At 42.7% G+C, this 57,018-nt stretch carries 57 protein-coding genes, 6 tRNA genes, 3 rRNA genes and 5 pseudogenes (2 of these 71 cut by a window edge); 48 read left to right on the forward strand and 23 right to left on the reverse strand.

Going from position 1 to position 57,018, the window contains the following annotated elements:
* From rplF to AC4CU3_RS11110, 14 genes are all read left to right on the forward strand, one after another.
* A protein-coding gene (gene rplF, locus AC4CU3_RS11045; RefSeq protein ID WP_004691306.1) for a 50S ribosomal protein L6 crosses the window boundary here: on the forward strand, positions 1–15 show its 3' end. It extends 519 nt beyond the left edge of the window; 15 of the gene's 534 nt are visible here — the last part of the coding sequence; the start codon falls outside the window, past its left edge; it ends in the stop codon at positions 13–15.
* 14 nt (positions 16–29) lie between these two features.
* A complete protein-coding gene (gene rplR, locus AC4CU3_RS11050) occupies positions 30–380 on the forward strand; it encodes a 50S ribosomal protein L18 (RefSeq protein ID WP_004650473.1) in 351 nt (116 codons plus the stop codon).
* A gap of 2 nt (positions 381–382) precedes the next feature.
* Positions 383–880 (forward strand): 30S ribosomal protein S5, encoded by a 498-nt coding sequence (rpsE, locus tag AC4CU3_RS11055; protein WP_004691304.1) that lies wholly within the window; start codon positions 383–385, stop codon positions 878–880.
* 6 nt (positions 881–886) lie between these two features.
* Positions 887–1,063 carry a 50S ribosomal protein L30 gene (rpmD, locus tag AC4CU3_RS11060; RefSeq protein WP_004691302.1) on the forward strand — a complete coding sequence of 59 codons (177 nt, stop codon included), beginning with the start codon at positions 887–889 and terminating at the stop codon, positions 1,061–1,063.
* Positions 1,064–1,066: 3 nt separating this feature from the next.
* Positions 1,067–1,507, forward strand: a complete 441-nt coding sequence (gene rplO / locus AC4CU3_RS11065) for a 50S ribosomal protein L15 (RefSeq protein ID WP_078390005.1) — start codon at positions 1,067–1,069, stop codon at positions 1,505–1,507.
* Positions 1,508–1,552: 45 nt separating this feature from the next.
* Positions 1,553–2,872 (forward strand): preprotein translocase subunit SecY, encoded by a 1,320-nt coding sequence (gene secY, locus AC4CU3_RS11070; protein WP_171263896.1) that lies wholly within the window; start codon positions 1,553–1,555, stop codon positions 2,870–2,872.
* A 19-nt stretch (positions 2,873–2,891) separates the two neighbouring features.
* Positions 2,892–3,008, forward strand: a complete 117-nt coding sequence (gene rpmJ, locus AC4CU3_RS11075; protein WP_000867907.1) for a 50S ribosomal protein L36 — start codon at positions 2,892–2,894, stop codon at positions 3,006–3,008.
* Between the two features lie 107 nt (positions 3,009–3,115).
* Positions 3,116–3,472 (forward strand): 30S ribosomal protein S13, encoded by a 357-nt coding sequence (rpsM, locus tag AC4CU3_RS11080; protein WP_004691296.1) that lies wholly within the window; start codon positions 3,116–3,118, stop codon positions 3,470–3,472.
* 19 nt (positions 3,473–3,491) lie between these two features.
* Positions 3,492–3,878 carry a 30S ribosomal protein S11 gene (rpsK, locus tag AC4CU3_RS11085; protein WP_001040166.1) on the forward strand — a complete coding sequence of 129 codons (387 nt, stop codon included), beginning with the start codon at positions 3,492–3,494 and terminating at the stop codon, positions 3,876–3,878.
* Between the two features lie 12 nt (positions 3,879–3,890).
* Positions 3,891–4,517, forward strand: coding sequence for a 30S ribosomal protein S4 (gene rpsD, locus AC4CU3_RS11090; RefSeq protein WP_004691294.1), 627 nt, complete (start codon positions 3,891–3,893; stop codon positions 4,515–4,517).
* A gap of 16 nt (positions 4,518–4,533) precedes the next feature.
* Complete coding sequence (locus AC4CU3_RS11095; protein WP_004691292.1) at positions 4,534–5,541, forward strand: DNA-directed RNA polymerase subunit alpha; 1,008 nt, start codon at positions 4,534–4,536, stop codon at positions 5,539–5,541.
* A gap of 18 nt (positions 5,542–5,559) precedes the next feature.
* Positions 5,560–5,925, forward strand: coding sequence for a 50S ribosomal protein L17 (gene rplQ, locus AC4CU3_RS11100; RefSeq protein ID WP_004691290.1), 366 nt, complete (start codon positions 5,560–5,562; stop codon positions 5,923–5,925).
* Positions 5,926–6,120: 195 nt separating this feature from the next.
* Positions 6,121–7,611 (forward strand): flavin-containing monooxygenase, encoded by a 1,491-nt coding sequence (locus AC4CU3_RS11105; RefSeq protein ID WP_078390003.1) that lies wholly within the window; start codon positions 6,121–6,123, stop codon positions 7,609–7,611.
* 138 nt (positions 7,612–7,749) lie between these two features.
* Positions 7,750–8,541 carry an alpha/beta fold hydrolase gene (locus AC4CU3_RS11110; protein ID WP_490738201.1) on the forward strand — a complete coding sequence of 264 codons (792 nt, stop codon included), beginning with the start codon at positions 7,750–7,752 and terminating at the stop codon, positions 8,539–8,541.
* Positions 8,542–8,576: 35 nt separating this feature from the next.
* Here the strand turns inward: AC4CU3_RS11110 and AC4CU3_RS11115 are convergent, their stop codons facing one another.
* The gene (locus AC4CU3_RS11115; protein ID WP_078389883.1) at positions 8,577–9,749 is read right to left on the reverse strand and encodes an acyl-CoA dehydrogenase family protein; all 1,173 of its coding nucleotides are present in this window, start codon (positions 9,747–9,749) and stop codon (positions 8,577–8,579) included.
* A 192-nt stretch (positions 9,750–9,941) separates the two neighbouring features.
* Between AC4CU3_RS11115 and AC4CU3_RS11120 the strand changes: the two genes are divergently transcribed.
* The 6 genes and pseudogenes from AC4CU3_RS11120 to AC4CU3_RS11145 form a co-directional block, all read left to right on the forward strand.
* Positions 9,942–10,199: an FAD assembly factor SdhE gene (locus tag AC4CU3_RS11120; RefSeq protein ID WP_004977895.1), complete on the forward strand. Its 258-nt coding sequence runs from the start codon at positions 9,942–9,944 to the stop codon at positions 10,197–10,199.
* A 5-nt stretch (positions 10,200–10,204) separates the two neighbouring features.
* Positions 10,205–10,591: a protein YgfX gene (locus tag AC4CU3_RS11125; RefSeq protein ID WP_078389882.1), complete on the forward strand. Its 387-nt coding sequence runs from the start codon at positions 10,205–10,207 to the stop codon at positions 10,589–10,591.
* Positions 10,592–11,111: 520 nt separating this feature from the next.
* Positions 11,112–12,149, forward strand: coding sequence for a hypothetical protein (locus AC4CU3_RS11130; RefSeq protein ID WP_094148505.1), 1,038 nt, complete (start codon positions 11,112–11,114; stop codon positions 12,147–12,149).
* 71 nt (positions 12,150–12,220) lie between these two features.
* Positions 12,221–12,793, forward strand: a complete 573-nt coding sequence (gene rrtA / locus AC4CU3_RS11135; protein ID WP_279043858.1) for a rhombosortase — start codon at positions 12,221–12,223, stop codon at positions 12,791–12,793.
* 182 nt (positions 12,794–12,975) lie between these two features.
* A pseudogene (locus AC4CU3_RS11140) lies at positions 12,976–14,578 on the forward strand (TRAP transporter large permease subunit); the annotation flags it as partial.
* Between the two features lie 140 nt (positions 14,579–14,718).
* Positions 14,719–15,258: pseudogene (locus AC4CU3_RS11145) on the forward strand (TRAP transporter large permease subunit); the annotation flags it as partial.
* Positions 15,259–15,682: 424 nt separating this feature from the next.
* On the opposite strand, the gene AC4CU3_RS11150 reads toward AC4CU3_RS11145, so the two are convergent.
* From AC4CU3_RS11150 to rnr, 5 genes are read right to left on the reverse strand one after another with little or no spacing between them, the layout of a single operon-like run.
* On the reverse strand, positions 15,683–16,102 hold the full coding sequence (locus AC4CU3_RS11150) for a hypothetical protein (RefSeq protein WP_004691270.1): 420 nt from the start codon (positions 16,100–16,102) through the stop codon (positions 15,683–15,685).
* 12 nt (positions 16,103–16,114) lie between these two features.
* On the reverse strand, positions 16,115–16,327 hold the full coding sequence (locus AC4CU3_RS11155; RefSeq protein WP_171262515.1) for a YheV family putative zinc ribbon protein: 213 nt from the start codon (positions 16,325–16,327) through the stop codon (positions 16,115–16,117).
* A 52-nt stretch (positions 16,328–16,379) separates the two neighbouring features.
* Complete coding sequence (locus tag AC4CU3_RS11160) at positions 16,380–18,422, reverse strand: M3 family metallopeptidase (protein WP_279043861.1); 2,043 nt, start codon at positions 18,420–18,422, stop codon at positions 16,380–16,382.
* Between the two features lie 52 nt (positions 18,423–18,474).
* Complete coding sequence (locus AC4CU3_RS11165) at positions 18,475–19,356, reverse strand: VanW family protein (RefSeq protein ID WP_279043859.1); 882 nt, start codon at positions 19,354–19,356, stop codon at positions 18,475–18,477.
* Positions 19,357–19,414: 58 nt separating this feature from the next.
* On the reverse strand, positions 19,415–21,853 hold the full coding sequence (gene rnr / locus AC4CU3_RS11170; protein WP_279043862.1) for a ribonuclease R: 2,439 nt from the start codon (positions 21,851–21,853) through the stop codon (positions 19,415–19,417).
* Positions 21,854–22,117: 264 nt separating this feature from the next.
* Between rnr and AC4CU3_RS11175 the strand changes: the two genes are divergently transcribed.
* From AC4CU3_RS11175 to AC4CU3_RS11185, 3 genes are all read left to right on the forward strand, one after another.
* Positions 22,118–22,207, forward strand: a tRNA-Ser gene (locus AC4CU3_RS11175).
* 14 nt (positions 22,208–22,221) lie between these two features.
* Positions 22,222–22,298, forward strand: a tRNA-Arg gene (locus AC4CU3_RS11180).
* 48 nt (positions 22,299–22,346) lie between these two features.
* Positions 22,347–22,423: transfer RNA gene (locus AC4CU3_RS11185), tRNA-Arg, on the forward strand.
* Positions 22,424–22,889: 466 nt separating this feature from the next.
* Here AC4CU3_RS11185 and AC4CU3_RS11190 read toward each other — a convergent pair.
* Positions 22,890–22,991 (reverse strand): annotated as a pseudogene (locus AC4CU3_RS11190) (YqhA family protein); the annotation flags it as partial.
* Positions 22,992–23,052: 61 nt separating this feature from the next.
* On the opposite strand from AC4CU3_RS11190, the gene AC4CU3_RS11195 reads away from it, so the two are divergent.
* A complete protein-coding gene (locus AC4CU3_RS11195; protein ID WP_004282344.1) occupies positions 23,053–23,754 on the forward strand; it encodes an IS1 family transposase in 702 nt (233 codons plus the stop codon).
* Here the strand turns inward: AC4CU3_RS11195 and AC4CU3_RS11200 are convergent.
* Complete coding sequence (locus AC4CU3_RS11200) at positions 23,719–24,033, reverse strand: YqhA family protein (RefSeq protein ID WP_490738467.1); 315 nt, start codon at positions 24,031–24,033, stop codon at positions 23,719–23,721. The genes AC4CU3_RS11195 and AC4CU3_RS11200 overlap by 36 nt on opposite strands.
* Positions 24,034–24,464: 431 nt before the next feature.
* The gene (locus AC4CU3_RS11205) at positions 24,465–25,490 is read right to left on the reverse strand and encodes an IS30-like element ISAba125 family transposase (RefSeq protein WP_081405716.1); all 1,026 of its coding nucleotides are present in this window, start codon (positions 25,488–25,490) and stop codon (positions 24,465–24,467) included.
* A 373-nt stretch (positions 25,491–25,863) separates the two neighbouring features.
* Here AC4CU3_RS11205 and AC4CU3_RS11210 point away from each other — a divergent pair.
* The 3 genes from AC4CU3_RS11210 to AC4CU3_RS11220 all read left to right on the forward strand — a co-directional run bounded on the left by AC4CU3_RS11210 (position 25,864) and on the right by AC4CU3_RS11220 (position 27,395).
* Positions 25,864–25,940: transfer RNA gene (locus tag AC4CU3_RS11210), tRNA-Arg, on the forward strand.
* A 270-nt stretch (positions 25,941–26,210) separates the two neighbouring features.
* Positions 26,211–26,708, forward strand: a complete 498-nt coding sequence (locus AC4CU3_RS11215) for a YcxB family protein (RefSeq protein ID WP_004691260.1) — start codon at positions 26,211–26,213, stop codon at positions 26,706–26,708.
* A 42-nt stretch (positions 26,709–26,750) separates the two neighbouring features.
* Positions 26,751–27,395 carry a fumarylacetoacetate hydrolase family protein gene (locus AC4CU3_RS11220; protein ID WP_126035217.1) on the forward strand — a complete coding sequence of 215 codons (645 nt, stop codon included), beginning with the start codon at positions 26,751–26,753 and terminating at the stop codon, positions 27,393–27,395.
* A 53-nt stretch (positions 27,396–27,448) separates the two neighbouring features.
* Here AC4CU3_RS11220 and AC4CU3_RS11225 read toward each other — a convergent pair.
* A pseudogene (locus tag AC4CU3_RS11225) lies at positions 27,449–28,260 on the reverse strand (helix-turn-helix domain-containing protein).
* A gap of 104 nt (positions 28,261–28,364) precedes the next feature.
* On the opposite strand from AC4CU3_RS11225, the gene AC4CU3_RS11230 reads away from it, so the two are divergent.
* Positions 28,365–29,300, forward strand: a complete 936-nt coding sequence (locus AC4CU3_RS11230; RefSeq protein WP_078389872.1) for a DMT family transporter — start codon at positions 28,365–28,367, stop codon at positions 29,298–29,300.
* Positions 29,301–29,382: 82 nt separating this feature from the next.
* Here AC4CU3_RS11230 and AC4CU3_RS11235 read toward each other — a convergent pair whose 3' ends face one another.
* On the reverse strand, positions 29,383–30,633 hold the full coding sequence (locus AC4CU3_RS11235; RefSeq protein ID WP_005401259.1) for a YihY family inner membrane protein: 1,251 nt from the start codon (positions 30,631–30,633) through the stop codon (positions 29,383–29,385).
* 115 nt (positions 30,634–30,748) lie between these two features.
* On the opposite strand from AC4CU3_RS11235, the gene wrbA reads away from it, so the two are divergent.
* Positions 30,749–31,342, forward strand: a complete 594-nt coding sequence (gene wrbA, locus AC4CU3_RS11240) for an NAD(P)H:quinone oxidoreductase (protein WP_078389871.1) — start codon at positions 30,749–30,751, stop codon at positions 31,340–31,342.
* Between the two features lie 43 nt (positions 31,343–31,385).
* On the opposite strand, the gene AC4CU3_RS11245 is transcribed toward wrbA, so the two are convergent.
* From AC4CU3_RS11245 to AC4CU3_RS11270, 6 genes are all read right to left on the reverse strand, one after another.
* Complete coding sequence (locus AC4CU3_RS11245; RefSeq protein WP_004691247.1) at positions 31,386–31,760, reverse strand: hypothetical protein; 375 nt, start codon at positions 31,758–31,760, stop codon at positions 31,386–31,388.
* Positions 31,761–31,971: 211 nt separating this feature from the next.
* The gene (locus AC4CU3_RS11250; protein WP_227518538.1) at positions 31,972–32,373 is read right to left on the reverse strand and encodes a GGDEF domain-containing protein; all 402 of its coding nucleotides are present in this window, start codon (positions 32,371–32,373) and stop codon (positions 31,972–31,974) included.
* Positions 32,374–32,529: 156 nt separating this feature from the next.
* Entirely contained in the window at positions 32,530–33,024 is a 495-nt protein-coding gene (locus AC4CU3_RS11255; RefSeq protein WP_227518665.1) for a GAF domain-containing protein, read from the reverse strand.
* Between the two features lie 276 nt (positions 33,025–33,300).
* On the reverse strand, positions 33,301–33,876 hold the full coding sequence (locus AC4CU3_RS11260; RefSeq protein WP_490738203.1) for a xanthine phosphoribosyltransferase: 576 nt from the start codon (positions 33,874–33,876) through the stop codon (positions 33,301–33,303).
* Between the two features lie 90 nt (positions 33,877–33,966).
* A complete protein-coding gene (locus AC4CU3_RS11265) occupies positions 33,967–34,677 on the reverse strand; it encodes a DUF3108 domain-containing protein (protein ID WP_279045207.1) in 711 nt (236 codons plus the stop codon).
* A 155-nt stretch (positions 34,678–34,832) separates the two neighbouring features.
* Positions 34,833–35,510 carry a hypothetical protein gene (locus tag AC4CU3_RS11270; protein WP_078426186.1) on the reverse strand — a complete coding sequence of 226 codons (678 nt, stop codon included), beginning with the start codon at positions 35,508–35,510 and terminating at the stop codon, positions 34,833–34,835.
* Between the two features lie 236 nt (positions 35,511–35,746).
* Between AC4CU3_RS11270 and AC4CU3_RS11275 the strand changes: the two genes are divergently transcribed.
* From AC4CU3_RS11275 to AC4CU3_RS11285, 3 genes and pseudogenes are all read left to right on the forward strand, one after another.
* Positions 35,747–35,986, forward strand: coding sequence for a hypothetical protein (locus AC4CU3_RS11275; protein WP_279045208.1), 240 nt, complete (start codon positions 35,747–35,749; stop codon positions 35,984–35,986).
* A gap of 12 nt (positions 35,987–35,998) precedes the next feature.
* Positions 35,999–36,700: an IS1 family transposase gene (locus AC4CU3_RS11280; RefSeq protein ID WP_004693132.1), complete on the forward strand. Its 702-nt coding sequence runs from the start codon at positions 35,999–36,001 to the stop codon at positions 36,698–36,700.
* Positions 36,701–36,731: 31 nt separating this feature from the next.
* A pseudogene (locus tag AC4CU3_RS11285) lies at positions 36,732–37,424 on the forward strand (energy transducer TonB); the annotation flags it as partial.
* 45 nt (positions 37,425–37,469) lie between these two features.
* Here the strand turns inward: AC4CU3_RS11285 and AC4CU3_RS11290 are convergent.
* From AC4CU3_RS11290 to miaB, 4 genes are all read right to left on the reverse strand, one after another.
* Positions 37,470–37,880, reverse strand: a complete 411-nt coding sequence (locus tag AC4CU3_RS11290) for a hypothetical protein (RefSeq protein ID WP_279045035.1) — start codon at positions 37,878–37,880, stop codon at positions 37,470–37,472.
* Positions 37,881–37,981: 101 nt separating this feature from the next.
* Positions 37,982–38,461: an rRNA maturation RNase YbeY gene (gene ybeY / locus AC4CU3_RS11295; protein ID WP_078426187.1), complete on the reverse strand. Its 480-nt coding sequence runs from the start codon at positions 38,459–38,461 to the stop codon at positions 37,982–37,984.
* A gap of 57 nt (positions 38,462–38,518) precedes the next feature.
* Positions 38,519–39,595: a PhoH family protein gene (locus tag AC4CU3_RS11300; RefSeq protein WP_004977846.1), complete on the reverse strand. Its 1,077-nt coding sequence runs from the start codon at positions 39,593–39,595 to the stop codon at positions 38,519–38,521.
* Positions 39,596–39,633: 38 nt separating this feature from the next.
* Positions 39,634–41,091, reverse strand: coding sequence for a tRNA (N6-isopentenyl adenosine(37)-C2)-methylthiotransferase MiaB (gene miaB, locus AC4CU3_RS11305; protein ID WP_279045033.1), 1,458 nt, complete (start codon positions 41,089–41,091; stop codon positions 39,634–39,636).
* A 310-nt stretch (positions 41,092–41,401) separates the two neighbouring features.
* Here miaB and AC4CU3_RS11310 point away from each other — a divergent pair, with 310 nt between their 5' ends.
* From AC4CU3_RS11310 to AC4CU3_RS11330, 5 genes are all read left to right on the forward strand, one after another.
* Positions 41,402–43,369, forward strand: coding sequence for a lytic transglycosylase domain-containing protein (locus tag AC4CU3_RS11310; RefSeq protein WP_279045031.1), 1,968 nt, complete (start codon positions 41,402–41,404; stop codon positions 43,367–43,369).
* 18 nt (positions 43,370–43,387) lie between these two features.
* Positions 43,388–44,050, forward strand: coding sequence for a ribonuclease T2 family protein (locus tag AC4CU3_RS11315; RefSeq protein WP_490738205.1), 663 nt, complete (start codon positions 43,388–43,390; stop codon positions 44,048–44,050).
* A gap of 169 nt (positions 44,051–44,219) precedes the next feature.
* Positions 44,220–45,206, forward strand: coding sequence for a malate dehydrogenase (locus tag AC4CU3_RS11320; protein WP_004691225.1), 987 nt, complete (start codon positions 44,220–44,222; stop codon positions 45,204–45,206).
* Positions 45,207–45,377: 171 nt separating this feature from the next.
* Positions 45,378–45,638, forward strand: a complete 261-nt coding sequence (locus AC4CU3_RS11325; protein WP_004691222.1) for a DUF2789 family protein — start codon at positions 45,378–45,380, stop codon at positions 45,636–45,638.
* 105 nt (positions 45,639–45,743) lie between these two features.
* Entirely contained in the window at positions 45,744–46,001 is a 258-nt protein-coding gene (locus AC4CU3_RS11330) for a DUF2789 family protein (RefSeq protein ID WP_004691219.1), read from the forward strand.
* A gap of 83 nt (positions 46,002–46,084) precedes the next feature.
* Here AC4CU3_RS11330 and AC4CU3_RS11335 read toward each other — a convergent pair whose 3' ends face one another.
* Both AC4CU3_RS11335 and AC4CU3_RS11340 read right to left on the reverse strand, forming a co-directional pair.
* Positions 46,085–46,612: a hypothetical protein gene (locus AC4CU3_RS11335; protein ID WP_004691217.1), complete on the reverse strand. Its 528-nt coding sequence runs from the start codon at positions 46,610–46,612 to the stop codon at positions 46,085–46,087.
* 72 nt (positions 46,613–46,684) lie between these two features.
* Positions 46,685–47,287: a 2OG-Fe(II) oxygenase gene (locus AC4CU3_RS11340; RefSeq protein WP_279045027.1), complete on the reverse strand. Its 603-nt coding sequence runs from the start codon at positions 47,285–47,287 to the stop codon at positions 46,685–46,687.
* Positions 47,288–47,402: 115 nt separating this feature from the next.
* On the opposite strand from AC4CU3_RS11340, the gene AC4CU3_RS11345 reads away from it, so the two are divergent.
* The 11 genes from AC4CU3_RS11345 to tnpC all read left to right on the forward strand — a co-directional run.
* Positions 47,403–48,260, forward strand: coding sequence for a 23S rRNA (adenine(2030)-N(6))-methyltransferase RlmJ (locus AC4CU3_RS11345; protein WP_004691214.1), 858 nt, complete (start codon positions 47,403–47,405; stop codon positions 48,258–48,260).
* A gap of 43 nt (positions 48,261–48,303) precedes the next feature.
* A complete protein-coding gene (gene pssA / locus AC4CU3_RS11350; protein ID WP_087011599.1) occupies positions 48,304–49,134 on the forward strand; it encodes a CDP-diacylglycerol--serine O-phosphatidyltransferase in 831 nt (276 codons plus the stop codon).
* Between the two features lie 27 nt (positions 49,135–49,161).
* Positions 49,162–50,235 carry a DUF6670 family protein gene (locus tag AC4CU3_RS11355; RefSeq protein ID WP_279045024.1) on the forward strand — a complete coding sequence of 358 codons (1,074 nt, stop codon included), beginning with the start codon at positions 49,162–49,164 and terminating at the stop codon, positions 50,233–50,235.
* Between the two features lie 437 nt (positions 50,236–50,672).
* Positions 50,673–52,210, forward strand: a 16S ribosomal RNA gene (locus AC4CU3_RS11360).
* Between the two features lie 61 nt (positions 52,211–52,271).
* Positions 52,272–52,348, forward strand: a tRNA-Ile gene (locus AC4CU3_RS11365).
* 68 nt (positions 52,349–52,416) lie between these two features.
* Positions 52,417–52,492, forward strand: a tRNA-Ala gene (locus AC4CU3_RS11370).
* Positions 52,493–52,841: 349 nt separating this feature from the next.
* A 23S ribosomal RNA gene (locus tag AC4CU3_RS11375) occupies positions 52,842–55,735 on the forward strand.
* A gap of 170 nt (positions 55,736–55,905) precedes the next feature.
* Positions 55,906–56,020: ribosomal RNA gene (gene rrf / locus AC4CU3_RS11380) — 5S ribosomal RNA — on the forward strand.
* Together the 16S, 23S and 5S rRNA genes with 2 tRNA genes alongside form the textbook arrangement of a ribosomal RNA operon.
* A gap of 165 nt (positions 56,021–56,185) precedes the next feature.
* Complete coding sequence (locus tag AC4CU3_RS11385; protein ID WP_490738207.1) at positions 56,186–56,569, forward strand: transposase; 384 nt, start codon at positions 56,186–56,188, stop codon at positions 56,567–56,569.
* The gene (gene tnpB, locus AC4CU3_RS11390; RefSeq protein ID WP_063454773.1) at positions 56,566–56,901 is read left to right on the forward strand and encodes an IS66 family insertion sequence element accessory protein TnpB; all 336 of its coding nucleotides are present in this window, start codon (positions 56,566–56,568) and stop codon (positions 56,899–56,901) included. The genes AC4CU3_RS11385 and tnpB overlap by 4 nt, the downstream gene beginning before the upstream one ends.
* 74 nt (positions 56,902–56,975) lie before the next feature.
* Positions 56,976–57,018: the 5' portion of an IS66 family transposase gene (gene tnpC, locus AC4CU3_RS11395; RefSeq protein WP_490738208.1), read on the forward strand. 1,583 nt of this gene lie beyond the right edge of the window; 43 of the gene's 1,626 nt are visible here — the first part of the coding sequence; it begins with the start codon at positions 56,976–56,978; its stop codon lies off the right edge, out of view.

A 57,018-nucleotide genomic window follows, 5' to 3' on the forward strand; every position in this document is an offset into this window, starting at 1 on the left:
GCTAAGAAGAAATAAGGCGCGAGGTTCTTATGAACGAAAAGAAACAATCCCGTTTGCGTCGTGCGAAAAGCACACGCTTGCACATCCGTGCGTTGGGTGCGACTCGTTTGTGTGTAAACCGCACTCCGCGTCACATCTACGCTCAAGTTATTTCAGCAGATGGTGGCAAAGTTTTAGCGCAAGCTTCAACTTTAGATGCTACTTTACGTGCTGGTACAACTGGTAACGTTGAAGCAGCTACTAAAGTAGGTGCTTTAATCGCAGAACGCGCTAAAGCAGCTGGTGTTACTAAAGTTGCATTTGACCGTTCTGGTTTCAAATATCATGGTCGTATCAAAGCCTTGGCTGATGCTGCTCGTGAAAACGGCTTGGAGTTCTAATCATGGCTAAAGTTGAACAAAACGAAGGTCTTGTTGAAAAGCTGGTTGCCGTTGATCGTGTAGCCAAAGTTGTTAAGGGTGGTCGTATCTTCTCTTTCACAGCATTGACTGTGGTTGGTGATGGTAATGGTCGTGTAGGTTTTGGTCGTGGTAAAGCACGTGAAGTTCCAGCTGCTATTTCTAAAGCACTTGAAGCTGCTCGTCGCAACATGATTACTGTTGACCTTGTTAACGGTACTGTACAGCACCCTATTAACGCGCGTCACGGTGCAAGCCGTGTTTACATGCAGCCTGCTTCTGAAGGTACTGGTGTAATCGCTGGTGGTGCTATGCGTGCAGTTCTAGAAGCTGTGGGCGTACGTAACGTATTAACAAAATGTTATGGTTCTACTAACGCTGCAAACGTAGTAAACGCGACTTTTAACGGTCTGCGTGATATGACTTCTCCTGAGAAGGTTGCTGCGAAACGTGGTCTTACAGTAGAACAAATTCAAGGGTAATCAATCATGAAAACGATTAAAGTTACCCAGACTAAATCTTCTGCGCATCGCTTGAAAAATCACAAGCTTAGCCTACAAGGTTTAGGTCTGCGTCGTATTGGTCATACTGTAGAAGTGCAAGATACGCCTTCTAACCGTGGTATGATCAACCAAGTCTACTATATGGTTAGTGTAGAGGAATAAGCCATGACTCTGCGTTTAAATGAGCTTGCACCTGCTGAAGGTGCAAAACGTGAAAATCGTCGTCTAGGCCGTGGTATCGGTTCTGGCGTTGGTAAGACTGGTGGCCGTGGTGTCAAAGGTCAGAATTCACGTAAGAGCGGTGGTACTCGTCCAGGCTTTGAAGGTGGTCAAACTGCGTTATATCGTCGTTTACCTAAATTCGGTTTCACTAGCCAAATCGCTTTGAAAACTGCTGAAGTACGTTTATCTGAGCTTGCTAAAGTGGAAGGCGACATCGTTAGCCTAGAAACTTTAAAAGCTGCAAACGTTGTACGTAAAGATATGTTACGTGCTCGTATCGTACTTTCTGGTGAAATTACTCGTGCATTCACTGTTCAAGGTGTTGCTGTGACTAAAGGCGCTAAAGCTGCTGTTGAAGCTGCTGGCGGTAAAGTCGAGGAGTAATCGCTAGTGTCTATGTCTCCTAGTTCTTCAGGTCATGTCAATATGATGAAAGGCCAGCCATTTCATGTGAAATACCGTGAAATTATTCGCCGCATGATGTTTCTCATCGGTGCATTATTGGTTTTTCGACTAGGAGCACATATTCCAGTACCAGGCATTAATAATGCTGCACTTGAAAATCTTTTTAATGCAAACCAAGGCACGATCCTTGGTTTGTTTAACATGTTTTCGGGTGGTGCATTAGAGCGTATGTCCATTCTTGCTCTTGGGATTATGCCGTACATTTCTGCATCGATTATCGTGCAGTTAATGTCTACAGTTATTCCTTCGCTGGAAGCTTTAAAGAAAGAAGGCGAACAAGGCAAGCGTAAGATTAATCAATATACGCGACAGGGTACATTGTTCCTTGCACTCGTGCAGGCAATTGGGATGTGTGCTGGTCTGATCAGTCAAGGGATTACCTTAACTGAAGGTCTGGCTTTCTACGTACCAGCTGTAACCTCTTTGGTTGCAGGTACAATGTTCTTGATGTGGTTAGGTGAGCAAATTACCGAACGCGGGGTGGGCAATGGTATTTCCATGATCATCTTCGCCGGTATTGTTGCAGGTTTGCCGAATTTAATTCTGCAATCAATATCATCAGTAGATAATGGTCAAACCAGTCTAATCGGCTTGGTTATTTTTGGCGTGTTATCTCTGGCTGTATTAGCTGCAATTGTGTTTATTGAGAAGGCGCAACGTCGTATTCCAGTAAACTATGCTCAAAAACAACAAGGACGTCGTGTATTTACTGCACAACAGTCGCATTTGCCATTAAAAATTAATATGGCCGGTGTGATCCCTGCGATTTTCGCAAGTTCATTGCTTTTGTTCCCTGCGAGCTTAGGGCAATGGGTGGGTAGTGCAGATCCGAATGCGGGTATTATCAAACGTAGTTTGCAAGATTTGGCATTGGTGCTTTCGCCTGGTCAGCCGTTGTATTTGGTGCTCTTTGGTGCGTTAATTATCTTTTTCTGTTACTTTTATACAGCGCTTGTATTTAGCCCGAAAGAAGTATCGGAAAACTTGAAACGCAGCGGGGCTTATGTACCTGGTATTCGTCCAGGTGAGCAAACTGCTCGTTACTTAGATCATATTCTTAACCGTTTGACATTTATTGGCGCGATTTATATCACCATCATTTGCTTAATGCCGATGATTTTACAAAGCTCATTTGGTATTCCATTCTCTTTAGGTGGAACATCTTTGCTTATTGTTGTGGTGGTAGTGATGGACTTTATGGCTCAGCTACAAGCACATCTCACCTCGCATCAGTACGATAATCAAACGTTAATGAGAAAAACGACTGCTCATCCTAAGGGATAAGCGCACTTGAGGTTTCATCATGAAAGTACAAGCTTCTGTAAAGAAAATTTGTGGTAGCTGTAAAGTTATCCGTCGTAATGGGGTTATTCGCGTAATTTGTAGCGCAGAACCTCGTCATAAGCAGCGTCAAGGTTAATCTGATCAAGACCTGTTGATTTCAGTAGGCTAATTAGGTTATTATCCGCCCCTCAAGATTTTTGTGGGGCGGTTGATTGTCTTAACTGCCTTTTTGGAGAAAATTGAATGGCTCGTATTGCCGGTGTAAACATTCCGGATAACAAGCATGCTGTTATCTCTCTAACGTACATCTTTGGTGTAGGTCGCCACACTGCTAAGAATATCTTGGCTGCTGTTGGTATCGCGCCGACTACAAAGATCCGTGAATTAGATGACGCTCAGCTTGATGCGATTCGTGCAGAAGTTGCTAAGGTTCCGACCGAAGGTGATTTACGTCGCGAAATTTCCATGAACATTAAACGTTTAATGGATTTAGGCTGCTACCGCGGTCTTCGTCATCGTCGCAGCTTGCCTGTCCGTGGACAACGCACCAAAACTAACGCACGTACCCGTAAAGGTCCGCGCAAACCTATTAAGAAATAAGATTTCTGGAAGCTAAAAGATGGCTAAAGATACTCGCACACGCAAGAAGGTCACTCGTACCGTCTCTGAAGGTGTTGCACACATTCACGCTTCTTTTAATAACACCATTGTGACTATTACCGATCGTCAAGGTAATGCACTGGCTTGGGCTACCTCTGGTGGACAAGGCTTCCGTGGATCACGTAAATCAACTCCGTTTGCTGCTCAGGTAGCTGCTGAAGTTGCTGGTAAAGCTGCTTTAGACTACGGTTTGAAAAACTTGGACGTCCTTGTAAAAGGTCCTGGTCCTGGTCGTGAATCTGCGGTTCGTGCTTTAGGTGCAGTGGGTTATAAAATTAACAGCATTACCGATGTGACGCCAATCCCGCACAACGGTTGCCGTCCACCTAAAAAACGTCGCGTGTAAGGAGAAACATTCATGGCTCGTTATATTGGTCCAAAATGCAAACTCTCTCGCCGCGAAGGGACAGACCTGCAATTAAAATCTGGCGTTAAACCATTTGACGTCAAAACTAAAAAAGCTGCTAAAGCTCCTGGCCAACATGGCGGAGCGCGTGGTGGCAAACAATCTGAGTACTCACTACAATTACGTGAAAAACAAAAAGTACGTCGTATGTACGGTGTTTTAGAGCGTCAATTTAGTAATTACTATAAAGAAGCTGCTCGTGTGAAAGGCGCAACTGGTGAAAACTTGTTGAAACTGCTTGAAAGCCGTCTTGATAACGTCGTTTATCGCATGGGTTTTGGTTCTACACGTGCAGAAGCTCGTCAGCTTGTATCTCACCGCTCGATCACTTTGAATGGCCGTCGTGTTAACATCGCGTCTATTCAAGTTAAAGCGGGTGATGTAATTGCTGTGCATGAAGGTGCTAAACAACAATTGCGTATCAAAAACGCAGTTGAATTAGCTGCACAACGTGGTATTCCTTCTTGGATGGAAATTGACCATTCTAAGTTGGAAGGTACGTTTAAAGCTGCACCAGATCGTTCAGATTTACCTGCTGAAATCAACGAAAGCTTGATTGTAGAATTGTATTCTAAATAATCCTTGAGGTAGCAATATGACGCGTACTGCAAATGAGTTTCTAACTCCGCAAGCGATCAAGGTCGAAGCGGTTAGCGGGACCTCGGCAAAAGTTATTCTAGAACCCTTAGAGCGTGGCTTTGGTCATACTCTGGGCAATGCTTTACGTCGCATCCTTCTTTCTTCTTTACCTGGCGCTGCTGTGGTTGAAGTTGAGATTGAAGGTGTCGAGCACGAGTACAGTACTTTGGAAGGCTTGCAGCAGGACATCGTCGAGCTCTTGCTGAACCTAAAAGGATTGTCTATTAAGCTGTTCGATCAAAATGAAGCTTATTTGACATTAGAGAAACAAGGTCCTGGCGACGTAACTGCCGCTGACCTTCGTTTGCCTCATAATGTTGAAGTGGTTAACCCTGAACATTTGATCGGTACTTTAAGTGCTTCAGGCTCATTAAAAATGCGCTTGAAAGTTTCTCAAGGTCGTGGTTATGAAACTTCTGACTCGCGTTTCCCAGAAGGCGAAACTCGCCCTGTAGGTCGCTTACAGTTAGATGCTTCTTATAGCCCAATCAAACGTGTGTCTTACACAGTGGAAAACGCTCGTGTAGAACAACGTACAGACCTTGATAAATTGGTCATTGATCTTGAGACCAACGGTACAGTTGATCCTGAAGAAGCGATCCGCAAAGCGGCAACAATCTTGCAACAACAAATTGCAATTTTTGTTGACCTTCAGAAAGATCAAGCTCCTGTTGCTCAAGAACCTCGTGAAGAAGTTGATCCGATTTTGCTTCGTCCAGTAGATGATCTAGAGCTTACTGTTCGTTCTGCTAACTGTTTGAAAGCAGAAAACATTTACTACATTGGTGATCTTGTACAGCGCACTGAGGTTGAGTTACTCAAAACTCCTAACCTTGGTAAAAAATCGCTTACTGAGATCAAAGATGTTCTGGCTTCAAAAGGCTTACAACTCGGCATGCGTTTAGAGAACTGGCCACCAGCTAGTCTCCGTATGGACGATCGTTTCGCCTATCGTAGCCGTTAATTAAGTAGGACTATCACCATGCGTCATCGTAATAGTGGTGTGAAATTAGGCCGTACAAGCAGCCATCGTAAAGCGATGTTTCAAAACATGGCTAACTCTTTGTTTGAGCACGAGTTGATCAAAACAACTGTGCCTAAAGCAAAAGAGTTACGTCGTGTAGCTGAGCCTTTAATCACTTTAGCTAAAAACGATACTGTTGCAAACCGTCGCTTAGCGTTTGCTCGTACTCGTTCAGCAGCAACTGTTGGTAAATTATTTACCGTTCTTGGCCCTCGTTACAAAGAACGTAACGGCGGTTATCTACGTGTTCTTAAAGCGGGCTTCCGTGCAGGTGATGCTGCGCCGATGGCTTACGTTGAACTAGTAGATCGCGAAGTTAAATAATTTCGTAGAACTATTCAGTTGTTCTTAGAAAAAGACCAGTGTTTCACTGGTCTTTTTTTATGGGTTTTTGTTCGACAATCTTTGTATTTTGGCCTGTAGTGACATATTTTACGAAAGATCTGCTTAAACTTGACATTGTGTATTGTCAGTTTTATGGTTTAATAAGAACAGAATATAAGACAGGATAAAAATAACATGGATAAGCACGTCGATCTGCTCATTGTAGGTGCAGGTATTTCAGGCATTGGCCTTGCGGCACATTTAACCAAGCATTGTCCACAACGTTCGTTTGAAATTATTGAACGTCGTGACAGCTTTGGTGGAACATGGGATTTGTTTAAATACCCAGGTATTCGTTCTGATTCAGATATGTCGACCTTTGGTTTTAATTTTAAACCGTGGCAACAAGCCAGCGTTTTGGCAGATGGTTCTTCGATTAAGGGCTATTTAGCGGAAGTCATTGATGAACAGAAACTCAAAGAAAAAATTCATTTTAAACATCGAGTACTTAGCGCCAATTATGATTCTGCTCAGAAAAAGTGGCAGGTCGTGATTGAGAATGCAAAAGGCAAAAAAGAAAACTGGATTGCAAATTTTGTGTTTGGCTGTACAGGCTATTATAACTACGACCAAGGCTACCAACCTGATTTTCCAAATAAAGAAGTATTTAAAGGCGAGTTTGTAAATCCACAGTTTTGGCCTGAAAAATTAGATTATACAGGTAAAAAAGTCGTCATTATTGGTAGTGGTGCGACAGCGATTACACTGGTGCCTGCGATGGCCAAAGGTGGAGCGGCGCATGTCACCATGTTACAACGCTCTCCAACCTATATTGCCTCGGTGCCATCGATCGATTTTGTATATGACAAAATGCGTAAAGTATTGCCTGAAGATGTGGCGTATAAATTGACTCGCGCACGTAATATTGGGATGCAACGTGGGATTTATGCACTGGCGCAGAAGCAACCGAAGTTGCTACGCCGACTGCTGCTCCAGTCGATTAAGATGCAGCTCAAAGGTAAAGTGGATATGAAACACTTCACCCCAGAATATAATCCTTGGGATCAACGTTTATGTGTGGTGCCAGACGGTGATTTATTTAAAATTCTTCGTTCAGGCCAAGCCAGTGTTGAAACAGATCAGATTGAACGTTTTACTGAAACGGGCCTTCAATTAAAGTCTGGCCAGCATTTAGAGGCAGATATTGTCGTCTCAGCCACAGGTCTAGAAATTCAAATCTTGGGTGGTATACAAGCAACGATTGATGGCAAACCGTTAGATACTTCTAAACATATGTTGTATCAGGGCGTGATGGTCAGTGATGTACCGAATATGGCGATGATTATTGGTTATATTAATGCGTCATGGACCTTGAAAGTGGATATTGCAGCTGAATATATTTGCCGCTTACTCAACTATATGGATCAAAAGCAGTGGGCTGAAGTGATCCCGAAAGGGGACGCGACAGAGCTGATGGATGATACGGTCATGGGCAGTTTAAGCTCGGGTTATATTGCACGTGCTGCCAATGTGATGCCAAAACAGGGTAAACATGCGCCATGGAAAGTCAGCAATAATTATCTTGCGGATCGTAAGACTTTGAAAAGTGCTTCTTTTGAGGATGGAGTACTGAAATTTGCTAAACGTGATGCAGCATTGAATCAGAAGCCTAAACTGGTGTCTTAAGCTGAGTAGCTGATTTTAAAAGGAGCGTAACGCTCCTTTTTTATGGAAATGACTTTAGGGTGTTCTGTTTTTACTTTCTTAAACTGTAGGACTGGTGGATGATTTTAAAAACTTAAAAGATAAAGAATAGGGAATATTTTGAATATCTTAGAACAAAGTTACCAAGTCCCATCTGCGTCAAACATGATTCATGCTAAAAAATGGCACACTGATGCAGCAGATCACGCTGTAGCTCCGATTATTTTATTGCACGATTCATTAGGTTGTGTGGATTTGTGGCGAGATTTTCCTGCCCAACTGGCACAAGCGACTGCGCGAGTGGTCTATGCCTATGATCGATTGGGTTTTGGTTTATCTGATGCGAGTACACAGCCCTTGGCACATAGTTTTGTCATCACTGAAGCAGAACAGACCTTTAAAGCTGTATTGGATTATTTTTCGATACAGCACTTTGTCATTCTAGGGCATAGCGTGGGTGGGGGGATGTCTGTTGCGATTGCTGCGGCTTATCCAGAGCGTTGCCAAGGATTAATTTCAATCTCTGCACAGTATGCGGTTGAAGCACTGACACTGAAGGGGATAAGTGAAGCAAAAATTGGCTTTCAACAAGCGGGACAAATGGAGCGTTTGGAGAGGTATCACCCAGAAAAGGCGCAGTGGGTGCTTGATGCATGGACTGAAACATGGCTATCGCCCGCTTTTCAAGATTGGAATTTGGCCAGAGTGATTGATGGTGTGTGTTGTCCAACGTTGATTATTCATGGTGAACTGGATGAATATGGCAGTACTGGACAACCTCAGCAGATTTTTGAAGGGGTGTCTGGACAGGCTGAGCTGCACATTTTAGAAGATCTACATCATATGCCACATAAAGAGCAGCCAGAGTTGGTGGTTGCCTTGATTGCGGAGTTTCATCAAGCACATTGTTAAAAGTAAAAGCCCATCCAAAGAGGGGCTTTTTGATCTTAGAGTGAACGGGAAATTAATTCTTTCATAATTTCATTGGTTCCTGCATAAATGCGATTGGCTCGATTATCTAGATAAGCTCGTGCAATCGGGTATTCTAGCATATACCCATAGCCGCCATGTAGTTGTAGACATTCATCGACAACTTTAGAAAACATCTCGGAAATTTTATATTTGGCAGCCGCTGCGGCATCAATGCCGAGACTCTCTTCCAGTTGCAATTGCATACAACAGTCGAGGTAAGCGCGGCAAAAATCGATTTCTGTACGTAACTCCGCCAGTTTAAAGCGGGTATTTTGAAAGCTTGAAATCGCTTTTCCAAAAGCTTTACGCTCTTTGGTGTACTGAACGGTATGCGCCAGTGCTGCTTCTGCCCCCGCTTGGCAGATAATGGCCACCAACATGCGCTCCCAAGCCAGTTCTTTCATCAGCATCATAAAGCCCATGCCCTCCATCCCGAGCAAGTTTTCTTTAGGCACGCGCACATGATCAAAAAACAATTCGCAGGTGTCTTGTCCTTTCATTCCAATTTTATTGAGGGGTTTACCTTTACTGAATCCTGCACGATTAGCTTCAACGATGATTAATGAGAGATTGGCTGAACCTTTTTCACTGTCGCCTGTCTTGCAGACCACAATCGCCATATCGCAGAGATAGCCGTTGGTAATGAAGATTTTAGAGCCATTGATAATGTAGTCATCCCCGTCTAAAACAGCTGTTGTTCGTACCGCTTGCAAGTCTGAGCCTGTGCCAGGTTCAGTCATCGCAATGGCGGTGACGGTTTCACCCGAAGCCATCCGCGTTAACCAATAGTGTTTTTGTGCTTCACTACCAAAGTTATTGATATAGTTCGCGACAATGTCAGAGTGTAGTGAAAACCCTGTCGAGGAATCCATGGCATAGGCTTGTTCCTCAATCAAAATCATACTGTACAAGCGGTCTACACCCGAGCCACCATAAGCCTCAGGCATAGTGGCACACAGTAGTCCCATGGCACCTGCTTTATTCCATAGTTCACGATCGACATGTTGTTGTTGTTCATATTTTTCAATATTCGGAACGACTTCTTTGGCGTAAAACTTTCGAACAGTTTCTCGAAATGCCTCATGTTCAGCATTAAATAAGTTACGCGGCAGCATATTGTGTAACGGGCGAATTGCGCCTGATTGCATGGAAGCTCATCCTGATGTTGTTATTTTGCTAAGAGATTAGTGAAAAGCAGGACATGCGACAATGGACTGAATGCTCAAATCTATTTGATTTTTTGATGAGTTTTGCCAGTTGTTAAAATTGCGACATTTAACTAGTGGCGAGGGCGGTGTGATCGGTTAAACTAAGCCGTTTCAATTAATTTGGGGAATGTAATGACTGAAGAAATGAGCCTAGAGGAACGTAAAGTAATCTACCGTGCACGTCGTGGTTTAAAAGAAATTGATGTGTACTTTGACCCTTATGTGAAAAATTATTATCTTCAGGCAGATCCTGCGGAAAAGGCCATGTTTGCTGCCTTGGTTGAACAAGAAGATCCAGATTTGTTGGATTGGTTTATGGAAGTCTCTGAGCCGCCACGCCCTGAAATGAAAACCTTGATTCAAAAATTAAAGCATTATGTACACGGATAAGTGCAATGGAACATCGTCATTTTCAGCTTAAACCCAGCCGTCTGGCTTATGTGTTTCAGTTGTCGATTTATGCCGTTCTGATGCTGGTCTTGTATCAGCTACTTCCTTTAGGAGTGTGGCTGATCGCTTTGGTTGCAGGCTTTGTGCTGTATTTGTTTTTTCTACGTGGGCCGCGACATTTTCAGCTTCAGCATTTAGATGGCCGTGATTGGTCTTTGTCACTTCAGAAACAAACCAATGTGCAACGAGTGCAAATCAGCCATATTGTTGATCATCGTGCTTATATTGTGATTTATTTTCAACACTTTAGAGCAAAACCGATGTTGGTTTGGTGTGATCAGTTACCCATCACACAATGGAAAGCTCTGAAAATACTCACTAAAATGCAATAATTGTTGGACAATTTTAACTCACGAAATTTAATTAAGTAATTGAAAAATAATAAGTATAAATATATGAAGTCTTACTTTGTCTGACATATCTGAAGAAACTGATGTGCTTTTTTGGATTGTCAGACAACTTTCCTACAGTTTTTTGATCTTAAAATGTACATTCAAATCACCAACAGCAAACAAGGAAAATCGTATGATGATCCCAACTTGGATGTTTCTAGTGGTAGCAATTGTGTTAGCGATTGTTATAGGACGATTAGGAACTGTGCTGAAGGAACGATTTGCACCAAATAAAGCCTAGCTAGGCTTCCCAGTTGATAAGTAGCATGTGCCGAACCGTCGCTATGCTACTTTTTTTTGCCTAAAAAAAAGTTGAGGCGTCATTTTAGTCAATTTTCCGCTTTTTATTTCATGGCAGAGTAGTGATCTGATTTAGAGTAAATACTCTTTTCTTCGGAAAATGCTTCTGCTATGTTTGTCAGCATGGACACATACAATTATACAAATAGAGGACAGGAAAATGTCGCAAGTCCAAAAAATAGGCCAAGGTGTGGCTGTTGTAGCGCTTACAAGTTTATTATTTTCGGGTTGTTCACAAGTGGTTAAAACAGGTGCCAATGTTGCGCTTGGGTTTAGTGAAAAACATATAGTACCGCCTATTTTAGCCATGGAAGACGCTGAGATGGTGTGTAACTCAGGCAATGCTTTGACTCCTGCGATTATGTCGACCAAAGACATGGGGGCAGATCCAACTCGTGTGGCGGTTCTACTTTATTCAGCATCAGGTATTTGTGCGGAGAATCAGGCGCTTGAGGCAGAGTTACGTTATTTGCGTGCCTCGAAAGCAGGCAATGTCTCTGAAGCACAGGATGCTCGAATTGAACAAAAGCGTTGGGCGGCGACAGCAGCACAACGGCAATATACTGGTTATCAACTTTTTCAAAACCGCTGGGAAAAGAAATATAAGAAACCATTGGGCGAAGGCTGTCCAAAAATGAACAGCGATTTGGATCAAACTGTATATATGCTGGGGATGTTGAGTGGTTTACAAGCCATGACCAATGATATTAACTCAGGTGGTGCAGTCAATGTTCCTAAAGACATTGCGGCTATTGTTGAACGTGGGATGGTGTGTCTAGACAATGAAAAGTTTTGGGGTGCACCGAATGCAACACGTGCGGTGATTTGGACCTTATTGCCAGGTGCGGGTGAAGGTAAACCTGATCCATATCAGACCTTGAAACAATCGATGCAAATTGGAGAGCAAAAAGGGGTTCGTTTATCTCATGCAATGTATGCTGTAGCGGCTCAAGCCAGTGGTGACGATGCCAAGATTCGTGATGCATTGAAAAGTTATGCGGCTTCTTATAGTGATGAAAAACAGAGCAATCCACAATTTAAACTGATTGATAGTATGGCCTCGAGTATGGTTCAGGGGATTTCAGATCGTTATTGGACTGAACACACGGGGACACGAACTGGGGATGGTGGTATGGCGCATTTCTGGGATGAAAAAGAAGACCGCTCTGAGCTAGATGAGTTGTTTAGTGAAAGTTAACCAATTTTAAACTGAGCCGCAGCGCAGAAAAAATAACAATAAATAAATGAGCAACACGATAAGGACATGTGATGCATGATCAATTTCTGAATCGAAAAATCATTTTGATTGCGTTTGTCGTGTCGATCTCGGCATGCCTACAGATTTTTAAAGATCAATTTATTTATTGGCGAGTGGATGTTTTTCCTGAAATTTGGCGCTTGTGGACCGCGCACTGGGTGCATGTGGGATGGATTCATTTTGCACTCAATATGCTGGCTTTTATGTGTTTGCCTTTTATTTTTCCACGGGCACGTGTCTGGCATTTTGTGGCGTTATTGCTGATTTTACCGCCGTTGATTAGTCTCAGTTTTTATTATTTTCTGGCGGATATTGAAGCTTATGCAGGGCTGTCTGGTGTGCTGCATGGAATGTTCACTGCCATAGCCATTGTCCATTTGCTATACCGTAAAGAACGGATATTTGCGAGTTTGGTGTTGTTTCTTATTTTAGGCAAATTGATTTGGGAAAATACCTTTGGCGAGAGTGCTACGGCTGAACTGATCGGGAGTCCAGTTTTGGTTGAAGCACATTTGTTGGGCGTGATCTGGGGAATTGTGATTGCAGCTTTGTATTTAATCGGGGTGAATCTATTTGATGAATAGAGGATTGACCTAAATTCTAAAAAGAAAATCCAGATTGTCATATTCAAAAATATAAATTTGATGCAAAGATAAACAAAACAAAAATCTAAAGGCAGAGAGAAAGGACAAGCTCGAGCCGACTAAAACGACAGGTTCTGCGGTGCATAACGCTGGACAGAACGGTAATAAAAATAGGAAACAACATGCAGAATCATGGACAGCGCAGATCAGGACTCGATCTGCTGAAGTATATATGGACCGAGTGGATTTCTACTTTTGTCATTCTGATTTTACTGTTACTTACGCTGTTAATTGGTACAGGTGAAATGATTCATGGCCAATTACTGCGTATGGGTGAGCGCTTATATGGCGATCCAGCCACGGGTATGCAGTACTCTTTTTTAAGGGCAGAGCCAGCCAAGCCAGAGTGTAATCGTCAGCCGAATGTGGATGCTTTGGTCAAGACTCAAATGCAAGCCAACGCTGCAGATGAGTTCGCAGACTTTTTTGGTACGGCTTCGGAGGCTGATGTGCGTGCGTCCATTTTGGCAGGTGTGCAGCAGTGTGAAGAAAAGTATCAGTTTTATGATAAAGCCATGCAACATATGGAGGCACATCCAAGTATCCGTGCCTATCGTAATTTTGAAACCACTTTTTTTGGTATTTTTAAGTTTGGAACAGAAAATCGCGCCATTCTATTAATTTTTATGGTGGTTTTAGCTGCGATTAGTGCCACCTTAAAAATCCATCATATTGGTTTGCGTGGCCCTGCAACCAAGCTGGATTATCGAGTTTATAGCCTACTGATGACACTGGGTAATGGTTTATTGACTTACTCGAGTATTAGCCAATTTAACTCAGTCAAAGACTCGGGTGTACCGATGAATGGCGAAACCCAGCTGATTTATTGGCTGTGGATGATTCTGTTTTCGGTACTTACCTTGATAAGTGTGTGGCAGCTGTTTAGCCCACCGAAAGAGGCCAAAGCCGGCGGGCGTCTAGGCTTTGCTTTCCTGAGTGTGCCTCTGTATGCCTACATGGCGGTGATTACGGGTGTGGCGTTTATCTTCCTCATGGACTACCCCATGGGGCAAGGGATTTACTTGGGACAGCTGGTTGAATTCTCCAGTATTTTCCTGAATTTAGCCCTATTTATTTGGGCGGGTATGTTGTTGAAACAAACTCGTGTCGTGGATCTGTTCTTAAATATTTTGCGTCCATGGAATTTGGCGCCTGAAACTTTAACTTGGTTGATTTTAATCGCTGCGGCTTTACCGACCGCATATACCGGTGCATCGGGGATCTTTGTGATTGCAGCAGGGGCGATTATTTATAAAGAAGTCTGGAATGCAGGTGGACGTCGTCAGTTTGCTTTGGCTGCAACGGCAATGTCGGGTTCGCTGGGTGTAGTTTTGCGTCCATGCTTATTGATTGTCGTGGTGGCTTCCTTAAACAAAGAAGTCACGACGGACCTGCTTTATCAATATGGTGTTTACACGTTCTTACTGACCTCAACACTGTTTTTAGTAGTTTCACTCTTCTTTGCAGAGAGTAAATTCCGCATCGCGGCACCGAGTTTGGCCGCACCGAAATCAGGGCGCGCATTCCTAGCAGTTGTGCCTTATATCGTGATTTTTGTCCTCACGTGGATGTTCTATAAATTCTTATTAGACACTGACCTAAATGAATTTACTGCACCCGTGATGATGCCTGTGATTTTATTGATGATCGTGTTGTTTGATAAATTACGTCATCAGCCTGCGCCTTTGCCTGCTGTGGGGCATTGGGATGAGACACTCAGCGCAAATTATAACTCGGGTGGTGAGCCTGCTTTAGCGGGTGCACAAGTTGCCCATGCAGAATACCGTGAAGGGCTACATGGCAATGCTGCAGATGATGGACAGGTGGTGAATCATGGGGTGGTTCAATCTAGTTCCATGGATGTATTACGCCAAGTTGGTTTTTGGAAATCGATGCATATCTCGACCAGTGAAACCGTTGGACATATCGGTGCTTTGGTCATTTTAATGGCACTGTCAGTCAGCGTGGGCGGATTGCTTGAACGTACGGAGGTGATGAGTTTCTTCCCAACTGATATTAACAGTACGTTCTTGGTTATTAGTCTGATTTTGGGGTTGATGGTCTTTGTTGGGATGATTATGGATCCGTTTGGCGCCGTGATCTTGATTTCTGCGACAGTTGCGCCTGTGGCCTATCAATATGGTATTCATCCTGTCCATTTTTGGATGATCACCTTGATTGGCTTTGAGTTGGGCTATGTGACACCACCTGTGGCCCTTAATCATCTTTTAGCAAGACAATCCATTGGTGATGCCGAGGTGAATGAGGCCGATGAGGAAGTGCGTCATTTGTCTTTCTATTATCGTTATGAACGTTGGATTTTACCCTTGATCGTGTTGTTCCCAGCGATGCTGATCATTGCTTATGTTCCATACTTCTTTAAGTTATTTGGCTGGTATCACTAAGTTGTGAACTTGAGTTAGACCATAAAAAAAGCATCTTCGGATGCTTTTTTTATGTTTTGGAGTTATTGGAGATACTTCTGAAGAAAATAGCTTCTTTCTAGGAATTACCCACTCAAATCGTCACTTATATCAAATCAAAGTACAACGATATTGCTAAGCATCCTATCTTAAAAAATCAGCCCGTACTTAGGCTCAATGATAAGAGCCAATCGACAAATAAAGTCCATCTAAAAGATATCCTTGGCATGAGCTAGGGGTTGTGATGTATAGCGACTAGAGACTTTATTAGTGGAGGTAGTTTAAAAGAGATGATGAGTTGTGTAATGGCTTTGCGCTGATTGAATAGGTGGGTGAAGCAGCAGGGCAAAAAAAGACGTTAGCGTATCAGTCGATAGGCTAACGTCTTTAAAATAATAACCGTATTTTACTGAGCAGCCAATTGGGCTTCTAACAGTTTAATTTGTTCTTCTTTGAGCTTTACCAGTTCATCGGCATCTTTGTGCTGTGCTTGCAAGCTCTTTTCCTGTTCCTTCAACTGGCTTTGAATATCGTCCAGTTTCGCCACTTCTTCTTTGGCAAGTGAGGCATTTTCAGGTACAGGTGCTTTTAAAATATCTTCTTCGACCAATTTAATGGTGTTGTCAGCCATGGCGGTCGAAGCTGCTTTTTCAGCTTCTGGAAGCGCCTTCACGGTCGGTTGAATCAACTCCGCTTGGTGCATCGGTGTTGCAGACTCTTGTGCAGCAAACAACCATTGATAAAGTGCAAAAATCGCAATGATTGCGACTAAACCTGCTGTAATACCCCAGAGTAATTTAGGGTTGTTGTGTTGTACGGACGACATTCGATTCAACCTTTATTCTTTGGATTGACGTGGTTTAAATTGAATGACCCCAACCTCGTCAGGGATAGCGGGGATCTGAGGCTCGTCTACATGAGTTGGACGATTCTCAGAATAACTACAGTCGATACATTCAATCCATTCATCGTCATTCGAGGTAAGCATAACAACTCGATCCATCGCCTGACATTTAGGACATTTTGCACCTGCAATGAAACGACGTTTAATAGTCATTAGACTTACCTTCTGAACAATTTAGGCGCCTAGTTTACTCACTTTTTTAGCGGTTCGTCCAACCTTGATGACGAAGTAAAGCATCTATTTTTGGCTCGCGTCCACGGAAATTGATAAATGCATCAAGCGCTGTATCTTTTCCGCCAACTGCTAGAATAAACTGACGAAATTCTTTTCCAGTGGCAGTATTAAAAATCCCTTCATTTTCGAAGCGATCGAAGGCATCACTGGCCAAAACTTCCGCCCATTTATAAGAATAATAACCTGCTGCATAGCCGCCTGCGAAAATATGGCTGAAGCTATGCTGGAAGCGGTTATAAGGCGTGGTCTCTAAAACAGCATATTGTGCACGGATCTGGTTTAAGGTGGCTTGGATTTGATCCGCTTTCAAAGCAGGGGTTGCTTTATGAATGCTAAGGTCGAACAGGGCAAACTCGATTTGACGTAAACTTTGCATGCCGGATTGGAAGAAACGTGCGTCCAGTAAGGCTTTCAGTAGACTTTCTGGTAAGGTTTCTTGAGTCTCAATATGTGCACTGAGCAGGTCTAAGCTTTCAGTATCCCATGCCCAAAATTCCATGAATTGGCTTGGTAACTCTACCGCATCCCATGCCACGCCGTGTGTCCCCGCAACTGCAATATTGTCAACTTCAGTCAACATATGATGTAAACCATGCCCAAATTCATGAAACAAGGTAATCACTTCATCATGAGTCAGCAACGCTGCTTGATCCCCCACAGGTGGCGTAAAGTTACACACCATATAGCAAATCGGTTTTTGTAGGCCGTGCGTTGTTTGGGTGCGAGAGCGGAAACCACTCATCCATGCGCCACCACGTTTGCCCTGACGCGCATAGAGGTCAAAGTAGAATCCACCGACCACTGTGCCTTGATCTTCTAGTTCAAAATAACGTGCATCTGAGTGCCAAACGGGGGCTTCACGCTCCACAATTTGAATCCCATAAAGACGATTCACAATGCTAAATAAGCCCTGCAAAATCTTGGGTGCAGGGAAGTAGGGCTTGAGTGCTTCTTGAGATAAATTGAACTGTTGGACTTTCAATTTTTCCGAATAATACGTGCTGTCCCACGGTTTTAAATCCTCAATGCCATCTTCAGCGGCAATGGCTTTCAGCTCCGCCACTTCTTTGAGCGCAGGGGCACGTGAATGTTCAGCCAAATCACGTAAGAACTGATCTACGGTGGCTACATTTGGCGCCATTTTGCTGGCCAATGAAAGCTCGGCATAATTATTGAAACCTAACAGTGCAGCCATTTCCTGACGTAGGCTTAAGATTTCTTCCATCACCGCGGTGTTATCAAACTCAGCATGTTCAGACTGATCTGATGCACGTGTGGTATAGGCACGATACAGCTCTTCACGTAAAGGACGGTTTTCCGCGTAGGTCATAATCGCCAAATATGACGGGAAGTCTAAAGTGGCAACGGGTTGATCCAGTTCGCGCTGCTGACCATATTGTTTTAATAGCTCTACACTGCTTTGGGGTAATCCTGCCAGTTCGTGGTCCGCTAAAGGTTTGAAATAGGCTTGTGTAGCATCAAGAACATGGTTGGAAAAGTCGGACGATAGTTGTGATAAGCGTGCCGAGATTTCTGCATAACGTTTTTTGGCTTCACCTTCTAAAGCCACCCCAGACAGTTTGAAGTCGCGCAGTGCAAGTTTAATCGCACTTTGTTGGGCTTCAGGCAGGTGATCAAATTGTGCAGCATCATGAATGTGTTGATAGGTTTGATACAGCGCTGTGTGTTGACCTAACTCGGTATAGTATTCACTTAAGCTTGGTAATAGTGACTGGTATACCTCACGAGTTTCAGCATTGTTCATCACCGCATTGAGGTGGGACAGTACGCCCCATGCTTCACTCATATTATTTTCTAAATGATCGACTTGTTCTAAGACCGCAAGCTGTGCCTGAATCGATTCAGGGACTTCGCTCAGGTCTTTTAAAAAACTTTGACCCTGTTGAATGGCTTGTTCGATCTGTTGTTGGAGTTGTACTAAGGTGATTTGATCAAACTGTGGAACAGGCAAGGTTGCTTTTTCTAATGTCATGCGTTTAAGCCAAATTAAAAGTTCAGTTATCACTAGATGTAAGGGTGATGCACTGGGAAATCAAGTTTTAATTGGTTTTGATGTTTTGCGCCGCTTGAAATTCAGCCCATGAAGGGTAGTGCTGATCAATGCGTGAGGGCTGATAAAGCACTTTGGCAAAGTTACGGGTCATACATTCAGTTGCTAAGATTTCACCGCTTTTATATTTTTCTTTGCGGTGTCGCCAAATTTCGTTTTGTCGGTAGTAGTCCGTCCCGATTTTTAGGAAGGCATGCTGTTGTTCAAACACGTGATAGACATAGCCTAAATCGACTGAGCAACGCAGTTCACCTTCTAGGCATTTCTCACTAAACCACAGCCGAATTTGAAAGCTATGCGGGGTGGGGTTGTAAATTTGATAATCAATATAGTTATAAAAAATTGCAGCGCCACTACCAAATGGAAGTACACGACCATGATCTGGAAAAGGGTCAAAGGAGTGCTGTGAACGCTGTACCACTTGCAATGGGCTATGCAAGACAAGCCAGTGAATGAGATTGGCAATTTGGCAAATACCGCCGCCAATACCACCGCGTGCTTGACCAAAGCTGAGTTCCATTCCCTCAACATAGCCTTTTTGAGCTGTTGGTTGTCCTACCAACTGACAAAAAGAAAAAGTCTGTTGTGGGTGGATTAAAATCCCAGAAATACACGGACTGGCAATTTTGAGATTGATGACTTTATTGTGTTGCCAGTGCTGATCGATGTCGCCTAATTTACGAAACAGAACGGACTGATGCTTTTTGACGCGAAAAGCCAAAGGAGCGTTAGAAAATGAATGTGCGTAGTCTTTCCCATCTGTTTTCCATTGCCAATAGCGCATCATACGTCGGCTACGCGTGGCCATGAAGTAAAGCAAGGGATGATATTGGCTGATGGGTTTGCTTAAAAATAAACGCAAAAAATTCATGTTGGCCCTATGAAAAAAGGTGCTAGGACACATTAAGCCCTAGCACCTTTTTCATCATTTACTCAGTTTTCGCTTTTGCGTTTGATTTTTTCTTTTTAAGTTTAGCCTTTTTCTTCACTTTATCTTTAACCTTTGTTTCAGACTTTGATGAAGATTTTTTACCAGGCTTTTTGCTGTAGGAGCTAGGTTGGGATTTATCTTTTTTGCGTCGTATGGGCTGGTCTCCGCTGTTACTGGGAGAGGCGTTTGTCGACTCGCTGAAGACTTCTCCTTTACTTTCGCTTCGTGCTGTTTTGGCTTTACCAACACGGGGTGCTCGACTACGTATGGGCCGACCACCATGTGAGAGTTGCTGCAATAATTCAAAATCAATTTTGCGATCTTCTAAATTCACTGCTGCAACTTTGATTTTCACTTCATCGCCCAAGCTAAAGCTTTGACCGCGTGCCTGCCCAATCAAGCTCTGACTTGGTTGGTCATAGACAAAGTAGTCATCGCCTAGTTGGCTGACATGGATCATGCCGTCAACATATAAGTCTTTGAGCGTGACAAATAGACCAAATTCCGCTACGGCAGAAATGGTGCCGACAAACTCTTCACCTAAATGTTGCTGCATATAATGACATTTCAACCATGTGGTGACAGAGCGAGACGCTTCATCTGCACGACGCTCAGTCGCTGAGAAATGTTGACCAGCATCATCCAAAGCAGCCCCTGAAAGAGGTGCAGGTTTATGTTTTAACTTGGCTTTAATCGCACGGTGTAACAACAAGTCTGGGTAGCGACGAATTGGGGAAGTGAAGTGCGTATAGGCTTCATATGCCAAACCAAAGTGACCTGCGTTATTCGCACCATAGTAGGCTTGCATCATTGAACGTAACAGCACGGCATGGATACTTGGAGCATCAATACGATCTTTGGTTGCATCAATCACGGCTTGGTAGTCTTTCTGAGTCGGCTGTTCTGGGAACGGTAGACCGAGCAGTTTGACAAAATCGCGTACTTTTTGAATACGTGAAAACTCAGGTGGTTCATGAATACGGTATAACATTGGCACATCATGTTGTAGCGCATATTCAGCCGCTGCCACGTTTGCCAATAACATACATTCTTCAATCAGTTTATGCGCATCATTACGCGTACGCGGTAAAATTTCCTTAATGCCGCCCAGTTCATCAAAGGTCATGTAGGTTTCAACGGTTTCAAATTCCATAGCATGACGTTCTGCACGTAAACCTTTGAGGACTTGATAAAGTTGGAACAGGGTGTTTAAGGATTTGCGAACATCACGGTCTTCTGGAATGGCACTGCTGTCGCCTTCAAAGTACTGGGCAACATTGGTATAGGTTAAACGTGCCTTTGAGTGCATCACAGACGGGTAGAACTCAAACTTGGTGACGCGACCGGCACGTGACAGGTTTAAATCACAGACCATACATAGACGGTCTACATGCGGATTGAGTGAACATAAGCCATTCGAAAGAGCTTCAGGCAACATCGGTAAAACAAAGTGAGGGAAATACACCGATGTACCCCGTTCTTGAGCTTCATCATCTAGTGGTTTGCCTGAACGGACATAGTGACTCACATCTGCAATGGCCACCACCACACGGTAACCGCCGCCTGGACGTTTTTCTGCATAGACTGCGTCATCGAAGTCGCGTGCATCTTCACCATCAATAGTGACTAAGGCTAAATCTCGTAGGTCAATACGACCTTCACGGTCCTGCGCTGAAGGCTCTTTAAAGCTTTCTGCTTCTTTAATCACTTCTTCTGGGAACTCATATGGCAAACCAAACTCTAAAATGGTTTGCGGAATAATAATTTCAGTGTCGGCCTTGTCTGCCATCGATTGCACAATATGACCTGTCGCCAACTCATCTTTGGTTGGGTAGTCATCAATTGCGACACGAACCGAATCGCCCACTTTGACTTGTGCGTGTTCGATTAATTCTTTTTCTAAAGTAATCGGTTGGTGCGCATTCGGATTTGCTGGCTGAATAAAGTATTCACCATCATGTATTGATACTTTACCAATAATTTGCTTCACACGGTGTTGCACTACCTCAGTAATAAAGCCCCAAGCTTTACCTTTGCGGTCTACTGAGGTTTGACGCACTTTAACACGGTCACCATTAAACACTTGGCGCAGTTCGCGTTCAGGTAGAAGTAAGTCTTCATGCCCTGCAATATTCGCCGTGCCAAAGCCTTTACTGTTGATGTAAACCGTTGCTTCATGTTCAGGTTGCTCTTCGGCAATTTGAAACTTGAAGCCATCTTTCATCAGTTGACCATCACGAACCATCGCAATTAAGCGATGGCTGAGTGCTTCAATGCTTTTTTGATCTGCAATTTCAAAAATTTCGACCAAGTCCGCATGCGATAACGCCGTCTTTTTTTCTTCGATGGTTTCTAAAATGAGCGTGCGGCTCGGAATAGGGTTGTCATAACGTTCAGCTTCAGCTTTTGCTTCAGGATCGACCCAATTTTTCATAATGTCTTTGGCTGTATGTCAGTAGATAGGATTAGCATAAGTCATGCGAAGACAGACTGCACGCAAATGATTGCAATATTGTGTTTTATGTCGGCAATTTAGAATATCTGCTGTTTTATTCAACATGCAGATGTAGAGAAAAGAAAAAATTCGAATGAATCCGCTCTAAATTGTTTAAAAAGTATTTAATTGAACAGAAATATGCAAAAAATTGAGTGTCTGTGCTTGCAGTGCTAGCATGAAGTTTGTATTATGGCCGCACGTTACGGTGAGATGGGTGAGTGGCTGAAACCACATCCCTGCTAAGGATGCGTACGGGTAACTGTACCGAGGGTTCGAATCCCTCTCTCACCGCCAACTTTACTTATGTCGCGCTCATAGCTCAGCTGGATAGAGCACTTGGCTACGAACTAAGGGGTCGGGAGTTCGAATCTCTCTGAGCGCACCAATAAGTAAACTGTATGTAACGTATCGCCTGAATTGGCACACAAGTAATGCGCTCATAGCTCAGCTGGATAGAGCACTTGGCTACGAACTAAGGGGTCGGGAGTTCGAATCTCTCTGAGCGCACCAACTTGAACAATCAACCGCACATGTTGCGGTTTTTTTGTGTCTGATCATTTTATATTTGAAAAATATTAATTTCTCAAAAATGTAATTAATGTGATTGCAATTAAATAGCAGTAACACATACAGATTGCGATAATAATAGTTTTATTGATCTTTTTTTGCATTTTAATATTTTGAGGAATGCTATCGGAAATCTGAAAAGATGCCAGGGATCCGAAGAATAAATAACTTATAAATATGACTATGAGTGAAATCCATAAACTATTTTTTTTATTAGAAATAGAGTTTTGATCATCTGGAGAAGTAGTTAAATAATTAAATGTTTGTTGGCGATTATTTTGATCTATGAAAACGATGTCTTTTAAATGTAGTGAAGTATATCGCCCTGTCCGTTTATGTATTTGAGCATAAAAAAGTACACTTTCAACTTTTATTTCAGATGAATAAACTTGAGTCCTTGCGATTTAAGTTATTCATCGTCTTTGTGATGATCATTATCTAATAGCTTACAAGTAAAAATTATTGCTAATATGACTAGGCTAGAAGAAATACCAGCATATAAGTTGGCTAAAGGGTGGTGTATCAAAAAGTATGCTAAAAAAAAGCAGGTTGAATTTTGATAAAATAGAGAAATGCAAATAACTCTAGAAATCAAATGTCCAACCTGCCTCAGTGACAGTATAAAGAAAAATGGCATCAAAGTAGATGGGAAACAAAACTACCAATGCAAAGACTGCAAACGTCAGTTTATTGGTGACCATGCTCTGAGCTATCTAGGATGTAATTCTGGCATTACTCGTAAAATATTACAGTTAATGGTCAGAGGCAGCGGTATACGAGATATCGCTGAAGTTGAGCGCATTAGTATCGGTAAAGTCTTACGGACTTTAACTGAATCGGCCTATCAAATTCAGCCTAAACAAAGTCATTATGAATCTCTCGAAGTAGATGAATTCTGGACTTTTGTTGGAAATAAAAATAATAAACAATGGCTTATTTACGCCTACCATCGAGAAACAGGTGAGATTGTTGCTTATGTTTGGGGTAAGAGAGATTTAGCTACAGTCCAAAGGTTGAAGACAAAGCTTAAACAATTAGGTATTCACTACACCCGAATTGCAAGTGATCATTGGGACAGTTTCATCACTGCTTTTAAAAACTGCAAGCAAAGTATTGGTAAGTTTTTTACTGTAGGAATTGAAGGTAATAATTGCAAAATAAGGCATCGAATAAGGCGTGGTTTTAGAAGAAGTTGCAATTTCTCCAAAAAGCTTGAAAACCATTTTAAAGCCTTCGACTTAACCTTCTTTTACATCAATAATGGCTTCATTTAATGTCAGCATACTTTTTAAAACACCACCGGCTAAAGTTCCACCAAAAACAACAATATCTTCTAAAAACAAGATGACTATAACTATAATAGATACATGTAATATAATAACTTTTAGATCATGAAACTTATTAATTGATAGTGTCTTAAGAAAAGAACTATTGTCAAAAATAGCTTGTTGAATAAATAATTTATAAAAACCTGCTGAAATTAAATGAAATGTAATAGCAATTAACGAGACATCGAGGAGTGGCTTTGTTGCATAAATATGTAAGCATCTGATTTAAATAAATTTAATTTTGGATCAAAAAATAATCAAAACTTTTAAAATCATATAGTTATGAAATCTTTGTGCAACAAAGCCACTTAACATTAGACCTATTGCGTTAGTCAAAATTTAAACAGCCTAAAGCTACATTTAATAAGGTTTTAGCCAATTCAAAAATTAGGCAAAACGATACTTTCGCAAGAGGTCTACTAATTTACAGATATTTTTTAGTTTGTTAGTGCAAAGTTGAGAATAAAATACGTCACCATTCTGGCTTATATATAGGCTTTTACGATTATCTCGAAATTTTGACACGGTAAAAAAATAGTTTGAATTCATATGCCTTTCAAATACGTGCCATTCGTTTGAGTGTAAGCTTTCAATATGTCGAACTTGATTTTTTATTGTTTTAATAGAATAGCCAATGACGATGAACAGGGGCGAATTCAAACATGAGGTGCGACAGTTTCAAAAGCCTTATGATAATCAACAAGCTGAGCAAATTTCTCTAATGGTGTAAGCCAATCTAACGCCTTTCTAGGACGAGTATTCAGTGACATGGCAACTTGATTTAAATAATGCTGATCTGCCTGATTTAAATCAATCCCTTTAGGTAAATATTGCCTAATTAAACCATTCATATTTTCGCATGTGCCTTTTTGCCAGGGTGAATGTGGGTCACAGAAATATACATCTATGCCTAAATCTTCTTCGAGTATTTTATGTTCTGACATCTCACGTCCACGGTCATAGGTCAACGTTTTACGCAGTTCTGCAGGTAAATATTTCAGAGCTTCAGTTAAAGCCTTGCGCACTGATTCTGCCTTTGCATCAGGTAATGTTGCCAAGATACAGAGCCGTGTATTTCGTTCAATAAGTGTTGCTATCGAACTTTTATTGTCTTTACCTTTAATTAAATCAGCTTCCCAATGACCCGGTATTTTTCTTTCTTGAACTTCGGCTGGGCGCTCATGAATAGTTTTAATATCCTGTAATATAGAATCTTTTTTAGGTTCACCGTTAGCTTTTCGCTTTTTATTTTCATGACGCAGACAGGATAATAAGTCTTTTTTCAACTCACCCTTGGGTAATGCTCGTATCGTTGAATAAATCGTTGTATGGCTTACATTCATTGTTTGATCCAAATCAGGAAATGTCTTTAAACGCTTTGCTATTTGCTGAGGAGACCATAAACAACGGATCGCTTCAACAATAAATTTCCAGAGGATTGAATCGATTTTGAGTTTTCTGTGACCACGTCTACGTCTAGCAAAAGTGTTATCAGAAGCATATCGAGCTTGATAAACGTCATTGATGCTATTTCTTTTAAGCTCACGATAGATCGTACTAGGATGTCTTTTAATGAGTTCAGCAAATTTTCTGGCTGAAAAGCCTTCTTTTCTTGACTCAAGCATTAATGCAGTACGATCTTCAAAGTTAAGATGATGGTATGACAATTTTATATACTCCATAAACCCTTTAAATTAATTAGGTGGTTTATGTCGCACTTCAAGTTTTACTCTGCCAGGATAAGTACAGATGCTATTGCTGGTCCAATTTTACTCATGTTTAAAGTTGATTGATCTGTTTGATTTGGCATTTGTATCTTAAATTAATTTTATGTAATTCTTCTATTTGATTATAAAGAATCTCATACTAGTTGTGGTTGCTGTTTGTGAATTTGCACTAATTTTTAATGTATTGAGCGAATGTTATAATTATTTATATATTTTTTAGCGACTTAATCTGATTTATGTACGATTAATAAACATTTGATGGTTTGTTACTACAAAATGACTTATCAAAATGAAATAAACCATATACAATGCACCCCATCAAGACGTCGCGCTCATAGCTCAGCTGGATAGAGCACTTGGCTACGAACTAAGGGGTCGGGAGTTCGAATCTCTCTGAGCGCACCAACTTGATCAATATTGAAAAAACCGCACATGTTGCGGTTTTTTTGTGCCTGCACTTTCTGTTCAGTAGAAATCCATAGCATGGATGGATCTTTTTCCGTATGTATGCAGTTGTTTCTTGCATCTCAGTTTTATGATGTGGTTCTGATATCGGTATGGCCTCGGCTTAAGTGGATCGCCAGCTAATCAACATCGATCTGCTAAAGTCCTAAAAAAATGACCGATTGTGTTGTAGTATTGAGCACAATATTTTTAGCTATTTGATATGACCCTATGTCAGAAAACAAGCCTGCATTATCGACACGTTATTTCCTCACTTTAGAAGAATCCCAAGATGGTTTTGCCTTAGCGACCTTTGGTAAAAAGCAAATGACGCGTTTTATCACGCCGTTGATTAGTGTCGGGATTATTGTGTGGGGCTTTATGCTCGGCTTTTCAGGTGTCGGTCGCTACTATGTGGCGTTGGGTATATTTTTCTTGGTTTTACAAATTCTCATGCGCTATTGGTTTCTGCCGATGATGTTTAAGCGCCAATTTGTGAAATATCAGTTTGGTAAAAGTGAGCAAGGCATCGATTTATACCAAGATTATGCGGAAATTTATGCCAATGGTCGCAAGCAAGTGGTCCATTATAATGAAGTGCAAAAGTTTGCCAGTGGCAAGTTGACCTATATGCTTGAGCTGAAAAACCGTACTGTGGTGATTGTGCCTAAGCGTGCGTTGGCCGATAGTGCGGATCAAGCAAAATTTGAAAATACTTTCAAAAAATAAGCATTTTGTTCCATAACACCATCAAAAAATCAGAGGAAGATCATGAGTACACGTCCATCTAAAATTGTCTGTGTCGGTCGTAGTTATGCAGACCATGCCAAAGAATTAGGCAATGCGATTCCTGATCGTCCCGTTTTATTTATCAAACCACCGAGCAGTTTGCTCAGTTTAGATGCGGGCATTTCTTGGAATCCTGCATGGGGCAGCTGCCATTATGAATGTGAACTGGTTTTACGCATTGACCATCGCCTAAGCAAAGCCGCCGATCCAGCTCAAGCCCTGCAAGCGGTGGGAGCTGTGACTTTAGGTTTGGACTTAACCTTGCGTGACTTACAAGATGACTTAAAAACCAAAGGCCAGCCTTGGGAACGTGCTAAAGCCTTTGATGGTTCGTGTGTGCTGGCAGACTGGGTTGCTGTTTCCGATGTGGTACAGGACTGGGATGATGTGCACTACAGTTTTCATGTCAATGATGAGCTGCGCCAAGCGGGCAACACCGCACACTTAATTTTTGACATTGGCACCTTGTTGGCCGACATGAGCCAAGTCTTCACTTTAGAAGCAGGCGATGTGGTCATGACAGGTACACCTGCTGGGGTTGCTGCATTACAGGCGGGTGAGCAGTTGAAAATGACTCTAAAAGGTAAAAACCAAGACTATTCTTGGAATACCTTTGTTCAAGCTTAATTTACAGGCTTTTAAATCCCATCATTCAAAAAGGTCACTTCGGTGATCTTTTTTTAGTGCTGTTGGTGGCTATGGTACAGTTTGCGGAACTGATCGGGTATATACCATCCAGCGTTTAAACATATTAATAAAGGCCGATGCATTGGCATAGCCCAAATCCAGCGCGATACTTTCGACTTTTTTTCCTTCTGTCAGCATGCTCATGGCTTTCATGACTTTTAAGCGCTGTCGCCATTCATTCAAGGACATGCCAAGTTCTTTTTGACTATAACGTGCGAGTGTGCGTTCAGTCATATTGTGCTGTACTGCCAGTTGTTGCAAAGAACTGTTGTCCGCAGGGTGCAGATGTAAAAAATCTAAAATACTTTTCAGGGTCGGGTGTTCAGAGTGCGGTAAATAGCTGCTGACCAATTCTGCATGGTGTAATTGGTCAAGCAAGACATAGAGTAAGCGCATATGTTCAGGTGCATCATCTGGCAGGCTGTGTTGTCTCAAATGCTTAAATAGTGCCGAGACCAAAGATGAGCTGAGCATAATACCGGCTTGTTGAGGCAGATGAGTGCATAAGCTTTCATGGATATACAAGGTGCCATGCGAAACATCGGTACGATTTAAGCTGCTATGGGCCTACATTGGGTGGAAGTCAAATGCCATAAGGTGGCGGGGTAAGGTAGTCAATCTGGTTGATATTCACTTCCATCACACCATTAAAGGCGTATACAAATTCGCCCCATGCATGTCCATGCACGGGATAAACCGACTGCGCGGGGTCTTCGCGAAAGCTGATCCACAATAATTTATCAATATCATCATTGGTCGGTAATTGTTTGAGTGGCGCGCTCTTTTTTTGTTGTCGTTGGGGCATGGCTGAAATTGCCTGAATAAGAAGATCTCTTGTCTGTTTTAAATTATATGTTTTATTTCAGACAAATCTATAGTGAGCTTTGATCTTTTTCAGTGGAGCAGGTCGTGAGTAGTCGTCAAGCGCTGGACAGTAAAGCTTCAGGGATTATGTTTGGGCTGTGTATTTTGTGGGGATTACAACAAGTGGCGTTAAAGCTTGCTGCCCCCGATATTTCTGCAGTGATGCAAATTGCACTTCGCTCAGGTCTCTCTGCATTCATGGTTTACCCCATGATCAAGCTGGCAAAGGGCACATCTTTATGGGGGCGAGACTACTTAGCCGCAGGAATTTTAGTCGGGCTTTTATTTGCAGCAGAATTTTTTCTGGTCGCTCAAGCTTTACGTTTTACCTCCGCGGCGCATACCGTGGTTTTGCTGTATACCGCGCCTATTTTTGTAGCATTGGGTTTGCACTGGAAGTTGCCTGCTGAACGTTTATCACTTATCCAGTGGTTGGGCATTGCATGTGCATTTTTTGGGATCGTGATAGCATTTTTATTTCCTCCTGCAGTTTCACAAGCAGCTGCAAGTTCTGCACTTTGGGGTGATGTTTTAGCACTCTTAGCAGGGGTGTTGTGGGCAGCCACGACTATTGCTGTTCGGCTGACTAAACTAGCAGAGGCACCTGCGACCCAAACTTTATTTTATCAGCTGTTTATCGCATTTTTAGTGTTATTCCCTGTGGCTTTTTTCATGGGACAAGCGACGATTCACTGGTCTGTATTATCCCTTACAAGTTTGCTTTTCCATACCGTTGTCGTGTCATTTGCCAGTTATCTGATTTGGTTTTGGCTGTTGAAAAAATACTTGGCATCGCAGTTGGGCGTCTTTTCTTTTTTGACCCCAATCTTTGGTATGTGTTTTGGTGTGGTGTTACTCAATGAACAGCTAGAACTCAACTTTTTGGTGGGAACATGCTTTGTGCTGATGGGGGTGGTAGCGGTGAGTTTGCATCATAAAATTAAGCAGTATGCACAGGCATTTAAAGTGGCTTTGCAGTAAATACAGAGTAAGCTTGAGCTCAGACTGCTTTGATTCAGCATATAAAAAAACGTGTCTTGGACACGCTTTTTAATATGAAGTTTTAAGATTTATCATCAAAAATTGTAGACAGCGGAATGGCAAGTTTGGCAGCCAAGTAATCATCCGATTCTACTAACGCTGGGCCAATTTTTTGCATCCAGACATCATCAGGATGGACATTACCCAAATCTTTACGCTTTGGTAAAGGGTAAGGAAGTTTGCTGTAAAAACTCCAAAAATCGACTTGAGATAAATTACGTACTAGTACAAATTGGTTGTCATCGGTACGTTTGACTAAGTTTTGCTGTTCAAGCATAAACACGTAACTCGGCCAACGGCCCAATTCATCTCTTCCTAAAACATCTAAAGCTTCATCATCAGAGACACTGAGTCCTTGCTGTTGCTTTTTATAAAACAGCTCCAGCAAATCTAGTAGCATAATGACAGGGTGCCGTTTTTGCTCTTTATGGGAAGTAAATGCGGTCAGTGCATAACTAATTTCGACCCCGATCAGGACAATATTCCACGACAAAAAAATCCATAATAAGAAAATAGGAATCGCAGCAAAGGCACCATAAACGACTTCATAACTGGTGAAGTTTGACATGATAAAGCCGAACAAATTTTTCAGGAGTTCAAACACGACAGCACTAAATAAGCCTGCAATCAAAGCGGATTTAATTGGGACACTTCGGTTTGGAATAGTCCAATTCAGGATAAAAAATCCTAAAACCGTTAGACAGAAAGAAATCAACCACAGGACAAATGCGCCATTGAGTTCATAGCCTGCAAAATTATTGCTCAAAACATTGAGGGAAGCCATCGTCGACGAAATAACAAAGGCACTACCGAGTAGAATAGGGCCCAAAGAAATAATGGTCCAATAGCGCATAAAGCCAATAATGCCGCCGCGGGTTTCGCGGACTCGCCAAATACGGTTAAAGACTTTTTCAATGCTGGTTAGCATCATGACGGTAGTGACGAATAAAAATAAGATCCCAATAATGGTTAAATTACTGGATTTATCGGTAAACGCATTTAAGGCCTTATCAAAAGCAATCGTGGTTTTCGGTAAAAAATTACTATAGATCAGTTGTTGTAATTGCTGCCGTGCAGGTTCAAGCGCTTTGATTGAGGAAATGATCACCAAAAAAACGGTTAGCATCGGAACGACGGCAAACAGGGTGGTGTAGGTCAGTGAACCCGCTTGTTCACGACATCGATCGGCCTCAAAGCGTCGCAGTACAAATAAAACGAACTGAAACCAAGTTTTCTCATAGAAAGGAAGTTTTCTTAAGTACTGTTCTAACATAGGCAAAGTATCTCTTTTGTTTTCTTCATCTTTTCTACATTTTTCACCCTAAGCTTAACCAAAAAATAGGAAAAATACCGTATAGTTTTATTTTTTCTGTCACCGAACTCTATTCATGCAAACCTATGTTTTAGTTTTATATTACAGCAAATATGGCAGTACCCGTGAAATGGCGCATCTGATTGCAAATGGAATTGAAGCCAGTGGTATTGCAGTTAAAATTCGAACGGTGCCAAATATTGCGGCTGTGGTGAAGGAAGCAGAGCCGAGTATTCCTGCAGAAGGCGATATTTATTGTAGTTTAGAAGATTTGGCAAACTGTGCAGGTTTGGCACTAGGCTCACCAACCCGTTTTGGTAACATGGCCTCTGAAATGAAATATTTCCTCGACCAGACCACCAGTCTATGGCTCAATGGAGCACTGCATGGCAAGCCAGCTTGTGTGTTTACCTCGTCAGGTTCGATGCATGGTGGGCAAGAAAGTACTTTATTGACCATGCTGCCACCATTGTTTCATCATGGCATGATGATTTTAGGATTGAACAATGCCATTCCCGCATTGTCACATACTAAAACAGGTGGAACACCTTATGGCGCTAGCCATGTCAGCGGGCCTCGACATGATCAGCGCTTAAGCCAAGATGAAAAAGTGCTGTGCGAAGCTCAAGGTAAGCGTCTTGGGGAAGTTGTGAAGAAACTACAAGCCTAGAATATTTAGACATGAAAAAAGCCCATCAATGATGGGCTTCTTATTATTGGGCTGGCTTCAGATGCTGTTCTTTGAACTTTGTACCGCACTTGAGACATTTATAGTCAAGAAATACATTTTTATCGACAATCACACCCGCTTTTTTACCAAAACGATGTCCTAAAAAACCACCTGTCACACCAATACTGACTGCACCGACAAAAGTGCCAATGGTACCACCCATAATCACCCCAAGAGGTCCAGCCGCTGCACCGATCGCCGCACCAATAGAGGCTCCAGATGCTGCACCACCGACGGTACCAGCAGTTGCACCTGCCGAACTGAGCAATACGCCCCCAATTTTAGTCAGTTGTTGCTCGTGATTGCGTTTTTCAACATCACTAGAGCCACATTTTGGGCAGAGAATTGTATTTTCCATAGTCTATTGGCCTATTGGGATACCAGTGATTGAAGCTGGCAGCCGTTTTACGGTGTGGATGACACGTTGCGCAAAACAACCGTGTTTTGCGCTTGAATTTGAAAGATCTAAACAACTGAATCTAGAGTAAATCTTAGTTGAACTTGCAGCAATAATATTTATTAAACTTGTAATTTTCTTGAGTAGTTTATGCTGTGTTTTTAAATATGGTTTAGTTGGCAAAGTGAATTCGGTTTCTTCCTGCTTGCTTGGCACAGTACAAGGCTTTATCTGCACGTTTAAAGACATCCTCTGCATCTGCGTCATGTTTGCCGACTTCAGCAACCCCTATACTGACTGTGAAACACAGCACTTCTTGCTCATAATGCACTTCCATGGCTTCAATCGTTGAACAAATGCGTTTAAAGACCCGCATGGCTTCATCACCCAAGCAGGCGGGTAAAATAATCGCAAACTCCTCACCACCGATACGGGCTAAAAAGTCTTCGTCACGCAGTACGCTGCGGATTTTTTTGGTCATCTTTTTCAGCACATGGTCACCTGCGGTATGCCCATAACAGTCATTCAGCTGTTTAAAGTGATCAATATCTAAGATACCTATCGTAAATGGCACGCGAGTATGGCTGAAGTGCTACATGGTTTGATTACTTTCTTGCAGAAATACTCGACGATTAAAGGTTGCTGTGAGTTCATCTGTAGATGTTAAGACCGCCATTTCTTGCACTTGTAAATGCAGTTTAATATTTAAAGCTAACCATGTGGCGAGGCTCTATAAAAGAATCGCTTGTTGTAGGGTGTAGTGATATTTACGTTGATCTGCCACATTTAAGGTGCCAATACACACGCCATTGTGAATCATAGGCGCATCCATACAGGTGCCCATGCCATGCTCGGAAAGCATTTTACAATCCAGCTCATCCGACTGAGCGAGGTCATCGCAAATGATCAGTTGAGACTGAGCAAAGACTCGTCCGACAAAAGTCTGCTCAATCGGAATTTTAAAATCCATCAGAATCGCATGATTGCCTGAGATCGAATACAGCTTGAGATATTCTTCAGTATCTTGCAGGGTAATACTGGCCCGATCCGCATCAAACACGTGAGAAATCCAGTAAGCAATGGTATCTAAAACAGCTTGTAAGGAGTCTGCTTTACTCAAGTCGTGAATGAAGTCTACAGGGAGTTGAATGGAGTGTACGCCATCAAATCCAGATAATTGGCTTGGGGTAAATGATCGTTCAGTTAATTGTTTCTTATTTATCATTCAATACGGTATCTCTATAAAATAGTATCCAGTTTAGTCTTTATTGGTTTTGCTCTTAGAAAGTGGACATTACCTTTTAGATTTGATCATGCTATATAAATCGCGTTTCTCCAACTTCAGTGTGTAATTAAATTGAAAAAAAACGATATATTTTTACTTTAAATTAAAAATAACCTACAGCGCAAATGTGGCATTTACATGTGGATGACCCGCGGGTCATCTGAGTGACAAAAAAAGAGCACCTGAAGTGCTCTTTTTTGAAGTTAAACGCCGTGATTAGTCACGAACAAATTCAACAGTACCATTTGCCAAAGACTTTACGCGTGCCAAACATTCAACGCGGTAGCCTTTTTCAAGCAAAATGTCACGACCAGGTTGGAATGATTTTTCAATCACAATACCGACACCGACAACTTCTGCTTTCGCTTGGTGAATTAGGTCAATCAGCCCCAATGCTGCTTGACCGTTAGCCAAGAAGTCATCAATCACGAGGGCTTTATCTGCTGAGCTGATGTGCTTATTTGAAATTGCAATCGTGCTTTCCGTTTGTTTGGTAAACGAAAAGACTTTTGAGCGGTAAAGGTCATCTTTTAAGGTTAAAGATTGGTATTTACGCGCAAAAATAACGGGCACGCCCAGTTCTAAACCTGCCATGATTGCAGGTGCGATACCTGATGCTTCAATCGTGATGATTTTAGTGATGCCTGCATCTTTAAAACGAGCAGCAAATTCTTTACCGATTAATTGCATCATAACCGGATCGATTTGGTGGTTTAAGAAAGCATCAACTTTCAGAACTTCATCAGATAGAACGATACCTTCGCTTAAGATTTTCTGTTCTAGTGCGTACACGGGAGAATCCTCTAGGGGCAGGTGCTTTTTCAAGCAAAAGCGTATTTTAGGAAGCACCTGAAAAAATGCAAGTAAAATTCGTCAAAATGACTAATTGCTTGCACCTTTATAACCCGTTAATAGCAATCCATAGGATGTTTTCTTATCCACATGGCTGACTTTGACTGGAAGGTAGTCCAATTTAGGTGCTAACCAGAAAATGGTTTCGCGGCCAGGTTTGTCATGTTTCATGACCACTTTAATGGTGTCAAAGGTCCCATAATCGGTTTTGATTGACTCAGAACCTTGCTTCACAAATTTACGTGCTTCCACTTCTTTGGCATCGGCCAAATAATAAGTCGATTTTAAACCGCCATTTTTGATGTCTTCCCGAAGCTGTAATTCAGCATTCAGTTCATCCAGTACGCCGGCTTTCCAAGCGAAAGAACGCGCTTCTTTGTCTTTCTTGGTATTGATGGTTTTTGCCGCTGGATTGAAGTTAATACTCATGGTGTTGTTATGCACCAAAATTTTACTACTACGACTAAAACTGCTGGACTGAATTTGCTTACCATTAAAACTAAAGCGACTACTTTCGGTTGCAGAGGCGATACCACCAGCTTTCGCTGCAAAGACATAGTCCCAGTTGTTGCCCGATTTCGATAACGTACGTGTCGCTGAGCCCATGTTTTTGCCATTATAGTTAAATTGATAACTGGCTTGGAATGGACTCATGGCAAAGGTTTGACTTGAGAAACCGACAAAGAGCAAGGTGCTGACACCTGTTGCCATTGCGACTGTTTTCAACATTGATTTAGCCATAAGAAAAAGTTTCCTATTCAGTTGTAGGCACAAATTTTTTGCATAGAAATATTATGCACGTTGATTATGAAGAAAAAATTCGAAACATAGGGCAAACTGTAGTTTTATGTTTCTTTTACCCACCTTAAGTCACATTTTAGTCGCAGCATCCCGAGTTATTTTTGTCGAATTGGCGAGACAGTGCTTTCGTCTAGATTGGGTTCAATCAAGTCATCGATCGAGGTTTGCGAAAACTTATTGAACAATGCCGTTAAGTTGACATTACCGATCACTACCAATTCTGCTTCACGCAATACGGCATGATTGACGTGGACTTTACCTAAGGTATCGATAATGGAACGGTTTTTCCCTAACCAGCGATTCAAATCCAAATGCAGCAGATCATCTTTGACTTTAATCACATTCAGTTTTTCTAAAATCATGCCTAAGGGGTCTTGGTTCAGGACTTTTTGATAAAAGAATAGAGCACAGCGCACTCCCATTTTATGAAAAATCGTCGGGTATTCAGCATCCAGTACACTGGTGTCACTGATTTGCTCAAATACGATCAACTGTGTTTTTTTATTTAATTCCATTTGTGCCAGTTTCAAATCTACCGAGAGAGTGAGTTTGAGTCCGTTATAGTCGAGCGTGGCATATAAACGTAACCAATCATCATGTAAGTCAGCATGCAGGTCTTTCAACATTCTCACGTTGTCGGTCACAAAACGTTGAAAAGTGGCATTTAAAAAGACTTGAGACATTGGAAACTCGCGCTCATCCTCAATAAATCCTTCCGCCTTTTGATAAACTTGGCGTAAACGATTTGAAATGTTGGAAATAAGCGTTTGCATAAGAGGTGTCCTAGCTAATCAACGTGTTTGAGCGATCAGATCTCTGGTCGAAATGTTTGAAAAATACTGCTCATGAACCTTGCAGTTTAGCAAAATTAATTGCACCATTTTCATGATTTTACGAAACAGTGAATCTAAAGGGCACAAGGTCTCATTCTACGCAATAAAATGAAGACTGTGTCTATTTTATACTGCGCGCATGCGCTTTGGGGAACAAGACAAATTGTCGGTTTGGTGTGATGCTTAGAAAAATAAATGTAATGCCTTTGGCTCATGATTGGTGGAAAGACCCAATTTTTACAGCGACCGTCGTACTGGCGGTATTTTTGCATCTCGTGATTTTGACTTTGCAATTTGCTATGCCTCAAGAAAATGATGCGGCAGTGAAAGAAATTGCTGTCACTTTACGCCCTTCTGATAAAAAAATTGGGTGGTGTATCAAAAAGTATGCTAAAAAAAAGCAGGTTGAATTTTGATAAAATAGAGAAATGCAAATAACTCTAGAAATCAAATGTCCAACCTGCCTCAGTGACAATATAAAGAAAAATGGCATCAAAGTAGATGGGAAACAGAACTACCAATGCAAAGACTGCAAACGTCAGTTTATTGGTGACCATGCTCTGAGCTATCTAGGATGTAATTCTGGCATTACTCGTAAAATATTACAGTTAATGGTCAGAGGCAGCGGTATACGAGATATCGCTGAAGTTGAGCGCATTAGTATCGGTAAAGTCTTACGGACTTTAACTGAATCGGCCTATCAAATTCAGCCTAAACAAAGTCATTATGAATCTCTCGAAGTAGATGAATTCTGGACTTTTGTTGGAAATAAAAATAATAAACAATGGCTTATTTACGCTTACCATCGAGAAACAGGTGAGATTGTTGCTTATGTTTGGGGTAAGAGAGATTTAGCTACAGTCCAAAGGTTGAAGACAAAGCTTAAACAATTAGGTATTCACTACACCCGAATTGCAAGTGATCATTGGGACAGTTTCATCACTGCTTTTAAAAACTGCAAGCAAAGTATTGGTAAGTTTTTTACTGTAGGAATTGAAGGTAATAATTGCAAAATAAGGCATCGAATAAGGCGTGGTTTTAGAAGAAGTTGTAATTTCTCCAAAAAGCTTGAAAACCATTTTAAAGCCTTCGACTTAACCTTCTTTTACATCAATAATGGCTTCATTTAATGTCAGCATACTTTTTAAAACACCACCAAAAATTGAAAATGCAGATTTTTTAGCGCAAGCCGATCAACAAGGTTCAGGGACCTTTCGTGAATCACATCGTATGTCGAGTGACATGCCCGCACCGATGCTTGAGCAAAGTACAGGCGAACAGCAGCGTGAAACTTTAGAGCAGATCCAACAAAAACGTGAACTGAATTTTGAAGAAAAACTGTTGATGACGACTTTAAGTTGGCAAAAACAAGCTGAGGATAATCAGCGCAAAAAAGCCATGGAAGAAATGAACAGTCAGTTTCAAGCCAAAGCAGCAATGGTGGCCAGCCTTGAAGCGCAATATTTACAACGCCAACAAAACTTTAGTCGTCAGCAAAAAATTAAAACAGTCGATGGTATTCAAGCCAAGCAAGATATTTCGGCCGCCTATCTTGAAAAGTTCCGTCAGAAAGTGGAGTTTTATGGCAACCGTTACTATCCAGAAGCAGCTAAACAGCAGCGGCTGGCGGGTGAAGTGCGTTTAATGGTGATTCTAAATGCATCAGGAGGCATCCGTGCTATTCGCCTGATTGATAGTTCAGGTCATGAGATGCTCGATGAGGCGGCAAAAGCATCGGTACGTAAGGCTGCACCATTTGGTGGATTTGATGCCAAAATGAAGGATATTTCTGAGTTACGCATTGTGCGTACATGGCGTTTTGACCCAGCAGAGGCAGAGTTTGAAGTGCACTGAGCTGTTCACTTTTAAGTGTACTTTGATGATTTTGCTTACTTCGGATTATTGGGTTGCACGTACATAGGCACCGTCTTGACGTCCACCGATCCAAGTCACAGTTAAATGAGACTCTTCCACATCTAGGCGGGTAGGAAAAATTTCTAAGTGCTTGCTATATTTCGGTAATGCTTTTAAACCAATGCAGTTGCCATTTTTCCACCATGTCCCTTCAGCATATTGGTCTAAAGAGCCGACAGCTAAGTACCATTTAAATTTACCGTTGTTCTCTAGTAAAAGTTCGGAACCGACCTCCATAACACCCTGCAAATAATAATGTCCAGCCCAGACCTGATCTGCGTCTTGAAACTTCACTTCTTGACAAGATGTTTGATTTTCATCATTGCTCTTGGCATAAAGTGGTGTAGTGCAAGATAGGGCGATAATGCAGAGTAGTTTTGAAATCGATGTATGCATTTTTATAATCTCTTCATCTATTTTTTCATCTTGCATTATTGTTAGCATAAATAAACCCGACACATCGAGATGAATCGGGTGAGTTGTTTCAGATCTAATAGCTATTGTTCTAAATAAGGGTTTTCAAAACCGAGTTTAGCCAAAATTTCAATTTCGATACCTTCCATTTCTTCAGCATCTGCTTCTGACGTTTCATGGTCATAGCCCATGAGGTGCAAAGTGCCATGTACCAACATATGGGTGAAATGCGTCAGTGGCGCTTTGTTTTGTTCTTTCGCTTCCAACAGCACCACAGGAATGCAAATGACTAAATCGCCAATAGGAAATGAGTCAAGAATTTGCGCCATTTCATCGGGCAAGTCACTCGGGAAAGATAACACATTGGTTGATTTATCTTTGCCGCGATATTCCAAATTCAATTTATGACTTTCGTCATGGTCGACACAAGCAATACCAACTTCACAGTTACTTTGTGTACCAATATGACGTAAAACAGTTTCTACAACTTTTTTGATATAGCCACGTTTCAAGACCAACTCAGGTGCTTGAAAGTCCTGTTGTAGAGAAAGACTCAGTTTCAAAATAGATCCTTAAATAATGATATCTGCGGGCATTTTAAAATGCCCGCAGACTTTAACTTAATGCTGAGCATCGGCAGCGGCATCATTTTCAGCCACTAAGGCCTCTTGACGCGCTTTGCGTTCAGCACGCGCTTCAGCCGTTAAGCGATGTTGTTCTGCATCCCATCCCTCATAAGCTTCAACAATTTTTTGGACTAATTGGTGACGTACTACATCACGAGAGTGGAAGCGGGTAATGTGAATTTCTTTGATTTTGTCGATGATGCGTAAAGCATGCGCCAGACCGGATTGCTGACCACGCGGTAAGTCGACCTGTGTGATATCGCCTGTAATCACTGCGCGCGAACCAAAGCCTAAGCGTGTGAGGAACATTTTCATTTGTTCAGGTGTAGTGTTTTGCGCTTCGTCTAAAATCACGAAAGAGTGGTTTAAAGTTCGACCACGCATATAAGCCAGTGGTGCCACTTCAATCACTTGACGTTCAATCAGTTTGGCCACTTTTTCAAAGCCTAGCATTTCATACAAGGCGTCGTAGAGTGGGCGTAAATAGGGATCAATTTTCTGGCTTAAATCACCCGGTAGGAAACCAAGTTTTTCACCCGCTTCAACGGCAGGACGAACCAATAAAATCCGTTGAATTTCATTACGTTCTAGCATATCGACTGCGGCTGCAACTGCGAGATAGGTTTTACCTGTACCCGCAGGTCCAATACCAAAAGAAATATCGCTTTGTAGAATACGCTGCACATAACGTTTTTGGTTGGCACCACGTGGATTGATACGACCTTTACGGGTTTGGAGCCATACTTCATCTAAACCAGTGTGCTCTTGCCCGTCGAGGTCTTCTTGCAATTCACGGTCAGTCTGACTGCCTTGAATCATGAGGTGTAAGGTATCGGCACTGATTTGTGCCGTATTTTCTGCTTCTTCATGCAGGCGATGGAGCAGACCTTCGGCTCTCTCAACTGCATCCATTTCACCATCGACATAAAATGCATCACCTCGATGGGAAATAGTGACATCTAAACGCTGTTCGATTTGTTTCAAATGGCCGTTATAAGCACCGAGCATGCTCTTTAAACGTTCTATTGAAACCCCAGGAAAAGTTACTGTACGTCGAATCGCTGCAGTCAAGAGAATTCCTTTAAGTAGTCAGAATCTATTCCCTTACATTACGCCACGTCAGGCTCAAGATTCAAGAGTTCACCATAAACAAAATTCAAAGTTTTAATCTCTGTCACTTCGATTTCAGCGAAACGTCCGACCCATGCTGCATCACCGATAAAACTCACATAACGAGTGTTATCCGCCGTACCAATCAGTAAGTTTGGATCTTTGTCAGAAACCTTTTCGACCAAAACGCGTTGAATGGTGCCGAGCATGGCATCGGTCTTGTCAATACTTGAGCGTTTGATCCATTTTTGAACTTTACTGAGACGCTCTTTTTTCACCTCTTCAGAGGTGGTGTCTTCAAGATCAGACGCAGGTGTACCCGGACGTTTTGAATAGACAAAACTGTAGGAATGGTCGAAGTCCATGTCTTTGATGAATTGATAGGTTTCTTCAAAGTGTGCATCGGTTTCACCCGGGAAGCCAATGATGAAGTCACTGGATAAATGCATATCTGGACGGACTTTGCGTAATTTGGCAATTTTGTCGATATACACATCAATGGTGTGGTTACGCTTCATGGCTTGCAATACATCGTTTGAGCCACTTTGTACGGGTAAATGTAAATGCGACACCATTTGCGGGAGGTCACGGTAACACTCAATCAAGTCATCATTAAATTCAAGCGGGTGTGAGGTGGTGTAGCGCAAACGCCCAATACCAGGAATTTCTGCAACCAGACGTAACAAGTCTGCAAAAGTACAGATATTGCCTTCGAACGTTTCACCGCGGTAACCATTGACGTTTTGACCCAACAAAGAAATCTCACGGACACCTTTTTCGGCTAAGGTCGCAATTTCAGCTAAAACATCATCCAGTGGGCGAGAAACTTCTTCACCACGAGTGTAGGGCACCACACAGAATGAACAATATTTTGAACAACCTTCCATAATTGAAACAAAAGCCTTGTAACCTTCCACACGCGGTTCAGGTAAAAAGTCGAATTTTTCAATGTCTGGGAAAGAAATATCTACCAATTTGATTTTTTCTTTCTTGGGTTTTTCGATTTGATCAAAGTGCTGATCCAGCATTTGTGGCAAACGGTGCAAGGTTTGTGGGCCAAAAATCATGTCTACATAATTGGCACGTTTTTGAATGTTGTCGCCTTCTTGCGAGGCCACACAACCACCGACACCAATGATGAGATCCGGATTTTTGTCTTTCAGCTTGCGCCAGCGACCCAATTCAGAGAACACTTTTTCTTGGGCTTTTTCACGAATCGAGCAGGTATTCATGAGTAGAATATCGGCTTCTTTCGGGTCTTGGGTCAGCACATAACCGTGCGAGTCGCCAAGTAAGTCTGCCATACGGTGACTGTCATACTCATTCATCTGACACCCTTGCGTTTCGATATACAGTTTTTTAACTGATCCATCGATGGCTGGGGTGTGCTGTGGCTGGGTAACAGTGTTTTCTGAGGCAGCTTGGGCACTATTTGGAATGAAGGTTTGAACCGTCATGTAGGCTCCTAAGGGGGGATAAATCTAGGTTTTTGTGTCTGATCGGTATCTGTGGCGGCGAAAGCAGAGCTTGGCTGGCGACAAAAAAGGACGATCAAACACCATGTGAAATCTACGAAAGGCGCATATTTTAGCAGGAAATCTGAATAAACTTATAGCTTTAAATCTGAAGCTAAAAAGATTGATTTGTGAAGTGAAAATGCAGGAAAATTAATATTGTCTAATCATAAGGTTACATAAGAGAACAATAGAGTCTGTTATGAGTTATTAAACTAATGAAAATGATGAGATGAGACTAGGCAATTCAAAGATGACTGAAGGCAAACCCATGTTAAAACGATTACAGAATAAATATTATCAAGTGTTTGCGTTGGGTGTGGCTGCCTTGGGTCTATCTGCAGCGACACATGCCGCAGATGAACAGTTTAATGATGCCTTGCGTGCAGCAAATGCTGGCAATGTTAGTTTATTACAACAATATCAAAGCAGTATGCAGGGTGATGTGCTGGGTTATTACCCTGAATATTGGGTACTTAACAGTAATTTGGCGTTGCAACCTGCGGCGAATATTGTCAATTTTGCACAGCGCTATCCGCAATCTGCTATGGCTGAGAAGTTAGCAGCAGATTACATCGAAGAAAAAGTCAAAATGGCCGACTTTGCTTCTGCGCAGCCAGTATTGGCCTATGTGTCCAATGCAGATCGCGCAGAAAGCTGTGCCATGGCGCAAGTCCGTGCCAAGTCAGGCGATCCTTTGGTTTTTGCCGAATATAAAGATGTTTGGCTCACGACCAATTCACAGCCTGAGTCTTGTACAGGGCTGGGGCGCATGATGTTGTCTAGTCCACTGATGACGGAACAAGACAAACAACAACGTTTATGGGCGCAGCTACGTGCAGGGCAGTCAGGTCAAGCAGTTGCAACCGCACAAACCATTGGTATGAATCTGTCTTTGGCGCAGCTGAATAGCATTCAAGCCGATCCACTGAACTATCTCTGGTCCGCACCGAAAGCATCGGCGGCAGATCAAGCGTATTTAATTTATGCCATTGGGCGCTTAGCCGACAGTGATCTAAATACTGCACTGGCGTCGGTAAAGCGTGCTGCTGAGGGGACACCTGAGTCGGTGCAAAAAGCGTTGTACCGAGCCGTGGGGTATATCGGTGGCACAACCGTCATGAAAAATAATTTTAATGTCGAAGTGTTGCAAGCTTTCGATCGGAGCTATGGTTTAGCACTGAGTGAAGAAGAAGCTGAAATTTATGCACGCCAAGCCATTCGTTTCGGCGCATGGGAGAGTGTCATTCGTGCCATTGATGGCATGAGTGTGACGCAGAAACAAGAAGATCGCTGGCAGTATTGGTTAGCCCGTGCTTCAGAACAACGTGGTGATGCAAAATCAAAAGCACTGGCGCGCGAGATCTTCAAAAAATTGTCAGTAGGTGACGATTATCATAACTTATTGGCAAAAGATCGTATTGGTCAGCGTTATCAAACGATTCCAGCAAATACCCAACCGAGCAATGCGGATGCGCAGCGTTTGAGTCAAGATATTCACTTTAGCCGCGCTTTTGCACTGCGCAACGTCAATGCGCCAGACAATTATGTCAACCGTGAATGGAATTGGGCAGTTCGACAAGCGTATTTAAAACAAGATGATGGCTTAATTTTGGCTGCTGCCAAACGTGCAACCGAAATGGGATGGTATGACCGCGCGATCTATGCAGCCGATCGAACCGTCAAGCAACATAACTACAGTTATCGTTATGCCATGCCGCATCAAAGCTATGTGGTCAGCCATAGTCGCAATGCAGGCATAGATCCTGCATGGGCGTATGGGTTAATGCGCCAAGAAAGCCGATTTGTTACCCATGCTCGCTCGCATGTCGGGGCAGGTGGTTTGATGCAAATCATGCCAGATACGGCAAAACTGGTCGCTAGACAAATGGGTGAAACCTATAATCCTGCTGCACTGAGTGATATGAATACCAATGTTCGTTATGGCACATTTTACTTGTCCATGATTCAAAGCCAATTAAGCAACAGTCCTGTACTTGCCACAGCCGGTTATAACGCAGGGCCAAATCGTGCGCGCCGTTGGCAGCCTGAAAATCAGCCAATTGCGGCGGACCAATACACAGAAAGTATTCCTCTGACTGAAACTCGTGATTACGTCAAGCATGTCATGAGTAATGCGACCCATTATGGTGTTCTGCTTGGACAGAGACCACAGTCAATCACCCAGCGCATGCAAAATATCCCTTTTAGAAGTCAATGATAAAGGCCTAGGTATTTTATGGTTTTGATGTCATCCCAATCTGTCTTAACGCAAAAGCTTCTGCTGTTGATCAGCAGGGGCATAGCTATGGGATTTTTTGCGACATCAGCTCATGCAACACCGACCGTGTTTGGTTATGTGATGGAAGTTCAAATGACACCTGCCGTGTGTTTGTTTGATAGCCAAGGCTCAAAGAAACGGAAATGTTTGGAAGGCTATTCACTCAATATCACTGGCTTGTATCCTGAAACTACAACACGAGAGTGTCAGACCAAATCTTCAGCTGTATTGTCTCCGCTTCAAACTAAAGTGGTGGCTAGGGTGATGCCCGATGAGCATGCACGTCGCCAGTTATGGGCTGAGATTGGGGGGTGTGTGCCGATGAGTGCCAGTCAATATTTCCGTAACGTGATTAATTATGCAGAACGTTTAAAAATTCCAGCAGATTTGACTTCATCTGAAAATAAAACCGCACAACTGCACAGTTTACGTGGACAGTTCCAGCGTTTAAATCCCGGACTGCCTGCCAGCGGGCTCCGTTTTAGCTGTCGTACTCACCGTCAAACCAATATTTTGACCGAAGTCAAAGTTTGTTATAAACCCAATGGTCAGTACAAAGGCTGTGCAGAGAATATACAAGAAAACTGCCCAAATTCTTTTGCGATCAAGGGTTCTTACTAATCTCTTTCCTTAAATTAATTTATATTTCCTATCATACTTTTGTTGGAATTCATTCTCTTTTACATGCATCTGCCAAAGTATTGGAGTACAATCTTTGCCGTTTATGATTATTAAGATTAGATAGAACAGCTATTTAATCATATAACGTTCCTCAAATGGAGATAAGTACATGAAGCAACCTGTTCGCGTTGCCGTTACTGGCGCTGCTGGTCAAATCGGTTATAGCCTATTATTCCGTATCGCTAGTGGCGAAATGTTAGGTAAAGACCAACCAGTTATTCTGCAATTGTTAGAAGTTCCTTTTGAGAAAGCTCAAGCTGCGCTTAAAGGCGTAATGATGGAATTAGACGACTGTGCTTTCCCATTATTGGCTGGCATGATCGGTACTGATGATCCAAAAGTTGCATTTAAAGATGCTGACTACGCGTTATTGGTTGGTTCACGTCCACGTGGTCCTGGTATGGAACGTGCTGACTTATTGAAAGTGAACGGTGAAATCTTCATCGGTCAAGGTCAAGCACTAAACGAAGTTGCTAGCCGTGACGTTAAAGTACTTGTTGTAGGTAACCCTGCAAACACAAACGCTTACATCGCAATGAAATCTGCTCCAGATCTTCCAGCGAAAAACTTCACAGCAATGTTACGTCTTGACCACAACCGTGCGTTGACTCAAATTGCTCAAAAAGCGGGTGTGGCTGTAGCAGACATCAAAAACATGACTGTTTGGGGTAACCACTCTCCAACGATGTATGCTGACTACCGTTTTGCAACTGTAAACGGCGAAAGCTTAAAAGACAAAATCAACGATGCTGACTGGAACGCGAATGTATTCCTTCCAACTGTTGGTAAACGTGGCGCTGCGATTATCGAAGCGCGTGGTTTGTCTTCAGCTGCTTCAGCTGCGAACGCTGCGATCGACCATATGCGCGATTGGGCTCTTGGCACAAATGGCGAATGGGTAACGATGGGTATTCCTTCTGATGGTTCTTATGGTATTCCTGAAGGTGTAATGTACGGTGTTCCTGTAACTTGCGAAAATGGCGAATACACACGTGTTGAAGGCCTAGAAATCGATGCGTTCAGCCGTGAGCGTATGGACAAAACTCTTCAAGAACTTGAAGAAGAGCGCGCAGCAATTGCTGACATGCTTAAATAATTAAAAACTGATCTGTTCAAGATCTGTTTTGAAAAAGCACTCCATTTGGGGTGCTTTTTTATATGGGGGGTGTTGAACAAAAAATAACATGCTGTGATGTAGATACAACTGAGCATAGATGGCCAAAGGTTTATTCTAAGAGGGCATGATCAGGGCTTGAGGAGAACAATGATGTTTGACCAACAACCGACTTTAGAACTTTTATTTGAACAATTGGGGCTTGATGCGAGTGCAGAAGCAATCGATCAGTTTATTGAAACACACCAACTTACTTCAGACGTTCCATTGCATAAAGCACCCTTTTGGTCAAAAGCACAGCATGACTTCATTATCAGTAATTGGAAAAAAGATGATGAATGGGCAATGGTGGTCGACCTGTTAAATGAACAATTGCATACAGAACATACGCTTTCAGGTTCGTGTCATTTATAATCACAAATTGAAACAACAAACCTAGTTTTATGACTAGGTTTTTTTAGAAAATACATATAAGTTAATTCAATAATAATTGACAATAGTATTGATAAGGAGGCCGAGATGCTCAGTCAACATAAACCATCCTTAGAGCTTTTATTTTCGCAACTGGGACTCGCCAATAGTGCGGCTGCCATCGAGTTATATATTCGTACGCATCAACTTCCTGCTCATCAATCTTTACACGACGCACCGTTTTGGAATTCCGCACAACGTGCTCTATTAATCAGTCATTTGGTTCAAGATGATGATTGGGCGATTATGGTTGATGAGCTCAATCAACAGCTACACCTCGATGCTTATAAACTTCAAACTGCCTAAATTAATTTTATGTCGCCGCCATTTGAATACTGGAATTGACCCATAAAAAACGCCTGATTTCAGGCGTTTTTTATTTGTAGATTTTAGTGCAATTTACTTTGCATCAGCTTGATAAACCAATCTTCTTGATGAAGGTCAACAAAAGCGGCATGTTCACGCAGTAAAACGAAATCGAACTCGGTGCTTTTCGCATATTTGCCTAGCCAGTGTCGTGCCAATGCTGACTCTTTTCTACTGACCGAGGCATAGGCCAAAAACAGGTAAATATCGCCCTGACCATAGCTGGTCAGTGGTTTTAGAATTTGCTGTGTAATCAACGCAAAGCGATCTTCTTTGGTAATTTCAAAGTACAGCATATAAGCCTTAGCAAGATGCAAAGACAAATTGAGGTATAAAGACAGAGGCATTTCCTCAAACTCAATTCGGCCTTGCTCAAGTAATACCACCGCTTCTTGTAAAAAGTGGACTTGCTCTTGGCGCAGTTGGCTCAGTGTGACTAACTGTAAGCGCAAATCAGCGCGCTCAAGGGCTAATTCAGGGCTATTGCCTTGTAGGTAGAGTTGATCTGTTTCACCAATACGCTGAATAATTTGTTGACTGCTGGCACGCATCGGTTACATCCTCATCAATTGATGTTCAGTATATGAGGATACTTCTTACAATTTAAAGTCTTTTTGCTTGAATCACAGGATTGTACTGTCACTCCGTAACCATCCAGTAATCGATAAACGCTGATGTTTAGCTTCTAAGACCTCATGCAGTAAGTCACTTTGAAACAGCGCAATACGATTCGGTTTGGGTTGTAGCACATGCCAAATGTCATTTTTATCTTGCAGATGAAGTTCACCGCCCCAATCGTCTTGCCAGTCTTCGTGTAAATAATAAACCGTAGAAATCATGCGGCCATTTTTGCCTTGAGGATTATCACGGTGTAGGGCATAAAACTCGCCAGCGTTATAGCAAGCAAAATGTGCTTCTACGTCTCGAATACCAAGATAAAAGGCACGATTTAGTTCCTGACCCAAACTATAAAGGGCTTGAACATGATGATTGGAAATAACGAGCTCGGGATTGAGCCATAAAATGTGATCACTACGGATCTTGCTGATGACACCGTTTTGAATAGCGGCTTCACGAAAGCGGTTTAAGTTCGAAGTACATTCTTCAATGAGTTGATGTATATAGTCATTAGAGTAGGCGTCATCAATGGTGGCAAAACCATGTTGATCTAAATCATCTAGGATTTGATCAACATTCCAAGACTTTGGGAGAAGAACTGCTTCCATTACATTAACCTAAAAAAGACAAAGAAAAGCCACGGTTATTCTAGTGTATGAAAGCAATCTGAACGAAACTATTTTTCATGCTAAAATACTCATTGATTTTAGGAATGATAGAAACATGAATTACCGTCACCACTTCCATGCAGGTAACTTTGCAGATGTCATGAAGCATGTCCTTTTGCTTCAGATTTTGACTCGCCTCAATCAAAAAGATAAACCGTATCGTTATATTGATACGCATGGCGGTGCTGGTAAATATGATTTATCGACTTCAGAAGCACAAAAGTCGGGTGAGTTCTTAAATGGTATTCACCGTTTAGTAAAACTTGATGACTCGATTAAGCGTAATGCGCCTGAAGGTGTTCAGCAGTATTTAAAAATTGTTGAAAAAATGCGTGAAGGTTCAGGTAAGGGCGCTTATCCAGGTTCGCCGTGGTTTGCACTGGAAGGCATGCGCGAAATCGATAAAGCCACCATTTTTGAAATGCAGCGTGATGTATTCCAACAGTTGTATTACAACGTTCGTGATAAACGCGCAGGCTTACATGAGCGCGATGCGTATGAAGGGCTATTTGGCGTTATTCCACCCAAAGAAAAACGCGGATTGGTGATGATTGATCCACCTTACGAAGTAGAGCGTAAAGATTTCCCTCAATTGGTTGATCTCATAGCGACTGCATATAAAAAATGGCCAACGGGTGTGTTTGCAATTTGGTATCCAATCAAAGACCGAGCAATGATTGACCGTTTTGAAAAGAAAATGATTAAAACCGGTATTCGCCGTCAGTTGATCTGTGAAGTATGTGTTTGGCCAGATGATACCCCTGTGGGCTTAAACGGTTGTGGTCTGTTGGTGATTAACCCACCTTGGAAGTTTTCTGAAGATGCAGATGAAGCACTACAATGGTTATTCCCACATTTGCGTATGAGTGAAAATGGTGGTCATGCTGCTGTTCGTTGGTTAGTTGGCGAATAAAGATAGACTATAAGAGAAAAGGCTACATTAGGATCGACAGAGAATGACAAATATAAATAAACCTGAAAGCGAATCTTCACCCCGCAGTACGCCTACTTTTGATGGGATTACTTTCGAGGTGGAAGAAGAAGAGCACACACAGGAAGGTCAAAAAGTAAAACGTCGAGGTATTTATTTGTGGCCGAACCTGATTACAACGGCAGCGTTGTTGTCAGGCTTTTATTCCATCATTGCCAGTATGAATGGCAACTTCCAGCAAGCGATTTATGCCATTTTCTTGGCAGCTTTGTTGGATGGCTTGGACGGCCGCGTTGCACGAGCCATTGGTGCGCAGAGTGCTTTTGGTGAGCAGTATGATTCTTTATCGGATCTATTGGCGTTCGGTGTTGCACCCGCTATTTTGATGTATAGCTGGAGTTTGGATTCGCTCGGTCGTATTGGTTTGGCGTGTTGTTTTGTCTACACCGCCTGTGCTGCGTTCCGTTTAGCACGTTTTAATGTGCAAATCGGTGTGGTCGATAAGCGTTACTTTATTGGTGTAGCTAGTCCACTTGCTGCCATTATTATTATTTCATTGGTTTGGGTCGGACTAGATTTCCCAGAAATTTTTGATATTCGTGAGCGGGGTATTCAAGCCATCAGCGCAGCAGTGATTGTGTCTGTCGGACTCCTCATGATTTCGAATATTAAATATTATTCATTTAAAACGGTAGATCGTAAGCGAGTACCATTTTTTGTCCTTCCTATCGCGGTCTTTATTTTTGCTGCAATGACTTACAATATTCCTGTCGGTATTTTGGTCATTTCCTTGATTTATGCATTATCTGGCTTTATTACTACGTTTTTAGCACGACGTCAGCACAGCCCATCATGAGTTAATGATATGTAGAAGGAGTATGATATGTGGTTGTTTCAAGATTTTCTCGATCAGTCTAAACAACTTAATCAGACTCCTTCACGGTCACTCCCTGCTTATCATCCACCCAATAAAAAATATAAAATTATTCATCAAGCTTTAACCATTCCCAATCTTCCTGCACCATTACATTATTTAAATTTTTTGAGCATGATTGGTCAGCCCAATACGCCTATGTTTCGCAATAACAGTGCAATCAGAACTACACCTTTAGATACTGCTACGGTATTGGCCAGCAGTAGTCCACATATGGCAGGGCAGCTGAACCGTTATTCAATTTCTGCGGAATGTTCATTTCAAGAAAAAACATTTAAATTTGCCAATAAAGAACAGCTCATGGGAACCTTCCCAAAATTTCAAATTCAAAGAAAAGACACCGAATTGAGTTTTGAAATTGAAATAACAACAACACCGCTGATTTCACATTTCACCAAATTGCGTTTTGGTCTTGCCGAGCATTGGTCCGTATTGTGTCGATGTCAGGGAGAAATTAAATATAAAGAACAGCGCTATGACATTGACCAGTTAGGGGCTTTTGAATACGCGCGCAGTATCGACTTTAGTTATTTACCCTTGGCCTTTTTCACATATCAAGTCATTAATCTGCTGGATCAGCGCCAGCTATTGCTAGAACAAATTCGGGATTCGTTTAATCGAATTGTACAGTCACGTATCTATATACGTGATTTGCACAAACAACAAACCCATATGTTTGATCGGATGGTGCGCTTTCAAGTTCATCGTGTTTATCCTGCTGTGAAAACTCCCAATGGGCAAAAAATGTATTTACCGCGAGAGTTTGAATGGCATTATCAAGATGAGCAGGGACATAACATTCATATTTACGCTCAAAGTCGTGGTGATTTTAAATTTGGTTTGGCTGCGGGTTATGTAGGTAGCTTTAAATATCAACTCAAACTGGATAATTATGAGGAACAGGGCGAAAGTGGTTATTGTGAATATGTGGATTGTCGTGCATTAAAGTGGCAAGAAAAAAAATCGCAAGAAAAAAACCGAAATGAAATTGGAGAAATTGTTCCCTTTTCACTCAAAAAATAAGAAAAAAGCGATATTTTGCTGAATAAATAAACAAGTGGGAGTTTTTTTATAAAAAATTGAGTAAAGGGGGTTGTGTTGAGTCGGGAATACTGTAGAATGCACATCCATCGGCGGTGATGTTGATTAAAACTTGTTAAGAAACAAGGATTTAGCCCAAGCGGTAGAATCTAAAAGTCTTGAATAAGTTTAAAAATAATTAACAAAACTAGTTGACTTCTTCTTGAAAGAGAGTAGTATAGCCGACCTAGCTTGCTGATGACGAATTAGTAAGAAGATCATTAAGAGATTATGAAGAACAACTTGTGTGGATTTTTACTGATTGATCGATCGAAAATATTTCATTGATTGATGGTAAAAATTACTCGAAGTTTATTTGAGAAATATTTGTCAGAAAATTGATGAGCCAAGATTTGTAGCCATAAGCTACTAATGATTTTTAACTGAAGAGTTTGATCATGGCTCAGATTGAACGCTGGCGGCAGGCTTAACACATGCAAGTCGAGCGGGGAGATGTAGCTTGCTACATTTCCTAGCGGCGGACGGGTGAGTAATGCTTAGGAATCTGCCTATTAGTGGGGGACAACATTCCGAAAGGAATGCTAATACCGCATACGCCCTACGGGGGAAAGCAGGGGATCTTCGGACCTTGCGCTAATAGATGAGCCTAAGTCAGATTAGCTAGTTGGTGGGGTAAAGGCCTACCAAGGCGACGATCTGTAGCGGGTCTGAGAGGATGATCCGCCACACTGGGACTGAGACACGGCCCAGACTCCTACGGGAGGCAGCAGTGGGGAATATTGGACAATGGGCGAAAGCCTGATCCAGCCATGCCGCGTGTGTGAAGAAGGCCTTTTGGTTGTAAAGCACTTTAAGCGAGGAGGAGGCTACTTAGATTAATACTCTAGGATAGTGGACGTTACTCGCAGAATAAGCACCGGCTAACTCTGTGCCAGCAGCCGCGGTAATACAGAGGGTGCGAGCGTTAATCGGATTTACTGGGCGTAAAGCGTGCGTAGGCGGCTTCTTAAGTCGGATGTGAAATCCCTGAGCTTAACTTAGGAATTGCATTCGATACTGGGAAGCTAGAGTATGGGAGAGGATGGTAGAATTCCAGGTGTAGCGGTGAAATGCGTAGAGATCTGGAGGAATACCGATGGCGAAGGCAGCCATCTGGCCTAATACTGACGCTGAGGTACGAAAGCATGGGGAGCAAACAGGATTAGATACCCTGGTAGTCCATGCCGTAAACGATGTCTACTAGCCGTTGGGGCCTTTGAGGCTTTAGTGGCGCAGCTAACGCGATAAGTAGACCGCCTGGGGAGTACGGTCGCAAGACTAAAACTCAAATGAATTGACGGGGGCCCGCACAAGCGGTGGAGCATGTGGTTTAATTCGATGCAACGCGAAGAACCTTACCTGGTCTTGACATAGTAAGAACTTTCCAGAGATGGATTGGTGCCTTCGGGAACTTACATACAGGTGCTGCATGGCTGTCGTCAGCTCGTGTCGTGAGATGTTGGGTTAAGTCCCGCAACGAGCGCAACCCTTTTCCTTATTTGCCAGCGGGTTAAGCCGGGAACTTTAAGGATACTGCCAGTGACAAACTGGAGGAAGGCGGGGACGACGTCAAGTCATCATGGCCCTTACGACCAGGGCTACACACGTGCTACAATGGTCGGTACAAAGGGTTGCTACCTAGCGATAGGATGCTAATCTCAAAAAGCCGATCGTAGTCCGGATTGGAGTCTGCAACTCGACTCCATGAAGTCGGAATCGCTAGTAATCGCGGATCAGAATGCCGCGGTGAATACGTTCCCGGGCCTTGTACACACCGCCCGTCACACCATGGGAATTTGTTGCACCAGAAGTAGGTAGTCTAACCGCAAGGAGGACGCTTACCACGGTGTGGCCGATGACTGGGGTGAAGTCGTAACAAGGTAGCCGTAGGGGAACCTGCGGCTGGATCACCTCCTTAACGAAAGATTGACGATTGGTAAGAATCCACAACAAGTTGTTCTTCATGACGATGTATCTGAGGGTCTGTAGCTCAGTTGGTTAGAGCACACGCTTGATAAGCGTGGGGTCACAAGTTCAAGTCTTGTCAGACCCACCAAATCTGACTAACAAGCATTATTAAATGCTGAATACAGAAAAACAGAAACATTGACTTATTGATAAGCTGGGGACTTAGCTTAGTTGGTAGAGCGCCTGCTTTGCACGCAGGAGGTCAGGAGTTCGACTCTCCTAGTCTCCACCATAGATTATAGAATTTAGTAAGTTGAAGCTTATTAACTTCTGTGATTTATCACAGTTTCCTGACCTGATGAAGGCTGGAAAAATCATTAACAGAATATATTTGAGTTGAAATAATTTGTTCATACTCGTTTTTAAGATTGACATTAACAGTGATTTATTACTGATTGATGAAGATTGAAGAAATGAGTTACTAGCGAAATTAACTGAATCAAGCGTTTTGGTATGTGAATTGAATTGAAGCTGTACAGTGTTTAAGTACACAGAACAACAAACTGTAAGGAAGTGATGAGAAATCATCATAGACTGTCTTAATCCTACTTGTAGGGATTAACGACTGTTTGGGGTTGTATAGTCAAGTAATTAAGTGCATGTGGTGGATGCCTTGGCAGTCAGAGGCGATGAAAGACGTAATAGCCTGCGATAAGCTCCGGGGAGGCGGCAAATATCCTGTGATCCGGAGATTTCTGAATGGGGAAACCCACCTGTCATAAGGCAGGTATCGTATGATGAATACATAGTCATACGAGGCGAACGAGGGGAAGTGAAACATCTCAGTACCCTTAGGAAAAGAAATCAATTGAGATTCCCTCAGTAGCGGCGAGCGAACGGGGAAAAGCCCATTAAGTCATATCAGTTTTAGTGGAATGCTCTGGGAAGTGCAACCATAGTGGGTGATAGTCCTGTACACGAAAGGGCTGATATGATGATGTCGAGTAGGGCGGGGCACGTGAAACCTTGTCTGAATATGGGGGGACCATCCTCCAAGGCTAAATACTCCTGACTGACCGATAGTGAACCAGTACCGTGAGGGAAAGGCGAAAAGAACCCCTGTGAGGGGAGTGAAATAGATCCTGAAACCGCATGCATACAAGCAGTGGGAGCCGACTTGTTCGGTGACTGCGTACCTTTTGTATAATGGGTCAGCGACTTACATTCAGTAGCAAGGTTAACCGCATAGGGGAGCCGTAGAGAAATCGAGTCTTAATAGGGCGTTTAGTTGCTGGGTGTAGACCCGAAACCGGGTGATCTATCCATGAGCAGGTTGAAGGTTGGGTAACACTAACTGGAGGACCGAACCCACTGTCGTTGAAAAGCCAGGGGATGACTTGTGGATAGGGGTGAAAGGCTAATCAAACTCGGTGATAGCTGGTTCTCCCCGAAAGCTATTTAGGTAGCGCCTCGGACGAATACCATTGGGGGTAGAGCACTGTTTCGGCTAGGGGGTCATCCCGACTTACCAAACCGATGCAAACTCCGAATACCAATGAGTACTATCCGGGAGACAGACTGCGGGTGCTAACGTCCGTAGTCAAGAGGAAAACAATCCAGACCGCCAGCTAAGGCCCCAAAATTATAGTTAAGTGGGAAACGATGTGGGAAGGCATAGACAGCTAGGAGGTTGGCTTAGAAGCAGCCACCCTTTAAAGAAAGCGTAATAGCTCACTAGTCGAGTCGGCCTGCGCGGAAGATGTAACGGGGCTAAAACTATATGCCGAAGCTGCGGATTTGCAATTTATTGCAAGTGGTAGGGGAGCGTTCTGTAAGCCGATGAAGGTGTATTGAGAAGTATGCTGGAGGTATCAGAAGTGCGAATGCTGACGTGAGTAACGACAATGCGAGTGAAAAACTCGCACGCTGAAAGACCAAGGGTTCCAGTCCAACGTTAATCGGGGCTGGGTGAGTCGACCCCTAAGGCGAGGCCGAGAGGCGTAGTCGATGGGAAATTGGTTAATATTCCAATACTTCTATGTAATGCGATGAGAGGACGGAGAAGGTTAAGTCAGCCTGGCGTTGGTTGTCCAGGTGGAAGGTTGTAGGCATGTATCTTAGGCAAATCCGGGGTACTCTATGCTGAGAACTGATAGCAAGCTGTACTTGTACAGTGAAGTGGCTGATACCATGCTTCCAGGAAAAGTCTCTAAGCTTCAGTTACATAGGAATCGTACCCGAAACCGACACAGGTGGTCAGGTCGAGTAGACCAAAGCGCTTGAGAGAACTCTGCTGAAGGAACTAGGCAAAATGGTACCGTAACTTCGGGAGAAGGTACGCTGCCGACGGTGATAGGATTTACTCCTTGAGCTATTGGCAGCCACAGAAACCAGGCCCCTGCAACTGTTTATTAAAAACATAGCACTCTGCAAACACGAAAGTGGACGTATAGGGTGTGATGCCTGCCCGGTGCTGGAAGGTTAATTGATGGGGTTAGCGTAAGCGAAGCTCTTGATCGAAGCCCCAGTAAACGGCGGCCGTAACTATAACGGTCCTAAGGTAGCGAAATTCCTTGTCGGGTAAGTTCCGACCTGCACGAATGGCATAATGATGGGGGCGCTGTCTCCAGCAGAGACTCAGTGAAATCGAATTCGCCGTGAAGATGCGGTGTACCCGCGGCTAGACGGAAAGACCCCGTGAACCTTTACTGCAGCTTGACATTGAACTTTGATCTTACTTGTGTAGGATAGGTGGGAGGCTTTGAAACCGAGACGCTAGTTTCGGTGGAGCCAATCTTGAAATACCACCCTGGTAATATTGAGGTTCTAACTCTGTCCCGTTATCCGGGACGAGGACCATGTCTGGTGGGTAGTTTGACTGGGGCGGTCTCCTCCTAAAGAGTAACGGAGGAGTACGAAGGTGCGCTCAGCGTGGTCGGAAATCACGCGTAGAGTATAAAGGCAAAAGCGCGCTTAACTGCGAGACCCACAAGTCGAGCAGGTACGAAAGTAGGTCTTAGTGATCCGGTGGTTCTGTATGGAAGGGCCATCGCTCAACGGATAAAAGGTACTCTGGGGATAACAGGCTGATACCGCCCAAGAGTTCATATCGACGGCGGTGTTTGGCACCTCGATGTCGGCTCATCTCATCCTGGGGCTGAAGCAGGTCCCAAGGGTATGGCTGTTCGCCATTTAAAGAGGTACGCGAGCTGGGTTTAGAACGTCGTGAGACAGTTCGGTCCCTATCTACCGTGGGCGTTGGAAATTTGAGAGGATCTGCTCCTAGTACGAGAGGACCAGAGTGGACGAACCTCTGGTGTACCGGTTGTGACGCCAGTCGCATCGCCGGGTAGCTATGTTCGGAAGGGATAACCGCTGAAAGCATCTAAGCGGGAAGCCTACCTCAAGATAAGATTTCCCTAGGACTTTATGTCCTCTAAAGAGCCGTTGAAGACTACGACGTTGATAGGTTGGATGTGGAAGCATAGTGATATGTGAAGCTGACCAATACTAATTGCTCGTGAGGCTTGACTATACAACACCCAAACAGTTGGTGTTGTGGTTCAAATCACTGCAAACAACTTGATTTAGTTATAAAGCTAGATAAAATATCCAACTCAAATATACCTGTTAATAACTCATTTGATGAAAGTTAGGCATACACAATGTGTGAATAAGACCCAACGAATAGTCATAAACAGTTGTGCTGGCGACAATAGCAAGAGTGAACCACCTGATCCCTTCCCGAACTCAGAAGTGAAACCTCTTAGCGCTGATGGTAGTGTGGAGTTATCCATGTGAGAGTAAGTCATCGCCAGCTCATTAATTCAAATCCCCCTAACTCAAATGAGATAGGGGGATTTTTTTATGCAAGGAAGGTTGAAAATAGGGAAAAATAAGTAAGCGTCCGCTAAACACACCTTATGAATTCGTCCTATAAGCCTTAATTTAGTCCTCACTTAAAAACAAGTGGGAACTTAAATTTATGACTACAAATAACCAGACATCCATCGCATCTCTTACGATAAAACGAAGAACATATAGTGCTGAATTTAAACAGCAGATCGTTCAGGCGTGTAAAGCATCGGAGGTTTCAATTGCTTCGGTCGCTTTGCAACATGGATTGAATACACATCTTGTATCCAAATGGATTCGCTTAATTGATGCTAAGCCAGGGAATGATCGCTCACTACTACCGAATAAACCTGCATTTATTGCCTTATCTTGCTCTGCACCATTAGATCCTATTTCTACTGGCATGTTAACGGTTCAAATTACTTTACCCCACTCAAAAGCAGAAATTGGCTTGAAATGGCAAGTATCAGAAATATCTGCTTTAGCAGAATTACTCAAGGCACTTACAACATGATCCGTATCGATGAAATCTGGTTGTCTACCCAGCCCATGGACATGCGTGCAGGTATGGATACGGCCATGGCTCAGGTGGTGAGAGCCTTTGGCTACATTAAACCGCATTGTGCTTACCTGTTCTGTAATAAACGTGGCCATCGCATGAAAGTGCTGGTACATGATGGACTGGGGATCTGGCTGTGTGCTCGGCGGTTGGAACAGGGCAAATTTCACTGGACTAAAGTTCATCAGGGTGAAACCCTGGCACTCAGTCCAGAACAGTTACAGGCACTGATCCAGGGTTTGCCTTGGCAGCGCATTGGACGACAGCAAGTGGTCACAATGCTCTAAACTAGCTTGGTCCATTCTGCTATTCTCCAAACGTTCTATTTCATTCTTCTCATGACCTCAGGCATACTGCGGTCATGAATACACTGCCTGATTTAAGCCAACTGACCCATGAACAAC

The organism is Acinetobacter sp. 802_lipA, from assembly GCF_058242885.1.

Excerpts from the sequence above, each read along its gene's own strand:
- AC4CU3_RS11255 (WP_227518665.1), bottom strand. The coding sequence starts at position 33,024 with ATGATAAATAAGAAACAATTAACTGAACGATCATTTACCCCAAGCCAA.
- AC4CU3_RS11150 (WP_004691270.1), bottom strand. The coding sequence starts at position 16,102 with ATGTCGTCCGTACAACACAACAACCCTAAATTACTCTGGGGTATTACA.
- pssA (WP_087011599.1), top strand. The coding sequence starts at position 48,304 with ATGACAAATATAAATAAACCTGAAAGCGAATCTTCACCCCGCAGTACG.
- AC4CU3_RS11215 (WP_004691260.1), top strand. The coding sequence starts at position 26,211 with ATGTCAGAAAACAAGCCTGCATTATCGACACGTTATTTCCTCACTTTA.
- AC4CU3_RS11205 (WP_081405716.1), bottom strand. The coding sequence starts at position 25,490 with ATGGAGTATATAAAATTGTCATACCATCATCTTAACTTTGAAGATCGT.
- rpmJ (WP_000867907.1), top strand. The coding sequence starts at position 2,892 with ATGAAAGTACAAGCTTCTGTAAAGAAAATTTGTGGTAGCTGTAAAGTT.
- AC4CU3_RS11270 (WP_078426186.1), bottom strand. The coding sequence starts at position 35,510 with ATGCAAACGCTTATTTCCAACATTTCAAATCGTTTACGCCAAGTTTAT.
- AC4CU3_RS11385 (WP_490738207.1), top strand. The coding sequence starts at position 56,186 with ATGACTACAAATAACCAGACATCCATCGCATCTCTTACGATAAAACGA.
- AC4CU3_RS11265 (WP_279045207.1), bottom strand. The coding sequence starts at position 34,677 with ATGGCTAAATCAATGTTGAAAACAGTCGCAATGGCAACAGGTGTCAGC.
- AC4CU3_RS11325 (WP_004691222.1), top strand. The coding sequence starts at position 45,378 with ATGTTTGACCAACAACCGACTTTAGAACTTTTATTTGAACAATTGGGG.
- miaB (WP_279045033.1), bottom strand. The coding sequence starts at position 41,091 with ATGACGGTTCAAACCTTCATTCCAAATAGTGCCCAAGCTGCCTCAGAA.
- AC4CU3_RS11315 (WP_490738205.1), top strand. The coding sequence starts at position 43,388 with ATGGTTTTGATGTCATCCCAATCTGTCTTAACGCAAAAGCTTCTGCTG.
- AC4CU3_RS11355 (WP_279045024.1), top strand. The coding sequence starts at position 49,162 with ATGTGGTTGTTTCAAGATTTTCTCGATCAGTCTAAACAACTTAATCAG.
- rplO (WP_078390005.1), top strand. The coding sequence starts at position 1,067 with ATGACTCTGCGTTTAAATGAGCTTGCACCTGCTGAAGGTGCAAAACGT.
- wrbA (WP_078389871.1), top strand. The coding sequence starts at position 30,749 with ATGCAAACCTATGTTTTAGTTTTATATTACAGCAAATATGGCAGTACC.
- AC4CU3_RS11345 (WP_004691214.1), top strand. The coding sequence starts at position 47,403 with ATGAATTACCGTCACCACTTCCATGCAGGTAACTTTGCAGATGTCATG.
- AC4CU3_RS11235 (WP_005401259.1), bottom strand. The coding sequence starts at position 30,633 with ATGTTAGAACAGTACTTAAGAAAACTTCCTTTCTATGAGAAAACTTGG.
- tnpB (WP_063454773.1), top strand. The coding sequence starts at position 56,566 with ATGATCCGTATCGATGAAATCTGGTTGTCTACCCAGCCCATGGACATG.
- rrtA (WP_279043858.1), top strand. The coding sequence starts at position 12,221 with ATGCATGATCAATTTCTGAATCGAAAAATCATTTTGATTGCGTTTGTC.
- AC4CU3_RS11165 (WP_279043859.1), bottom strand. The coding sequence starts at position 19,356 with ATGAATTTTTTGCGTTTATTTTTAAGCAAACCCATCAGCCAATATCAT.
- AC4CU3_RS11245 (WP_004691247.1), bottom strand. The coding sequence starts at position 31,760 with ATGGAAAATACAATTCTCTGCCCAAAATGTGGCTCTAGTGATGTTGAA.
- rplQ (WP_004691290.1), top strand. The coding sequence starts at position 5,560 with ATGCGTCATCGTAATAGTGGTGTGAAATTAGGCCGTACAAGCAGCCAT.
- AC4CU3_RS11115 (WP_078389883.1), bottom strand. The coding sequence starts at position 9,749 with ATGCAATCAGGCGCAATTCGCCCGTTACACAATATGCTGCCGCGTAAC.
- AC4CU3_RS11125 (WP_078389882.1), top strand. The coding sequence starts at position 10,205 with ATGGAACATCGTCATTTTCAGCTTAAACCCAGCCGTCTGGCTTATGTG.
- AC4CU3_RS11330 (WP_004691219.1), top strand. The coding sequence starts at position 45,744 with ATGCTCAGTCAACATAAACCATCCTTAGAGCTTTTATTTTCGCAACTG.
- AC4CU3_RS11095 (WP_004691292.1), top strand. The coding sequence starts at position 4,534 with ATGACGCGTACTGCAAATGAGTTTCTAACTCCGCAAGCGATCAAGGTC.
- AC4CU3_RS11290 (WP_279045035.1), bottom strand. The coding sequence starts at position 37,880 with ATGCATACATCGATTTCAAAACTACTCTGCATTATCGCCCTATCTTGC.
- rpsD (WP_004691294.1), top strand. The coding sequence starts at position 3,891 with ATGGCTCGTTATATTGGTCCAAAATGCAAACTCTCTCGCCGCGAAGGG.
- rpsE (WP_004691304.1), top strand. The coding sequence starts at position 383 with ATGGCTAAAGTTGAACAAAACGAAGGTCTTGTTGAAAAGCTGGTTGCC.
- AC4CU3_RS11310 (WP_279045031.1), top strand. The coding sequence starts at position 41,402 with ATGACTGAAGGCAAACCCATGTTAAAACGATTACAGAATAAATATTAT.
- rpmD (WP_004691302.1), top strand. The coding sequence starts at position 887 with ATGAAAACGATTAAAGTTACCCAGACTAAATCTTCTGCGCATCGCTTG.
- AC4CU3_RS11195 (WP_004282344.1), top strand. The coding sequence starts at position 23,053 with ATGCAAATAACTCTAGAAATCAAATGTCCAACCTGCCTCAGTGACAGT.
- rpsK (WP_001040166.1), top strand. The coding sequence starts at position 3,492 with ATGGCTAAAGATACTCGCACACGCAAGAAGGTCACTCGTACCGTCTCT.
- AC4CU3_RS11105 (WP_078390003.1), top strand. The coding sequence starts at position 6,121 with ATGGATAAGCACGTCGATCTGCTCATTGTAGGTGCAGGTATTTCAGGC.
- rpsM (WP_004691296.1), top strand. The coding sequence starts at position 3,116 with ATGGCTCGTATTGCCGGTGTAAACATTCCGGATAACAAGCATGCTGTT.
- AC4CU3_RS11340 (WP_279045027.1), bottom strand. The coding sequence starts at position 47,287 with ATGGAAGCAGTTCTTCTCCCAAAGTCTTGGAATGTTGATCAAATCCTA.
- AC4CU3_RS11220 (WP_126035217.1), top strand. The coding sequence starts at position 26,751 with ATGAGTACACGTCCATCTAAAATTGTCTGTGTCGGTCGTAGTTATGCA.
- AC4CU3_RS11320 (WP_004691225.1), top strand. The coding sequence starts at position 44,220 with ATGAAGCAACCTGTTCGCGTTGCCGTTACTGGCGCTGCTGGTCAAATC.
- AC4CU3_RS11280 (WP_004693132.1), top strand. The coding sequence starts at position 35,999 with ATGCAAATAACTCTAGAAATCAAATGTCCAACCTGCCTCAGTGACAAT.
- secY (WP_171263896.1), top strand. The coding sequence starts at position 1,553 with ATGAAAGGCCAGCCATTTCATGTGAAATACCGTGAAATTATTCGCCGC.
- AC4CU3_RS11335 (WP_004691217.1), bottom strand. The coding sequence starts at position 46,612 with ATGCGTGCCAGCAGTCAACAAATTATTCAGCGTATTGGTGAAACAGAT.
- AC4CU3_RS11130 (WP_094148505.1), top strand. The coding sequence starts at position 11,112 with ATGTCGCAAGTCCAAAAAATAGGCCAAGGTGTGGCTGTTGTAGCGCTT.
- AC4CU3_RS11120 (WP_004977895.1), top strand. The coding sequence starts at position 9,942 with ATGACTGAAGAAATGAGCCTAGAGGAACGTAAAGTAATCTACCGTGCA.
- rplR (WP_004650473.1), top strand. The coding sequence starts at position 30 with ATGAACGAAAAGAAACAATCCCGTTTGCGTCGTGCGAAAAGCACACGC.